This window comes from Corynebacterium sp. USCH3, assembly GCF_037619475.1.
Lineage (GTDB): Bacteria > Actinomycetota > Actinomycetes > Mycobacteriales > Mycobacteriaceae > Corynebacterium.
In genome coordinates this window covers 115,344-173,014 of the sequence record NZ_JAQPZT010000002.1, presented here as the reverse complement: position 1 = coordinate 173,014, position 57,671 = coordinate 115,344, and the positions used below count along the sequence as shown (strand labels likewise).

General features: G+C 68.4%; 51 protein-coding genes (2 of these 51 cut by a window edge). 41 read left to right on the top strand and 10 right to left on the bottom strand.

Annotated features, from left to right (window positions below; all coding sequences use genetic code 11):
• Nucleotides 1–887, top strand: partial view of a branched-chain amino acid aminotransferase gene (locus tag PQI66_RS04075; protein ID WP_339996251.1) — the 3' portion only. Its footprint begins 250 nt before the window's first position; 887 of the gene's 1,137 nt are visible here — the last part of the coding sequence; the start codon falls outside the window, past its left edge; the stop codon is at nt 885–887.
• On the opposite strand, the gene PQI66_RS04070 is transcribed toward PQI66_RS04075, so the two are convergent.
• Together PQI66_RS04070 and PQI66_RS04065 are read right to left on the bottom strand one after the other, a co-directional pair.
• Nucleotides 877–1,803 carry a nicotinate-nucleotide--dimethylbenzimidazole phosphoribosyltransferase gene (locus tag PQI66_RS04070; RefSeq protein WP_339996249.1) on the bottom strand — a complete coding sequence of 309 codons (927 nt, stop codon included), beginning with the start codon at nt 1,801–1,803 and terminating at the stop codon, nt 877–879. The two genes, PQI66_RS04075 and PQI66_RS04070, sit on opposite strands and share 11 nt — an antisense overlap.
• Complete coding sequence (locus tag PQI66_RS04065) at nt 1,803–2,507, bottom strand: DUF3043 domain-containing protein (protein ID WP_339996248.1); 705 nt, start codon at nt 2,505–2,507, stop codon at nt 1,803–1,805. Before PQI66_RS04065 ends, PQI66_RS04070 begins: the two co-directional genes overlap by 1 nt.
• Nucleotides 2,508–2,647: 140 nt before the next feature.
• Here PQI66_RS04065 and PQI66_RS04060 point away from each other — a divergent pair, with 140 nt between their 5' ends.
• The gene (locus PQI66_RS04060) at nt 2,648–3,004 is read left to right on the top strand and encodes a HesB/IscA family protein (protein WP_339996246.1); all 357 of its coding nucleotides are present in this window, start codon (nt 2,648–2,650) and stop codon (nt 3,002–3,004) included.
• A 75-nt stretch (nt 3,005–3,079) separates the two neighbouring features.
• On the opposite strand, the gene asnB is transcribed toward PQI66_RS04060, so the two are convergent.
• A complete protein-coding gene (gene asnB / locus PQI66_RS04055; protein WP_339996799.1) occupies nt 3,080–5,017 on the bottom strand; it encodes an asparagine synthase (glutamine-hydrolyzing) in 1,938 nt (645 codons plus the stop codon).
• Between the two features lie 354 nt (nt 5,018–5,371).
• On the opposite strand from asnB, the gene ctaC reads away from it, so the two are divergent.
• Together ctaC and ctaF are read left to right on the top strand one after the other, a co-directional pair.
• Nucleotides 5,372–6,484, top strand: a complete 1,113-nt coding sequence (gene ctaC, locus PQI66_RS04050; protein ID WP_339996245.1) for an aa3-type cytochrome oxidase subunit II — start codon at nt 5,372–5,374, stop codon at nt 6,482–6,484.
• Nucleotides 6,485–6,512: 28 nt separating this feature from the next.
• A complete protein-coding gene (gene ctaF / locus PQI66_RS04045; RefSeq protein WP_339996243.1) occupies nt 6,513–6,944 on the top strand; it encodes an aa3-type cytochrome oxidase subunit IV in 432 nt (143 codons plus the stop codon).
• A gap of 101 nt (nt 6,945–7,045) precedes the next feature.
• On the opposite strand, the gene trpD is transcribed toward ctaF, so the two are convergent.
• On the bottom strand, nt 7,046–8,137 hold the full coding sequence (trpD, locus tag PQI66_RS04040) for an anthranilate phosphoribosyltransferase (protein ID WP_339996798.1): 1,092 nt from the start codon (nt 8,135–8,137) through the stop codon (nt 7,046–7,048).
• A 451-nt stretch (nt 8,138–8,588) separates the two neighbouring features.
• Here trpD and ctaE point away from each other — a divergent pair, with 451 nt between their 5' ends.
• From ctaE to qcrB, 4 genes are all read left to right on the top strand, one after another.
• Nucleotides 8,589–9,200, top strand: coding sequence for an aa3-type cytochrome oxidase subunit III (gene ctaE / locus PQI66_RS04035; RefSeq protein WP_339996241.1), 612 nt, complete (start codon nt 8,589–8,591; stop codon nt 9,198–9,200).
• A gap of 72 nt (nt 9,201–9,272) precedes the next feature.
• Nucleotides 9,273–10,181 (top strand): cytochrome bc1 complex diheme cytochrome c subunit, encoded by a 909-nt coding sequence (gene qcrC / locus PQI66_RS04030; RefSeq protein ID WP_339996240.1) that lies wholly within the window; start codon nt 9,273–9,275, stop codon nt 10,179–10,181.
• Nucleotides 10,178–11,383: a cytochrome bc1 complex Rieske iron-sulfur subunit gene (gene qcrA / locus PQI66_RS04025; protein ID WP_339996238.1), complete on the top strand. Its 1,206-nt coding sequence runs from the start codon at nt 10,178–10,180 to the stop codon at nt 11,381–11,383. Before qcrC ends, qcrA begins: the two co-directional genes overlap by 4 nt.
• Entirely contained in the window at nt 11,380–13,026 is a 1,647-nt protein-coding gene (qcrB, locus tag PQI66_RS04020; RefSeq protein WP_339996236.1) for a cytochrome bc1 complex cytochrome b subunit, read from the top strand. Before qcrA ends, qcrB begins: the two co-directional genes overlap by 4 nt.
• 86 nt (nt 13,027–13,112) lie before the next feature.
• On the opposite strand, the gene PQI66_RS04015 is transcribed toward qcrB, so the two are convergent.
• Nucleotides 13,113–13,667 carry a 3'-5' exonuclease gene (locus tag PQI66_RS04015; protein ID WP_339996235.1) on the bottom strand — a complete coding sequence of 185 codons (555 nt, stop codon included), beginning with the start codon at nt 13,665–13,667 and terminating at the stop codon, nt 13,113–13,115.
• 400 nt (nt 13,668–14,067) lie between these two features.
• Between PQI66_RS04015 and PQI66_RS04010 the strand changes: the two genes are divergently transcribed.
• The 5 genes from PQI66_RS04010 (at nt 14,068) to PQI66_RS03990 (ending at nt 19,014) form a co-directional block, all read left to right on the top strand.
• Entirely contained in the window at nt 14,068–14,676 is a 609-nt protein-coding gene (locus PQI66_RS04010) for an NlpC/P60 family protein (protein WP_339996233.1), read from the top strand.
• 170 nt (nt 14,677–14,846) lie between these two features.
• Complete coding sequence (locus tag PQI66_RS04005) at nt 14,847–15,974, top strand: NlpC/P60 family protein (protein ID WP_339996231.1); 1,128 nt, start codon at nt 14,847–14,849, stop codon at nt 15,972–15,974.
• An 18-nt stretch (nt 15,975–15,992) separates the two neighbouring features.
• Nucleotides 15,993–17,192: a glycosyltransferase family 4 protein gene (locus PQI66_RS04000; RefSeq protein WP_339996230.1), complete on the top strand. Its 1,200-nt coding sequence runs from the start codon at nt 15,993–15,995 to the stop codon at nt 17,190–17,192.
• A 57-nt stretch (nt 17,193–17,249) separates the two neighbouring features.
• Nucleotides 17,250–18,221, top strand: a complete 972-nt coding sequence (locus PQI66_RS03995; RefSeq protein ID WP_339996228.1) for an ROK family protein — start codon at nt 17,250–17,252, stop codon at nt 18,219–18,221.
• Nucleotides 18,222–18,234: 13 nt separating this feature from the next.
• Entirely contained in the window at nt 18,235–19,014 is a 780-nt protein-coding gene (locus tag PQI66_RS03990) for a lysophospholipid acyltransferase family protein (protein ID WP_339996227.1), read from the top strand.
• On the opposite strand, the gene PQI66_RS03985 is transcribed toward PQI66_RS03990, so the two are convergent.
• On the bottom strand, nt 18,905–20,254 hold the full coding sequence (locus tag PQI66_RS03985) for a glycosyltransferase 87 family protein (protein ID WP_339996226.1): 1,350 nt from the start codon (nt 20,252–20,254) through the stop codon (nt 18,905–18,907). The genes PQI66_RS03990 and PQI66_RS03985 overlap by 110 nt on opposite strands.
• Nucleotides 20,255–20,322: 68 nt before the next feature.
• Between PQI66_RS03985 and PQI66_RS03980 the strand changes: the two genes are divergently transcribed.
• Genes PQI66_RS03980 through PQI66_RS03970 form a run of 3 tightly spaced genes read left to right on the top strand, consistent with a single transcriptional unit; the run spans nt 20,323 to nt 23,456 of the window.
• A complete protein-coding gene (locus tag PQI66_RS03980; protein WP_339996225.1) occupies nt 20,323–21,504 on the top strand; it encodes an acyltransferase family protein in 1,182 nt (393 codons plus the stop codon).
• An 11-nt stretch (nt 21,505–21,515) separates the two neighbouring features.
• Nucleotides 21,516–22,013, top strand: a complete 498-nt coding sequence (locus tag PQI66_RS03975) for a polyadenylate-specific 3'-exoribonuclease AS (RefSeq protein ID WP_339996224.1) — start codon at nt 21,516–21,518, stop codon at nt 22,011–22,013.
• A gap of 54 nt (nt 22,014–22,067) precedes the next feature.
• The gene (locus PQI66_RS03970) at nt 22,068–23,456 is read left to right on the top strand and encodes a class II 3-deoxy-7-phosphoheptulonate synthase (protein WP_339996222.1); all 1,389 of its coding nucleotides are present in this window, start codon (nt 22,068–22,070) and stop codon (nt 23,454–23,456) included.
• Between the two features lie 28 nt (nt 23,457–23,484).
• On the opposite strand, the gene pknB is transcribed toward PQI66_RS03970, so the two are convergent.
• Entirely contained in the window at nt 23,485–25,668 is a 2,184-nt protein-coding gene (pknB, locus tag PQI66_RS03965; protein WP_339996220.1) for a Stk1 family PASTA domain-containing Ser/Thr kinase, read from the bottom strand.
• A gap of 83 nt (nt 25,669–25,751) precedes the next feature.
• On the opposite strand from pknB, the gene PQI66_RS03960 reads away from it, so the two are divergent.
• Nucleotides 25,752–26,192: an Rv2175c family DNA-binding protein gene (locus tag PQI66_RS03960; protein WP_339996219.1), complete on the top strand. Its 441-nt coding sequence runs from the start codon at nt 25,752–25,754 to the stop codon at nt 26,190–26,192.
• Here PQI66_RS03960 and PQI66_RS03955 read toward each other — a convergent pair.
• Both PQI66_RS03955 and PQI66_RS03950 read right to left on the bottom strand, forming a co-directional pair.
• A complete protein-coding gene (locus PQI66_RS03955) occupies nt 26,106–27,701 on the bottom strand; it encodes an alpha-(1->6)-mannopyranosyltransferase A (RefSeq protein ID WP_339996218.1) in 1,596 nt (531 codons plus the stop codon). The two genes, PQI66_RS03960 and PQI66_RS03955, sit on opposite strands and share 87 nt — an antisense overlap.
• Nucleotides 27,702–27,704: 3 nt before the next feature.
• Nucleotides 27,705–28,829, bottom strand: coding sequence for a polyprenyl synthetase family protein (locus tag PQI66_RS03950; protein WP_339996217.1), 1,125 nt, complete (start codon nt 28,827–28,829; stop codon nt 27,705–27,707).
• 134 nt (nt 28,830–28,963) lie between these two features.
• Here PQI66_RS03950 and PQI66_RS03945 point away from each other — a divergent pair, with 134 nt between their 5' ends.
• Nucleotides 28,964–29,965 (top strand): methylenetetrahydrofolate reductase, encoded by a 1,002-nt coding sequence (locus PQI66_RS03945; protein ID WP_339996216.1) that lies wholly within the window; start codon nt 28,964–28,966, stop codon nt 29,963–29,965.
• Here PQI66_RS03945 and PQI66_RS03940 read toward each other — a convergent pair.
• Nucleotides 29,947–30,567 (bottom strand): GNAT family N-acetyltransferase, encoded by a 621-nt coding sequence (locus PQI66_RS03940; protein ID WP_445227994.1) that lies wholly within the window; start codon nt 30,565–30,567, stop codon nt 29,947–29,949. The genes PQI66_RS03945 and PQI66_RS03940 overlap by 19 nt on opposite strands.
• 153 nt (nt 30,568–30,720) lie before the next feature.
• Here PQI66_RS03940 and PQI66_RS03935 point away from each other — a divergent pair, with 153 nt between their 5' ends.
• The 23 genes from PQI66_RS03935 to PQI66_RS03825 all read left to right on the top strand — a co-directional run.
• Nucleotides 30,721–31,158, top strand: a complete 438-nt coding sequence (locus tag PQI66_RS03935; protein ID WP_339996213.1) for an SAV_6107 family HEPN domain-containing protein — start codon at nt 30,721–30,723, stop codon at nt 31,156–31,158.
• A 129-nt stretch (nt 31,159–31,287) separates the two neighbouring features.
• A complete protein-coding gene (locus PQI66_RS03930) occupies nt 31,288–31,680 on the top strand; it encodes a DUF3040 domain-containing protein (protein ID WP_339996211.1) in 393 nt (130 codons plus the stop codon).
• A gap of 433 nt (nt 31,681–32,113) precedes the next feature.
• Entirely contained in the window at nt 32,114–32,545 is a 432-nt protein-coding gene (mraZ, locus tag PQI66_RS03925) for a division/cell wall cluster transcriptional repressor MraZ (protein WP_339996210.1), read from the top strand.
• Between the two features lie 208 nt (nt 32,546–32,753).
• Entirely contained in the window at nt 32,754–33,809 is a 1,056-nt protein-coding gene (rsmH, locus tag PQI66_RS03920; protein ID WP_339996208.1) for a 16S rRNA (cytosine(1402)-N(4))-methyltransferase RsmH, read from the top strand.
• The gene (locus tag PQI66_RS03915; RefSeq protein WP_339996206.1) at nt 33,806–34,516 is read left to right on the top strand and encodes a hypothetical protein; all 711 of its coding nucleotides are present in this window, start codon (nt 33,806–33,808) and stop codon (nt 34,514–34,516) included. The genes rsmH and PQI66_RS03915 overlap by 4 nt, the downstream gene beginning before the upstream one ends.
• A gap of 274 nt (nt 34,517–34,790) precedes the next feature.
• The gene (locus tag PQI66_RS03910) at nt 34,791–36,632 is read left to right on the top strand and encodes a peptidoglycan D,D-transpeptidase FtsI family protein (RefSeq protein ID WP_339996797.1); all 1,842 of its coding nucleotides are present in this window, start codon (nt 34,791–34,793) and stop codon (nt 36,630–36,632) included.
• The gene (locus PQI66_RS03905) at nt 36,629–38,221 is read left to right on the top strand and encodes a UDP-N-acetylmuramoyl-L-alanyl-D-glutamate--2,6-diaminopimelate ligase (RefSeq protein ID WP_445227993.1); all 1,593 of its coding nucleotides are present in this window, start codon (nt 36,629–36,631) and stop codon (nt 38,219–38,221) included. Before PQI66_RS03910 ends, PQI66_RS03905 begins: the two co-directional genes overlap by 4 nt.
• The gene (locus PQI66_RS03900) at nt 38,218–39,738 is read left to right on the top strand and encodes a UDP-N-acetylmuramoyl-tripeptide--D-alanyl-D-alanine ligase (protein ID WP_339996203.1); all 1,521 of its coding nucleotides are present in this window, start codon (nt 38,218–38,220) and stop codon (nt 39,736–39,738) included. Before PQI66_RS03905 ends, PQI66_RS03900 begins: the two co-directional genes overlap by 4 nt.
• An 8-nt stretch (nt 39,739–39,746) precedes the next feature.
• Nucleotides 39,747–40,847 (top strand): phospho-N-acetylmuramoyl-pentapeptide-transferase, encoded by a 1,101-nt coding sequence (gene mraY / locus PQI66_RS03895; RefSeq protein WP_339996201.1) that lies wholly within the window; start codon nt 39,747–39,749, stop codon nt 40,845–40,847.
• A gap of 53 nt (nt 40,848–40,900) precedes the next feature.
• Nucleotides 40,901–42,319 (top strand): UDP-N-acetylmuramoyl-L-alanine--D-glutamate ligase, encoded by a 1,419-nt coding sequence (gene murD, locus PQI66_RS03890; RefSeq protein WP_339996199.1) that lies wholly within the window; start codon nt 40,901–40,903, stop codon nt 42,317–42,319.
• The gene (locus PQI66_RS03885) at nt 42,316–43,794 is read left to right on the top strand and encodes a peptidoglycan glycosyltransferase FtsW (protein ID WP_339996197.1); all 1,479 of its coding nucleotides are present in this window, start codon (nt 42,316–42,318) and stop codon (nt 43,792–43,794) included. Before murD ends, PQI66_RS03885 begins: the two co-directional genes overlap by 4 nt.
• Nucleotides 43,795–43,797: 3 nt before the next feature.
• The gene (gene murG / locus PQI66_RS03880) at nt 43,798–44,904 is read left to right on the top strand and encodes an undecaprenyldiphospho-muramoylpentapeptide beta-N-acetylglucosaminyltransferase (protein WP_339996196.1); all 1,107 of its coding nucleotides are present in this window, start codon (nt 43,798–43,800) and stop codon (nt 44,902–44,904) included.
• Nucleotides 44,901–46,412 carry a UDP-N-acetylmuramate--L-alanine ligase gene (gene murC / locus PQI66_RS03875; protein ID WP_339996194.1) on the top strand — a complete coding sequence of 504 codons (1,512 nt, stop codon included), beginning with the start codon at nt 44,901–44,903 and terminating at the stop codon, nt 46,410–46,412. Before murG ends, murC begins: the two co-directional genes overlap by 4 nt.
• Nucleotides 46,413–46,418: 6 nt before the next feature.
• A complete protein-coding gene (locus PQI66_RS03870) occupies nt 46,419–47,159 on the top strand; it encodes a cell division protein FtsQ/DivIB (protein WP_339996192.1) in 741 nt (246 codons plus the stop codon).
• Between the two features lie 146 nt (nt 47,160–47,305).
• Nucleotides 47,306–48,568, top strand: coding sequence for a cell division protein FtsZ (gene ftsZ / locus PQI66_RS03865; protein ID WP_339996190.1), 1,263 nt, complete (start codon nt 47,306–47,308; stop codon nt 48,566–48,568).
• Nucleotides 48,549–49,310, top strand: coding sequence for a peptidoglycan editing factor PgeF (gene pgeF / locus PQI66_RS03860; protein ID WP_339996188.1), 762 nt, complete (start codon nt 48,549–48,551; stop codon nt 49,308–49,310). The genes ftsZ and pgeF overlap by 20 nt, the downstream gene beginning before the upstream one ends.
• Nucleotides 49,311–49,379: 69 nt before the next feature.
• On the top strand, nt 49,380–49,988 hold the full coding sequence (locus tag PQI66_RS03855) for a cell division protein SepF (RefSeq protein WP_339996186.1): 609 nt from the start codon (nt 49,380–49,382) through the stop codon (nt 49,986–49,988).
• Nucleotides 49,989–49,994: 6 nt separating this feature from the next.
• Nucleotides 49,995–50,291, top strand: coding sequence for a YggT family protein (locus PQI66_RS03850; protein ID WP_339996184.1), 297 nt, complete (start codon nt 49,995–49,997; stop codon nt 50,289–50,291).
• A 192-nt stretch (nt 50,292–50,483) separates the two neighbouring features.
• Nucleotides 50,484–51,500, top strand: coding sequence for a DivIVA domain-containing protein (locus PQI66_RS03845; protein ID WP_339996182.1), 1,017 nt, complete (start codon nt 50,484–50,486; stop codon nt 51,498–51,500).
• Between the two features lie 39 nt (nt 51,501–51,539).
• Complete coding sequence (locus PQI66_RS03840) at nt 51,540–51,698, top strand: hypothetical protein (protein WP_339996180.1); 159 nt, start codon at nt 51,540–51,542, stop codon at nt 51,696–51,698.
• Between the two features lie 268 nt (nt 51,699–51,966).
• The gene (gene ileS, locus PQI66_RS03835; RefSeq protein ID WP_339996179.1) at nt 51,967–55,173 is read left to right on the top strand and encodes an isoleucine--tRNA ligase; all 3,207 of its coding nucleotides are present in this window, start codon (nt 51,967–51,969) and stop codon (nt 55,171–55,173) included.
• A 158-nt stretch (nt 55,174–55,331) separates the two neighbouring features.
• The gene (locus PQI66_RS03830) at nt 55,332–56,636 is read left to right on the top strand and encodes an HNH endonuclease signature motif containing protein (RefSeq protein ID WP_339996177.1); all 1,305 of its coding nucleotides are present in this window, start codon (nt 55,332–55,334) and stop codon (nt 56,634–56,636) included.
• Between the two features lie 35 nt (nt 56,637–56,671).
• Nucleotides 56,672–57,671, top strand: the 5' portion of a protein-coding gene (locus PQI66_RS03825) for a DNA polymerase IV (protein WP_339996175.1). The gene runs 362 nt beyond the window's last position; only the first 1,000 of its 1,362 coding nucleotides appear in the window; it begins with the start codon at nt 56,672–56,674; its stop codon lies beyond the right edge, outside the window.

Genomic DNA, 57,671 nt, shown 5'->3' with positions numbered 1-57,671 from the left:
AGGGACTCAAGGCGTACCGCCAGCCGGACGGCTCGATCGCCACCTTCCGGCCGGACAAGAACGCCGAGCGGATCCGGTCGTCTGCCCGGCGTATCGCCATGCCGGAGGTTCCGGAGGACCTCTTCCTCGAGTCCCTGAGCCAGCTCGTCGAGGTCGACAAGGACTGGGTGCCCGCCTCCGGTGGTGAGGAGGCGCTGTACCTGCGGCCCTTCATCGTCTCCACCGAGATCGGCCTGGGTGTCCATCCCTCCACCAGCTACAGCTACTACGTCATCGCGTCGCCGGCCGGTGCGTACTTCAAGGGTGGCGTCACCCCGGTGAGCGTGTGGCTGTCCACGGAGTACGTGCGCGCCGCCCCCGGAGGCACCGGCGCGGCGAAGTTCGCCGGGAACTACGCGGCCTCCCTCGCCGCCCAGTCCTACGCGGAAACGAAGGGCTGCGACCAGGTGGTGTGGCTGGACGCGGCGACGCACACCAACGTCGAGGAGATGGGCGGGATGAACCTCGCCTTCATCCTGGAGGGTCGGGACGGGGGCAACGCTGAACTGGTGACCCCGGAACTGTCCGGGTCGCTGCTGCCCGGTGTCACCCGCGACTCGCTGCTGCAGTTGGCGGCGGACGAGGGGTTGACGGTGACTGAGCGCCTGTTCACGGTCGACGAATGGCGTTCCGCCGCCGCCTCGGGCGAGATGACGGAGGCCTTCGCCTGCGGAACCGCCGCCGTGATCACGCCGGTGGGTACCGTGAAGGACCGGAACGGTGAGTTCCAGATCAACGGTGGCACGCCCGGCGAGATCACCATGCGGTTGCGGGAGCGGTTGACCGGCATCCAGCGGGGTACCGGCGAGGACACCCACTCCTGGAATCACACCCTGGTCACTGCCTGACCCGGGACGCGGCGGCGTCGAGGAGGGGGAGGACGAGCAGTCCCGACGACGCTTCCGGTGCGCCGAGGCTCTCCCCGACCACGGGGGTCAGCGACAACCGTTGGCGGGCTGCGGTGCCGGACGGTTCACCTGACGTGTCCGGCACCAGCCACCACCGGGAGGCGCCGGGGGTGAGGGCGTCGGCGAGCAGTCCTGCCGCGAGGCCGGTGACTCCGTCGAGGATGACCGGGGTCCGACGGGCGGCCGACTGTGCCAGCAGGCCGGCGAGGAACGCGATGTCCGGGGTCCCCACCGTGTCGAGGATGTCACGGACGGCAGCGGCGTCGACGGGCCTCCGTCGGTGGGCGCGCACACGGAACATCAGGTCGCGGATGGCGACCGTCTTGTGCTTCCACATCTCGTCGGTGATCGCCGTCGGACCGCCGCCGCGCCCCACGACCTTCACCGGCTCGACATTGCAGAGCACACCGACGAGTGCGGCCGCGGTCGTCGTCGCGCCGGTGCCGACGGTTCCGGTGAGCACGAGCGGGACGGCGGCGTCCGCCCGTGCGTCCATCGTCTCGCGTCCGACGTCGATCCACTGTGCGGGCGAGTGCGGTGCCACCGGCGACGTCCCGGACGGCGGGGCGTCGGCGGGGAACTCATGGACGGACACGTCGACGCCCAGGCGGGCTGCATCGTGGCAGAGCGGTGATTCCCCGGTGGTGATCGCCGCGGCCACTGTGCCGGCATGCCCCCAGGGCAGCGTGGAGACCGGGCTCATGTCCCCGGCAGCGGGTGCCGCGACGGCGTGGTCTGCGGCGGCCACGAGGAGCTCGGGGCGCGGGTCACCGGTCCCGGGATCTCCCGTCTCCCCGTGGTAGCCGGTGGCGCGTGCCCAGTCGCCGAGGCGGGTGAGGACCGGACGGGCCGCCATCAGACCGCGTCGCCGACGTTCACCTGTGGTGCCGGGGTACGCATCTTGCGGATCATGGTGGCACGGGTGAAGGCGTAGAAGCCGAGGGCCCACTTCCCGAACGAGTTGTCGGGGAAGCGGTCGTTGACCAGCCGGTTGACCTTCCGTGCGAGGAACAGGCCCTCGACGACGAGGATGAGGATGATGACCAGCATGAACAGGCTGATGTAGTTGGCGATGACCGGCATGCGGGTGCCCAGGATCATCACCACGACCACGACCAGCGCGATCGGCAGGAAGTAGTTCATCAGGTACCGGTGGGCGTCCACGTAGTTCCGGACGAAGAGCTTCTCCTTGCCCTGGTCCCGGGCCAGCAGGTAGTTCGGGTCGCCCGCCATCATGCGTTCATTGGCCTTGCGACGGGACTCTGCGGCCTCGTCGCGCTGCTTGCGCTTGACCTCCTTGAACTCCTCCTTGGACATGGAGTTCTTGTAGTCCTTCTTGCGCTGGCGGGCCTCTTTCGGCGTCATCGGAGCGTCGAAATGTGTCCGCCGGACACCGGTGGACCGTTCGACCTCGTTGCGCTTGGGGGTCGGGCGGCCTTTCTTGGGGGTGTAGCCCTTCGGTGTCAGGGGAGCGTCCTCGTCGATGGACGGGGTACCTGCCGAGGTGACGTCGCTGTCGGCGGCGTCGGTGTCATCGTCTTTCTTCCACGGGAGTTTCACACCTCACAGGCTAGAGCACGGGTGGTTGCGGGGACCAACGCGGGTGAGGCTGCCGGAGGACCGGGCACGGGAATAGATCACTGGATTTCATGGTTGTGGACGAGTAGTTTGGGCATATCCGCATTACTGAGGAGGAAATGATGACTGCTCCCGAGAAGACCGCCGAGGCGTCCACCGGCGTGGAACTGACCAGCGCTGCCGCCGGCAAGGCCGCCGGACTGCTCGCACAGGAGGGACGGGACGACCTGGCTCTGCGCATCGCCGTGCAGCCCGGTGGCTGTGCTGGCCTGCGTTACCAGCTCTTTTTCGACGACCGTACGCTCGACGGTGACCTCGTCGACGATGTCGAGGGCGTCCGGCTTGTCGTGGACAAGATGTCCGCCCCGTACCTGACGGGGGCCAAGATCGATTTCTCCGACACGATCGAGTCCCAGGGTTTCACGATCGACAACCCGAACGCCGGGGGATCCTGCGCCTGCGGTGACTCCTTCAGCTGACGTGGCCGTCCGCTAGACCCGAACTCCCCGTCCTCGTAGTGAGGACGGGGAGTTCTTCTGTCGGGGTGCGGTGTGTCAGAGGTGGACGGGGTAGTCCTGCTCGTCGATCTCCGGACGGATCCGGTGCTCGACGAAAATCCCGTGCCAGATCATGAAGGCGATGACCGTCCACAGGCGCCGCGAGTGGTCCGGGCCGGAACCGGTGGTCATCGACACGCGGTGCTCGTCCAGCATCGCCAGGACCTGGGCCTTGTCGAAGATGTGGTCGGTGGCGGAGTCCTCGATGTTCTTCTTCGCCCAGTCGTACAGCTCGTCACCGGCGAGCCAGTGCCGCAGCGGCACCGGGAAGCCGAGCTTCTTCCGGTTGATGACGTGCTCCGGGACGATGAGCTCGAGTGCACGACGCAGCGCGTACTTGGTGGTTCCGTGGCCGACCTTGAGCTCGTGGGGGATGGTCCGGGCGACGTCGAAGACGACCCGGTCCAGGAAGGGCACGCGCAACTCCAGTGAGTTGGCCATGGTGATCTTGTCGGCCTTGACCAGGATGTCGCCGCGGAGCCAGGTGAACATGTCGAGGTGCTGCATCCGGGAGACCGGGTCCATGTCGACCGACCTGGCGTAGATCGGCGCGGTGACCTCCCGGTGGTCCCACTCGGGTCGGGCGATGCGCAGGACGCGTTCAAGCTGCTCGTAGTTGAAGGACCGCGCGTTGCCGTAGTAGCGCTCCTCCATCGGGGTCGTACCGCGTTGGAGGAGCGACTTGCCCCGCATGCCGTCGGGCAGGGCGTCGCCGACGGTGCGGAGGACCTTCTTGATGGGGGAGGGTACCTTGTCGAACGGTGCCAGAGACAACGGTTCCTTGTAGATGGTGTACCCGCCGAAGAGTTCGTCGGCACCCTCGCCGGACAGCACCACCTTGACGTGTTTACGGGCTTCGGCGGCGACGAAGTACAGGGGCACCAGGGCCGGGTCGGCGACCGGGTCGTCGAGGTACCAGATGATCTTCGGGACGGCGGCGGCGAACTCCTCGGGGGAGACGACCTTCACCACGTGCTCCACGCCGATGGCGGCGGCGGACTCCGCGGCCACGTCGACCTCCGAGTAGCCCTCACGTTCGAAACCGGTGGTGAAGGTCACCAGGTCCGGGTTGTGCTGTTTGGCCAGGGACGCGATGGCCGTGGAGTCGATGCCTCCCGACAGGAACGACCCGACGGTGACGTCGGCACGCATGTGCTTGGCGACGGAATCCTGGAGGGCGTCGGCGATCCGGGTGAACAGGGCGTGCTCCTGCCCGGACGGTACCGGGGCGACGGGGAACGTCGGCTCGAAGTAACGGACGGCGGTGACCCGGCCACCGGGACGCAGAGTCGCGTGGCATCCCGACTCCAGGCGTCGGACCCCGGCATGCAGGGTCTCCGGCTCCGGGACGTACTGCAGGTCGGTGTAGTGGGCGATCGCCCTGTCGTCAAGGTCCAGCTCTAGACCGATATCCTCCGACATGGCCAGGACGGACTTCTTCTCGCTGCTGAACACGGTGCCGGCGTCGGTCGTGGCGTAGAACATCGGCTTGATGCCGAAGGGGTCGCGGGCCAGGAACATCGTCCGTTCCGCGGCGTCCCAGACGGAGAACGCGAACATGCCGCGCAGGTGGTTGACGACGTCGGCGCCCCAGTGGTGGAACCCGACGACGATGGTCTCGGAGTCGCCGGAGGTGGCGAACTCGTATCCTTCGGCCTGCAGTTCCTCGCGCAGTTCGACGTAGTTGTAGATCTCGCCGTTGAACGTCATCGAGTAGCGGTCGGGCTGGTCGGCCGGACCCCACTGCAGCGGCTGGTGCGAGTGCTCGAGGTCGATGATCGACAGCCGGTTGAAGCCGAAGACCACGTCGTCGTCGTTCCAGGTGCCGTCCTCGTCCGGACCACGGTGCCGCATGCAGGGGAGTGCCCGGGCGGTCGTGTCCACGAAACGGGGGGCGTCACCGTGTGCCGTCAGAATTCCAAGAAGTCCACACATGAGCTCTGGGGTCATCTCCGTAAGTGTCGTCGGGAGCCGGCGTGCCGGCCTCCGGGATGAGGGGGACGGGGCGGATGGGCACCGGCCGCGTGCGCGTGCGTAAGCACACTAGACTACCCGTCGAGGTCCGGCTGACACAGACGGGACATGCCGAGCCGCGGCGCGGTCGTCCAGCTCCCGTCCAGCAACCCCGAATAGGGCCGACAGAGAATCACAATGGTGTGCATGATGCAGGGGCATCCCCCTCCATGCACTATTGTCGGGAGATGACACGGGGCCGGTGTCCGTCCTCTGCAGGTGACGGATCCGGTGGCCCCGATGAACACGACGTGTGATTGAGGAAGGCATACTCGCGTGGAACAGCGAAAAGTTCACGGAAGAGGTCGCAAGCTCGGCCTCGCCGGAGTGCTGGGACTCGGCTCCCTTGCCCTGGTCGGCTGCGATGTCGCACCCCCCGACAACGGTTTCTTCCATGCCCTGCGCATGGGCTGGCCCGACGGAATCACCCCGGAGTCCCAGTCCATGGGTAACTTCTGGGTGTGGACCTGGGTCGTCGCCTGGATCATCGGCATCATCATGTGGGCCCTCATGTTCGTGGTGATCTTCCGCGACAGCGACAAGCGGGCCACGAAGAAGGGCAAGCCGGAGTTCCCGAGGCAGACGGCCTACAACGTGCCGCTCGAGTTGACGTTGACCGTCATTCCCGTGCTGATCGTCATGGGCCTGTTCTTCTTCACCGTGCAGACCCAGGACAAGGTCACCGCACTGGACAAGGACCCCCAGGTCACCGTCGACGTCACCGCCTACCAGTGGAACTGGAAGTTCGGTTACGGCAGCATCAGCGGCGACCTGACCGAGGACGGCCAGGAGTACGACGGCGAGGACGCCGACCGCGCCGAGGCCGCCGAGGCGAACGCCGCCGTCCCGGAGGACGACCGTGACGAGCACGGCCAGGCCGTCGGTCCGATCCACGGCAAGTCCAAGGAGGACTTCACCTACCTGAACTACAACCAGATCGAGACCCTCGGCACCTCGGAGGAGGTTCCGGTGCTCGTCCTGCCGACCGGTACGCCGATCGAGTTCAACCTGGCGTCCTCCGACGTGATCCACTCCTTCTGGGTCCCGGAGTTCCTCTTCAAGCGCGACGTCTTCCCGCACCCCGAGGCGAACCAGTCTGAGCGCCGGTTCCAGATCGAGGGCATCGACAGTGAGGGCGCCTTCGTCGGACGCTGCGCGGAGATGTGCGGCACCTACCACGCGATGATGAACTTCGAGGTCCGTGCGGTGAGCCCGGAGAACTTCGCGGCGTACATCGCCTACCGTGAGGCCAACCCGGAGGCCACCAACGCCGAGGCGCTGGCGGAGATCGGTGAGGATCCCTACGCCACCTCGACCCAGCCTTTCCTTCCCGGCCGTGAAGCCACCCGGGGAGTCGAGGGCGACAACTACATCGACCGTTCCGCCTAAGCGGGCGACGAGACACTAGGAGACAACAATGCGGCAGACAGCCAAGTTGATGTACGGACTCGCACTGTTCCTCACGGTGATGACGGTCGTGTACTTCTACGCGACGTCGCAGCTGAACGACGGTGCGAACCAGCAGGGTATCGAGTGGGCAGGTGGGACCGGACTTGTCCTGGCGACGCTGCTGACGCTGTTCCTCGGTGTGTACTTCCATCTCACCAACTCCAAGGCGGACATCGAGCCGAAGGACTGGGAAGAGGCGGAGATCGAGGACGGGGCCGGAGTGCTCGGCTTCTTCTCGCCCCACTCCGGGTGGCCGTTCATCATGTCGATGGCCATCGTGATCATGGGCTACGGCATCGCCTTCTTCCTCATCTGGGTCATCCTGCTGGGCGCAGCGATACTCATCTGGTCGACCACGATGCTCAACCTCCAGTACGGCCTCCCGCCGGAGAAGGAGTAGCGTCTCTCTCGACGACAAAGAGACGACAAAGAGACGACAAGGAGCACCCGCATCTTCCTCGCGGGTGCTCCTTTTGTCGTGTTCTCCGGGGCCGGCAGGGGTCAGAGGTTGATGATGTCGTTCATCTTCCGTAGTGCGGCGCCGGACTCCAGTGCCTCGCGTGCGGCGGCCAACTGCGTGACCAGTGCGGACTTGAGGTCGTCGCCGTCCCAGCCGTGCACGGCGACGAGGGCGGCAGCGGCGTTGATCAAGACAGCGTCCTTGATTGCACCGGTGAGGTCCCCTGACATGAGGCGTCGTGCGATGTCGGCGTTGTACTCGGGGTCTCCACCGGTGAGGGCGTCGTCGTCGTAGACGTCGAGTCCGAACGTCCGCGGGTTGATCGTGAACTCACCGGTCCGACCGTGCTCGTCGACGGTGACGACCTCCGTGGGGGCGCAGACACTGATCTCGTCCATGCCGTCCAGCCCCCGCACGATGAGTGCCCGCACCCCCTGGTGGGCGAAGGCGCCGCCCATGATCGGCATCATGTCGCGGAAGGCGCAGCCGATCAGTCCGAACTTCGGTCCTGCGGGGTTGGTCATGGGCCCCAGGAGGTTGAACAGTGTCGGAACCGCCAGTTCCGAGCGGACCCGGCCGGCGAACCGCATCGCGGGGTGGTAGGTCTTGGCGAACATGAACGCGAAGCCGGTTCTCAGGGCGTCGTCGTGGATCGTGTCGGGGGAGCGGTCGATGTCGAGGCCCAGCACCTCCAGAACGTCCGCCCCGCCGCACCGGGACGACGCCGCGCGGTTGCCGTGCTTGACGACAGGCACCCCCGTGGCGGCGACGACGAAGGAGGCCATGGTGGAGATGTTCACGGTGTGGTGGCCGTCCCCGCCGGTGCCGACGATGTCGACGGCGTCCGGGATGTCGCTGAAGTCCACCGGGGTGGCGTACGCACGCATCGCCGAGGCGGCGGCGGAGAGTTCCGCGGCCGTGATGCCTTTGACGCGGAGTCCGAAGGCGAAGGCGGCGAGCTGCGCGTCGGTGGCGGACCCCTCCATGATCCGGCTGATGGCCCAGGTGATCTGCGATTCGCTGAGCTCTTCATGACGGCCGATGCGGTCGAGCACCCCCGGCCAGGTGAAGTAGCTTTCCGGCAGTCGGTCAGACCCCAGTGGAGTGATGTGGTCCGGGGTGGTCAGACTCAGATCGTCCGGCATCGGAATCGTCCTCTCGAAGTATGTCGGTCGTGGTTGTCCCATCCTATTACGGACGGTTCGGGCCGACCTGGCAGCCCCTCCCTGGCAGCCCCTCTGTGGTGCGCTGATTCGGTGCACGTCCCCGGGGCCGGGTACAGTCTGATGGAGGTCGCGGGGTGAGGCGACGGGTACGGTTCCCGGGGCACCGGCAGCCCCCGCGAACGGGGGTGGACGGGGCGGGGGACGGGCCGCCGGGCGGTGGCGCGTGGGGAAGGCCTGCAGGCGGTCGACCAGTGCAGACGCCGCCACGTCGTAAATCAGGGCGAAGAGTTCCCGGCTAACCCCGTTTGTGGTGAGTTGCCAGGAAACGTGAAGCGACTACCAGGGGTTTTGCAGAAAGCGTGAAACATGCCGGGGTTGCGAATCGACTAGGGGGCCGGGGTCGGTCATACTTGTACGCGTGACGAGCGCAGTTGGAAACCAAAGCATGGCAGCACCACAGCGTGCCGTGACGCTGAACCGACCGAACATGGTCAGCGTCGGCACGATTGTGTTCCTGTCCCAGGAATTGATGTTCTTCGCGGGCCTGTTCGCGATGTACTTCGTCTCGAAGGCGAACTCGAACGGAAACTGGCCCTCCGAGCCGACCGAGCTGAACGTGCCGTTCGCTCTGGCGATCACCGTGATTCTGGTGTCGTCGTCGTTCACCGCCCAGTGGGGTGTGTTCGCTGCGGAGCGCGGCGACGTGTTCGGTCTGCGGAAGTGGTATGCACTCACCATCGTCCTCGGCGCGATCTTCCTCGCCGGTCAGACGTACGAGTACATCCACCTCGTGCAGCACGGCACCACGATCTCGGGCAGCGTCTACGGGTCGGTGTTCTTCATCACCACCGGCTTCCACGGCGCACACGTCCTCGCCGGCGTGCTCGCATTCGTGGTCGTGCTGCTCCGCACGGTGAAGTCGAAGTTCACACCGGCCCAGGCCACCGCCGCCGTCGTCGTGTCGTACTACTGGCACTTCGTCGACGTCGTGTGGATCGGACTGTGGATCACCATTTACTTCATCCAGTAGGCCGGACGGGCCGATGTGTGACGCTCGGCCGTTAAGCCCATCGCCTTCCAAATGACGAGTTAAGGGAACAAGATGGATACGAACAATCCAACTCCCGAGGGGGAGAACCCGGTGGTGGACTCCGCCCCGGCATCCACAACAGGCAAGAAGCGTCGTACCCGACGTAAACTGCGCCGGACCATGGCTGGAGCGCTCGCGCTCGTGCTCGGTCTGACCGGCGCCGGCCTGGTCGCCCAGGCCTTCACCCCGGATCCGCAGTCCGCGACCGCGCAGCAGGACGCGCAGTCGATGATCACCCAGGGGCAGGAGATCTACGAGGTCGCCTGCATCACCTGTCACGGTGCGAACCTCCAGGGTGTCGAGGACCGTGGTCCGTCCCTGGTCGGTGTCGGCGAGGGCGCGGTGTACTTCCAGGTGCACTCCGGCCGTATGCCGATGAAGCGCAACGAGGCGCAGGCCGACCGTAAGGACGCGCGTTTCAACGAGGCCCAGACCCTGGCTCTCGCGGCGTACGTCAACGCCAACGGCGGCGGCCCCGGCATCGTCAAGGACGAGGACGGGACCATCGCGATGGAGTCGCTCCGCGGTTCCCACAACAACGACGGCGAGATCGACCCCTCCGACGTCTCCCGGGGTTCCGACCTCTTCCGGTTGAACTGTGCCTCGTGCCACAACTTCACCGGTCGCGGCGGTGCCCTGTCCGGCGGCAAGTACGCCCCGAACCTTGACGCGGCCAACGAGCAGGAGATCTACCAGGCCATGCTCACCGGCCCGCAGAACATGCCGAAGTTCTCCGACCGCCAGCTCACCGCCGACGAGAAGAAGGACATCATCGCCTTCATCAAGTCGTCCAAGGAGACCCCGAACCCCGGTGGACTCGGTCTCGGCGGGATCGGCCCGGTCACTGAGGGCATGTTGATGTGGATCGTCGGGATCGTCGTGCTCATCGGCGCGGCCATGTGGATTGGAACCCGGTCATGAGTGAGATCAAGAGCACCTACTCCGAAGAAGAGATCAAGGGCATGAGCGACGAGGAGCTCGCCCGCCTCGGTACCGAGATGGACGACGTCACCGTCGCCTTCCGTAAGGAGCGTTTCCCGGTCGAGGGTGACCCCGCCGAGAAGCGGGCGGCCCGTGGCATCGGTTTCTGGTGGGCGTTGTCCGTCGTCTTCGGCCTCGCCTTCGTCGCCGTCTACCTGTTCTGGCCGTGGGAGTACAAGCACCTCGCGGAGGACGGCCTGTGGGTGTACTCCCTGTACACCCCGATGCTCGGCGTGACCTCCGGTCTGTCGATCATCACCCTGGGAATCGGCGCGGTCCAGTTCTCGAAGAAGTTCATCCCCGAGGAGATCGCGGTCCAGAAGCGGCACGACGGCCCCTCCGACGAGGTCGACCGCCGCACCATGACCGCCCTCCTGAACGACGCGTGGAAGACCTCCACCCTGGGTCGGCGCAAGGTCCTGATGGGACTCGGTGGCGCGGGCGTCGCGCTGGCCGGCGTGGCGATTGCCCTGCCGCTGGGCGGCATCGTCAAGAACCCGTGGAAGCCCCGTGCGATGGGCATCGACGGCGACGGCACCCTGTGGACCACCGGCTGGACCCTCGTCAACGACGGGGAGAAGGTCTACCTCGGTCGGGACACCGGCGCGATCGCCGAGGAGCACAACGGCCACTGGAGCACCGAGGGCGTGAACCGTCTGATCCGCGTGCGTCCCGAGGACCTGGACGCCGGCGCGATGGAGACCGTCTTCCCGATGACCCAGGACATGGTCAACGACCACGACGACTTCAACCCGGAACGCGACGTGTACGAGGAGCAGATGCACTCGATCCACGGTTCCCGTAACGCCGTCATGCTGATCCGTCTGCGCCACGCCGACGCCGTCAAGGCCGTCCAGCGTGAGGGGCAGGAGGACTTCCACTACGGCGACTACTACGCGTACTCCAAGATCTGCACCCACATCGGTTGCCCGACCTCGCTCTACGAGCAGCAGACCAACCGAATCCTGTGCCCGTGCCACCAGTCGCAGTTCGATGCACTGCACTGGGGTAAGCCGGTGTTCGGTCCGGCCGCACGCGCCCTGCCCGAGCTGTCCATCAACGTCGATGAGGACGGGTTCCTGTACGCCGACAAGAACTTCGTCGAGCCCGTCGGCCCTGCCTTCTGGGAGCGTCAGTCATGAGCACAACCACAAAGCCTTCCCACCTGGCCCAGGCGGCCAACAACTTCGACGAGCGCTACACCGCAGCAGGTGGCCTCCGGAAGCAGATGAACAAGGTCTTCCCGAGCCACTGGTCGTTCATGCTCGGTGAGATCGCCCTCTACTCCTTCATCATCCTGCTGCTGTCGGGTGTCTACCTGACACTGTTCTTCGACCCCTCCCTGTCGAAGGTCATCTACCAGGGTGCGTACGCACCGCTCAACGGCGTCGAGATGTCGCGCGCCTACGAGACGGCGCTGAACATCTCCTTCGAGGTGCGCGGCGGCCTGTTCATCCGTCAGGTGCACCACTGGGCGGCACTGCTCTTCGCCGTGTCGATCATGGTCCACATGATGCGCATCTTCTTCACCGGTGCGTTCCGTAAGCCGCGCGAGGCGAACTGGATCATCGGCTGCGTCCTGCTGCTGCTGTCCATCGCCGAGGGCTTCATGGGCTACTCCCTGCCGGACGACCTGCTGTCCGGTGTCGGCCTGCGCATCATGTCCGCCATCATCATCGGCCTGCCGATCATCGGCACCTGGCTGCACTGGATCATGTTCGCCGGTGACTTCCCGGGAGACATCATCATCCCGCGGCTGTACATCGCGCACGTGCTGCTGATTCCGGCGATCCTGCTCGCACTGATCGCCGCCCACCTCGCACTCGTCTGGTACCAGAAGCACACCCAGTTCCCCGGACCGGGACGTACCGAGCGCAATGTCGTCGGTGCCCGCGTCATCCCGGTGTTCGCCGTGCACTCGATGGCCTTCGGTCTGATCACCTTCGGCTTCATCGCCCTGCTGGCCGGGGTCTTCCAGATCAACGCGATCTGGAACCTGGGACCGTACAACCCGTCGCAGGTGTCCGCCGGTTCGCAGCCCGACATCTACATGCTCTGGACGGACGGTGCCGCCCGTATCATGCCTGCCTGGGAGCTCTACCTCGGCAGTTACACGGTTCCGGCCGTGGTGTGGGTGGCCATCCTGCTCGGTATCCTGGTGATGCTCCTGTTCGCCTACCCCTGGATCGAACAGCGTCTCACCAAGGACACCGCGCACCACAACCTGCTGCAGCGTCCGCGCGACGTCCCGGTGCGTACGTCCCTGGGTGTCATGGCCCTGGTCGCCTACGCCATCCTCACGATCTCCGGCGGTAACGACCATGTCGCGGTGTTCTTCCACATCTCGCTGAACGCGATGACGTGGATCGGCCGTATCGGCTTCATCATGCTGCCCCCGATCGCCTACTTCGTCACCTACCGGATCTGCCTGGGGCTCCAGCGGTCCGACCGTGAGGTGCTGGAGCACGGCATCGAGACCGGCACGATCAAGCAGCTGCCGTCCGGCGGGTTCATCGAGGTGCACCAGCCTCTCGGCCCGGTCGACGACCACGGCCACCCGATCCCGCTCGACTACGCAGGCGCACAGGTGCCGAAGCGCCTCAACCAGCTCGGCTTCGCCGGCCAGCCGGGCCGTGGCTCACTGTTCTCCCCGGATCCGGAGGAGATCGTGTCCCAGATCGAGAAGATCGAGGAAGCCAACGAGCACGAGCACAAGGAGATGCTGCTGCGTCTCCAGGAGGAGAACCGTCGCAAGCTCGACGGCGAGGGACACGCCAACCCCTGACCTCCTCCCCGGTCACACGGACTCCCCGTCCATCCCCGCATCATCGCGGTGGGTGGGCGGGGTTTTCCTGTGGCAGCCTCCCGTACTCAGCGGGACAGCGACCCGAGGAAGGCCAGCAGATCCGCCGTCGCGAGGACGTCGTCGACGGCGCGGTGGGACGGCCTGTGGGCGAGTCCGAGGACGTCGGCGAGGGTCGCCAGCCGGTACCGGCCGACCCTGTCCCGTGGGATCAGGCGGCGGGCGGATTCCGCGGTGCAGACGACCGTGGGGACGACCGGTGGGGTAGAGGACCCCGACCGGCGTACCTCGGCGTTGATGAAGGAGATGTCGAACTCCACGTTGTGGCCGACGACAGTCCGTTCCCCGAGGAAGCCGGTGACGTCGCCGATGATGTCCGCGAAGGAGGGTTTGCCCACAAGCTGCTGCGGGGAGATGCCGGTGAGTGCGGTGATTTCCCGGGGCAGCGGAACCCCGGGGTCGACGAGCGTGTGGAATGTCTCGACCGGCACCCCGTCGTGGACCCGCAACGCGGCGATCTCGATGATGCGCGCGTCTGCCGGGTTCAGGCCGGTGGTCTCGCAGTCGATCACGACGCAGTCCGCGAGGGCGGCGTCCAGACTTTCACGGAGAGTGGTACTCACACTCAGTGAGTCTACGGCGTGCACCGGACACGGACGGCGATGGTGCTGCTGTGATTGCTGAGGTCCGACACGGCGCCTTTCGTGTAAGTGTGACGAGAGTCACAGTAGCGATTTTGCGGGCGATCGGGCGGCATTCCGGGCCGGAGGGGTGACTGTCGGGTGTTCGGTCGTAAGTGCAGGTGAGGGGCGCGAATGGCAGAGGGGGAGCGCGGTTCGCGTCGGCTGATCAAGCTTTGGTCGCGTTTCGGTAACGGTTAAATAACGAAGTGCTCACGGGTTGGTCACGGTGCGGTGGTTGGACAAGGTCGGCCACGTTTCGTAATCTTCTCGTGACCTTAAGGGGCGACGCCGTGACGTATCCGGTCGCCCCCGACAGCAATCACGAAAGGCAACATCCCTCATGGGCAAGCACCGTATGAAGAAGGACCACTCCCGCCGCAACGCAGTCGCAGTTGCCGCCGTGGGTATGGGCGCCGTCATCGCCCTGCCTGCCACCGCACAGGCAGTCACCGTCCAGGTTCCGAACTCCGACATCAGCGTCGAGGTCCCGAACGAGGCCGTGGACATCGCCAAGCAGCACGTGGACGTGGAGCCCTTCCTCGCCGCAGCCGGCCAGGCCGCTGCACCGGCCGCGGGCGGCAGCGACGCCCCCGCGGCCGCCAGTAGCGTCGGCCAGAAGATCGCTGACGCCGCGATGTCGAAGCAGGGCGCACCGTACTCCTGGGGTGCGGCCGGCCCCAACGCCTTCGACTGCTCCGGCCTGACCAGCTGGGCCCACCAGCAGGTCGGTAAGTCGATCCCGCGCACCTCCGGTGACCAGGCCGCGTCCGGCACCCCGGTGTCCATCGACGCGCTGCAGCCCGGCGACGTGGTCTCCTACTACTCCGGCGCCTCTCACGTCGCGATCTACATCGGCGACGGCAAGATCGTCCATTCCCTCAACGAGGGCTCCCCGGTTCAGGTCAACGACCTCAACTACATGCCGATCAACAACGCGGTCCGCTTCTAGGATCGTCAGGGTCGTCATGCCCGCCGCCGCGCCCCGGGGAGGGGGTACCGCACGCCGGTACCCCCTCCCCGGGGCGCGTCGTGTGTCTGACTACGGTCGCACGACACTGATGTGGCAGTATATCGACGTTAGCCAGTGTTACGAGTGAAAAGGTTTCAGAGACAGTGAGCATGATCCGCCCGTCCGGGCACCGCCCCGCCCGCGTCGGCACGTCGACCCGTCTTGTCGTCGGGATCGGCACCGCCGTCGCGCTGACGGTGGCGTCCACCTCTGTTGTCGCCGCGGACCCCGTCGGCCCCCGGGCGCCGGCCGACAACGTCGACACCTCACCACTGCCGGACAGCGCGGACGGTCTGCTTGACCGTCTCGCGGAGGTGTCCCGCCAGGCCCAGGAGACCAGCGACGCCGTCCAGGAGAACAGTCAGTCCCTCGACGAGCTGCGCGGCCAGCTCGACCGGGCGAACCGGGCGGCGGACCACTACGCGGGTGCGGCCCGGAAGGCACGGGAGGACGTCGACGCCAACCGTGGCCCGGTCACCGAACTCTCGCAGTCCCTCTACCGCGGTGCAGTCATCGACCCGGTGTCGGCGCTGGCCGGGTCGGCGAATCCGCAGGACGCGATCGACCGGCGCGCCTTCGCCAGTGCACTCAACGCCGACCGTACGAACACCCTCTCCACGTTCCAGGAGGGGCTGAGGAACGCCGCAGACCTGGAGTCGAAGGCGAACCGCTCCAAGGCGTCCGCCGATTTCCAGCTCAACCAGCTCGAAATCCGGCAGGGCGAGTTGGACGGCCGTGTCCGTGAGCTCGACGGCCTCAAGAAGGACATCTCCACCGCAGTGGACGGCCTCAGCCCCGAGCAGAAGCAGCGCTGGGTCGACCGCAACGGTCCCATCGACGTCGACGTCGAGGAGTTCCTCGGCTCGGTCGCCGGTGCGGCGGGCGACGCGGTCAGCACGGCGGGTGGCGCCGTCGGTGCCGCGATGAGCAAGCTCGGGTCCCCCTACTCGTGGGGCGCGACCGGGCCTGACGCCTTCGACTGCTCGGGTCTGATGTTCTGGGCGTACCAGCAGATCGGCAAGTCCGTTCCGCGGACCTCGTCCGCCCAGGTCGCCGGCGGGACCTCGGTTTCCCGCGATGCGCTGCAGCCCGGTGACATCGTCGGTTTCTACCCCGGTGTGACGCACGTGGGCATGTACATCGGCGACGGGAAGATCGTGCACGCCTCCGACTACGGCATCCCGGTGCAGGTGGTCAGCGTCGACAGTATGCCGTTCGCCGGCGCCGCCCGTTACTGACGCAGGTCCCACGTCGCCGTGACAGCAACCCCCGTGGGCTCCCGCGTCCTCCTGGTCACCAACGACTTCCCGCCGACCGTCGGTGGGATCCAGAGCTACCTGCGCGACTACTGCGCCGAACTCGAGCGTCGGCAGCCCGGTCGGTTGACCGTCTTCGCCTCAACCCAGGACGCGGCCTCCGCGGCGTCCCATGACGCCGAGCTCCCGTACGACGTCGTGCGGTGGCACAGGTCGGTGATGCTCCCGACCCCGGCCACGGCCCGTCGGATGGCGCAGGTGATCCGGGAGCAAGGCATCGACACCGTGTGGTTCGGTTCCTCGACGCCGCTGGGACTGCTGGGGGGTGTGGCGAGGAAGGCCGGTGCACGCCGGGTCGTCGCCTCGACCCACGGTCACGAGGTGGGCTGGTCCATGCTGCCGGGCGGCCGCACGGTGCTCCGGATGATCGGTCGACGCACCGACTGCCTGACCTACGTCTCCCGCTACGCGCGGAACAGGTTCGCCTCCGCGTTCGGACCGGACGTGGCGTGGGAGCCGATGCCGGGCGGTGTCGGGACGTCGGTGTTCCGTCCGGACGACGTGGGGCGTGCGCGGGTACGTCATCGTCTCGGTGTCGACGACCGACGTGTCGTGGTCTGCGTCTCCCGTGTCGTCCCCAGGAAGGGTCAGGACACCCTGGTCGAGGCGATGCCCGAGATCCTCGCCCGGGTTCCTGACGCCCACCTGCTGATCGTCGGCCCCGGCGAGTACGCCCGCACGCTCGCCGGCCGCGCCCGGGATCTCGGGGTCGCGGACCGGGTGACCGTCACCGGTCCCGTGGAGTACGGGGACCTGGTCGCGCACTACTGTGCGGGCGACGTCTTCGCGATGCCGGTCCGCACCCAGGGCGGCGGATTCAGTGTGGAGGGGCTCGGTATCGTCTTCCTCGAGTCGCAGGCGTGCGGGGTGCCCACCATCGCCGGTACCGGGGGCGGGGCGCCGGAGACGGTGCAGGACGGGGTGACCGGCGACGTCGTCGACGGTGAGGACACCGCGGCCGTCGCCGCCTCCGTGGCGGACCTGCTGACCGACACGGAACGTGCGCTCAGGTACAGCGCCGCCGGGCGTGCCTACGTCCGTGACGCATGGAACTGGGAGGTCCTGGGTGCGCAGCTGGTGTCGGTGCTCGACGGTGGTGCGGAACGCCCCGGGCGCCACAGTTGGAACTGGCGCGCCTGACAGATAGCCTGGACAGGTTGTGCCGGGACGCCGGTGCGTGACGTACAGGAGGACCAGGTGACCCAACTGACCATCGGCATCGATATCGGGGGAACGAATCTCCGTGCCGCGGTGGTCGATCCGCAGGGGCGCGTGCTCGACACGGAACAGCTTCCGACCCCGTCCACGGTCGACTCGCTCGAGACGGCGATCGCCCATGCCGTCGGCGTCCTCCGGCGGCGTCACCCCGTCGCCGCCGTCGGCCTCGCTGTCGCCGGCTTCATCACCGCGGACCAGCAGCGGGTCAGGTTCGCCCCCCATCTCCCGTGGCGCGACCGCGATGTCCGTGACCGGCTCTCCCGACGGCTGGGGCTGCCCGTGGTGCTGGAGCACGACGCCAACGCCGCCGCCTGGGGCGAGCAGATCCTGGGTCCGGGGCGGGACGCCTCCACCTGGGTCCTCTTCGCGGTCGGCACCGGCATCGGTGGTGCGCTCGTCCACGGCGGCTCTCTGTACCGGGGGGCCTACGGTACGGCCCCCGAGTTCGGCCACCTGACCGTCGTCCCCGGGGGACGGGCCTGTCCGTGTGGCAAGCGTGGCTGTCTTGAGCGCTACTGTTCGGGCAGCGCGCTGGAGACCACGGCCCTGGAGTACATCGCGACCGGCCGGCACCCGGACAGTATGCTCGCCGGAATCTTCCATTCCCGGCCGGAGGAGATCACGGGACGCAGCGTCGTCAGGCTCGCCAGGGACGGCGACCCCCTGGCGAGGGAGGTCATCGATGACTTCGCCCTGTGGCTCGGTCGAGGTCTCTCCGCGGTGCAGGAGATCCTCGATCCTGAGCTCATCGTCCTGGGGGGCGGTGTCTCCGCCGACGCGGACCTGTATCTGCCAGGTGCCGTCGCCGAGATGGAGGCGTCGGTGGTGGGTGCCGGTTTCCGTCCGCTCGCCCGCGTCGAACCGGCCTCCCTCGGCTCGGAGGCGGGTATGATCGGCGTGGCGCTTCTTGCCGGGCAGGCTCAGTTGAGTCCGTCCTCGACCGGCTCGTGAAAGGGACAGATCAGTGCAGAACCGCACCTACTGGTGGTTGAAGAATGTGGTCATCGGACCGTGGTTGTGGCTCTACAACCGGCCGTACGCCCGTGGCCTGGACAAGATCCCCGCCGAGGGGCCGGTGATCCTGGCGTCGAACCACCTCTCGGTGATGGACTCGCTGTATTTTCCCCTGCTGTCGAAACGGCAGCTGACGTTCCTCGCGAAGAAGGAGTACTTCACCACCCCGGGATTCGCGGGCGGCATCCAGAAGTGGTTCTTCTCCTCGGTGGGGCAGGTCCCCATCGACCGCAAGGACAAGGACTCCCAGGACGCGGCACTCGAGACAGCACTCCGTGTCCTGGAGAAGGGCGACCCGTTGGGCATGTACCCCGAGGGCACGCGGTCCCCTGACGGGCGCATGTACCGGGGCAAGACCGGGATGGCGCGTATTGCGCTGGCATCCGGGGTTCCCGTGTACCCGGTCGTGATGATCGACACGGAGAAGGCGAACGTCGCGAACTCCTGGCTCCTGCGCCCGCACCGGGTCGGTGTGGTCGTCGGCGACCCGATCGACCCCGCCGACTTCAGTCATATCGAGGACGACTACGCCCGTGCGCGGGCGCTGACCGACCACACGATGGAACGGTTGGCGGAGCTGTCCGGCCAGGAGTACGTCGACAGCGCCTACGCCGCTGACGTCAAGGAGTCGCTCGCCGCCGGCCGGGGGTACCCGGAGGGGACGGCTCCGGGGACGGGGAGGACGTTGGGGACGAAACCGCGTCCCCGCTTCCTCCGTTTCCGTCTCTGAGGGCATTCCGGCCGGCCGGCCTGAATGCCGCGGGGAGGACGGCGGCGACCCCGAGCCAGACGACGGCGACGACGACGTACTCGGAGCCCAGGATCTTCATCCACCAGGCCCAGTCCATCTCGGCGCCGTGCGCGGAGGGGAGGTAGACGTGCACCGGGAATGCGGTCGCCGTCAGGACGAGGAGAAGGGCCAGCACAGACAGGGGCACCGACCGCCGGGTCCACAGGGACACTCCGACGACCATCAGCATCGGCAGGAGCCAGACCCAGTGGTGTGCCCAGGACACCGGTGACACCAGCAGCGCCAGCAGTGCGTTGGTGCAGACCGCGGCCGTGAACGCTCCGGCGGCGATGAGCCGCAGCATGACCACGGCGACCACGACGACGGTCACCGCAGCCAGGAGGTACCACACGGTGGTCTGCAGCGGGTCGCCGGTGAACCGTGCCAGGAAGCCACGCAGCGACTGGTTGGCGGAGTACGCGAGTCCCCCGATCCGGGACGGGTCCCCGATGGTGTCGGTCCAGTACTGGCGTGAGTCACCGGGAAGGACCAGCCACGCGACCGCGGTGGCGCCGAGCCCGGAGACCACGCTGGTGGCGGCAGGCCCCCACTGCCGACGGAGAAGGAAGTACAGGCCGAACACGGCAGGGGTCAGCTTGAGCGCGGCGGCGATACCGACGAGCGTGCCACGGGGCCAGGGGGTGCGCGGCAGGAGAAGGTCGGCGGCGACCATGAGCATGAGCACGATGTTGATCTGGCCGAACTCCAGCGTGTGGGTGACCGGCCAGAGCCAGACCGCCAGGGGGAGGACGAGGAGGGCGGCGAGGACGAGCTGCCGTCGGTCCGGCCCCGGCCGTCCGGCGCCGGGTCGCTCGGCGGCGAGCGAGGACACGGCGATCATCACCGTGAGCGCCAGGCACAGCAGGCTCAGGACGGTGAACACCGCGTAGCCGACGGGGCTCGAGGCCAGGGCGAGTGGTGCGAAGACTATCGCCGAGAGCGGGGGGTAGGTGAAGGGCAGGGTGATGCCCTGTGCCGGGAAAGCCTGGGTGTACAGGCTGGCCCCGTCGAGGACCGCCCGGCCACCCGCCCGGTAGATGTCGTAGTCGAAATGGTAGGTGAAGGTGTTGTCACTGACGACGAACCGGAGGACGCCGACAGCGGTGACGGCGATGACGGCACCGATGTACCAGAGGGTGGCGGTACGCCGGCGGTGTGAGGGTGTGCTGCATTCTTCCACAGTCGTTGACTCTATATCAGGGCACACTCAATTGATTCTTCCGTGCCGATGGGGCACGCTGGAGTGCCGTGTCTGACACTTCCCGCACCCCACCCGTCGACACCCGCGCCGCCGACGAGACGAATCCGCCCGGCGACGCGGGAGCGTCAGTGCGTCCGACGCCGGGTCGGCTGCTGTGGGCGGACTGCGCCAAGGGCCTGTCCATCATCGGTGTCTGCTACATGCACGTGGTCACCGGTGTCCCCGGGGGCACCTCCACGTCCTGGAACTGGTTCAACGAGTTCATGGACCCGATCCGGATGCCGCTGTTCTTCGTGATCTCGGGGCTGTTCGCCCACCGGGTGATCGAACGGACGCTGGGCGATCTCTGGTACCGCCGGATCTGGTTCCTGCTGGTCCCCTACCTGGTCTTCACCCCGGTGCAGGCGGCGATCCGTCTGGACATGGCGGACGACCTGAGCTGGTTGTCGCTCGGACGCGCGGTCCTGCTGGGGGATCCGGGGATCTGGTTCCTCTACGCGCTGATGGTCTTCAACGTCCTGGCCTGCCTCCTGCGCAGACTTCCCCCGGGCGGAGCGGTCGCAGTGTCGTTCGTGCCGGCACTCGTCGTCGCCGCCGTGGGGTGGACGGCGTACCCGGAGATCACCCACATCACGCAGTACGCCCCGGCGTTCTTCCTGGGGCTGCATTTCCGGCACCTGTTCTTCCGTCTCTCCGCCTACGCCGGCAACCTCGTCGTCGTCGCCGGCTCGGTGGCGGTGTTCCTCGGGTGGGAGTGGATCTACTCGATGGCCGCCGACTACGTCCGGCCGGACGGCTGGTCCACGGGTGAGGCCTCGGTGATGAGCCTGCTCGCCCTGGTGCGGATCCTCACCGCCGTCCCGATGGGGATCCTCGTGGCGACGTGGCTGTCGCGGACGCCGGGTGTGTCCGGGGTGCTGGCGGCGATCGGCCGAAACACGTTGCCGATCTACGTCTCGCACCATGCCGCCCTGCACGTCATGACCAATGTCGTCGTGCCTGCCCTCATCAACGCCGACCCGACGGTGTGGGGTTTCCTGGACGGGACCAACGCTATGATCGTCACGGGCCTGCTGACCTGTGCGGTGACCGGCTTCGTCTTCTACCTCGTGGGGAAGACACCCGTGATCGGCTGGGTCCTGCATCCTCCGGCTCTGCCCCGACGGTCGGCCCGCAGGGGGAACGTCGACCGTGACCGCGACGGCGACCGTGTGGCCACCCGGGTCTAGACTGGTCACCCGTGCGATATTTCTACGACACCGAGTTCATTGAAGACGGCACCACCATCGACCTGGTGTCGATCGGTGTGGTGGCCGAGGACGGCCGGGAGTTCTACGCGGTCTCCACCGAGTTCAAGGAGCGTAAGGCCGGTGACTGGGTGCGACGTAACGTGTTGCCGCTACTGCCGCCGCGCAGTGATCCGGCGTGGATGTCGCGGGCCGAGATCCGCGCGCGTCTGTTCACGTTCCTCCTCCCGGGCCACCGGCAGGGGGACCGGCTGCCGCCGTCACGGCGTCCCGAGCTCTGGGCCTGGGTCGGGGCCTACGACCACGTGGCGCTCGCTCAGCTGTGGGGGGACATGACGCAGTTGCCCCAGGAACTGCCCCGGTTCACCCGTGAACTCAAGCAGCTGTGGGAGTCGGCGGGACGCCCGCAGCTCCCCGAGCCTCCGGAGCGGGCCCATGACGCGCTCGAGGACGCCAGGGCCAATCTGGTGAAGTACCGCCTGTCACGCTAGGGCAGTTCCAGGGCAGTTCACCATTCGGGCAGGGCGTCTCGTAAGATGACACGCATGGGTTGGACAATTGACGCACCTCTCGAAGAACTTCCTGATCTGCCGCCGCTGCCCGGCGACCTTGAACGGGTCTTTCAGGACACCATTGCACGCGATGCGCAGCAGCAGCCGTCGTGGGACCAGGGGCATGCCGACCGCGTGCGCAAGATCCTGGAGTCCGTGCCGCCGATCGTCGTGGCGCCGGAGATCCGCCGGCTGAAGGCACAGCTCGCCGACGTCGCTCAGGGCAAGGCGTTCCTGCTGCAGGGCGGTGACTGTGCGGAGACCTTCGAGTCCAACACCGAGCCGCACATCCGTGGCAACATCAAGACCCTCCTGCAGATGGCGGTCGTCCTGACCTACGGTGCCTCGACACCCGTGGTGAAGATGGCACGTATCGCCGGCCAGTACTCCAAGCCGCGGTCGGCCGACCGCGACTCCAACGGTCTGCTGAACTACCGCGGTGATCTCGTCAACGGGATCGGCGCGACCGAAGAGGAACGGCGGCACGATCCGTCGCGCATGGTGCGCGCCTACGCCAACTCCGGTGCCGCGATGAACCTGGTGCGTGCCCTGACCAGTTCGGGCACCGCTGACCTGGCCAAGCTCCACGAATGGAACCGTGAATTCGTCGCGAACTCCCGCGCCGGTGCCCGTTACGAGGCCCTGGCAGGGGAGATCGAACGTGGTCTGGAGTTCATGAGCGCCTGCGGCGTCTCCGACTCGACACTGCAGACGGCGAACATCTACTGCTCGCATGAGGCGCTGGTGCGCGACTACGAGCGCGCGATGCTGCGCCTGGCGCACGGGGAGGACGGAGAGGACGTGCTCTACAACCTCTCCGCCCACCAGATCTGGATCGGGGAGCGTACCCGTGGCCTCGAAGACTTCCACATCGCCTTCGCCGCGATGGTCGGCAACCCGGTCGGGGTGAAGATCGGCCCCACGACGACTCCGGAGGAGGCCGTCGCCTACGTCAAGAAACTCGACCCGCACAACGAGCCCGGGGCGCTGACCCTGATCACGCGGATGGGCTACGACAAGATCCGGGAGGTCCTGCCCCCGATCGTCGCAGCCGTGGAGGCCACCGGCCACAAGGTCATCTGGCAGTGCGACCCGATGCACGGCAACACCTACACGTCGTCGAACGGGTACAAGACCCGTGACTTCGACCGCATCATCGACGAGGTCCAGGGCTTCTTCGAGGTGCACCGGGCCGCAGGGTCGCACCCCGGTGGCGTGCACATCGAGTTCACCGGTGAGGATGTCACCGAGGTCGTCGGTGGTGCCCAGGACATCACCGACCTGGATCTGCCGTCGCGCTACGCCACGGTCGTCGATCCCCGCCTGAACACCCAGCAGGCACTCGAGCTGTCCTTCCTGGTGGCGGAGATGCTGCGGAAGTAGCAGCCGCCCCCGGTGCCCCCGTGCGGGGTCACAGGGTCCGGAGCGTCACCGTGTCCCCGACGGCGGCACGGCTGGTGGGCCCCGGGGACTGGGTGATGACCCGTCCGTCGTCCCTCCCGTCGACCGTGACGTCCAGGCCCTCGTCCTCGAGGGCCTGTCGTGCGCTGTCCACCGACCGTCCGATGACGAACGGCACCCGCACCATCGTCGACTCCTGCAGTGTGACGGTGGTGGAGGCGGAGGGGTCGACCCGGGTTCCTGCCGACGGCTGCTGCGCGGCGATGTCACCGCGGGACACCGAGGTGTCGGAGACACCGTCACCCGTGGTGGGGGACAGGCCCAGCTCGCGCAGTTCCGCGGCGGCCTCGTCGGCGCCCATCCCCTCCAGGTCGGGCACGGTGATCGCGTTGGACAGGACCAGCGTGACCGACGAGGACCCCGGGATCTCCTCACCGGCGTCGACGTCGGTGCCGATGGCGTCGCCGCCGTCGACGTCCTCGTCGAACCGGCGCTCGACGTCACCGACCTCGAGTCCGGCGGACTCGATGGCCCGGCGGGCCTGCTTCTCGGACATGCCCGCGACGTCCGGCACCCTGACCGGACGCGCGCCCTTGCTGACCTTCACGGTCACCTCGGTGCCCGTGTCCACGGTCTGGCCCGCCCGTGGCGACACCTCGGCGACGATCCCGGAGTCCACGTCGTCGGAGTAGACGGATTCACCGACCGTCCAGGTCAGCGTCCGGTCGGAGAGTTTGGCCTGGTAGGCGTTGAGGGTGTCGGTCGCCCCCGGTGCGGGAACGGTGGGGCGCCCCTGGGACACCAGCACGGCGACGTCGTCGCCGCGCACCACCCGCCGACCGGCGTCGGGGTCCGTCCCGGTGACGGTCTCCTCGGGCTCGTCGTCGGAGTAGATCTCACTGACGGTGGCGGTGAACCCCGCGGCTTCGACCGCGGCCCGTGCACTCGACACGTCCTGACCGACCACCTGCGGAATCTCACCGTAGCGTCCCGACGCCACCCACCAACCGGCGACGGCGACGGCGACGACCAGGACGGCCAGCAGGACACCCCAGACCAGCGTGGCGGCGCCCCCACGGTTCGTCAGCGGACGGGAGCGTCGCGGCACCGGGGGCGGCTCCTGCTCCGGTGCGGGCCGGGCGGTCTCCGGGGCCGGGGCCGGGGGGACCAGGTTCGTCTCGGCGGTGTGTGCCGCCGGGAGGTCTGCCCGGGTGTCGGATGTCCCGGCGGCGAACATGCTGGTGGCCATGGCGTCGTCGTCCCAGCTGAGCCGGTCGGAGACGACGGAGTCTTCCAGCGCACGGTGGACGGCGCTGACGGTCGGGGCGGGGACCTGGAAGTCGGGGAGGTCGAGGTTGCGTCGGGTGTCACGGACGGCGGCCAGGAAGCCGGCACCGTCGGCGAAGCGCTCCGTGGGGTGGTGCCGGGTGGCGCGGAGCACCAGGTCGTCGAGTTCCGGGGGGACACCGGCGATGAGCGACGACGGCGCCGGCACATCGTTGTCCAGGCGCATCAGGGCGGTCTCCTCCGGTGTGCTCCCGCGGAATGGGGTACGTCCGGTGAGCAGCTCGAACAGCAGGACACCGGCGGAGTAGACGTCCCCGCCGGGGCCGACGTGCCCGCCCCTGACCTGCTCTGGGGAGAGGTAGGCGGCCGTGCCGATGACCGGACCGCCGGAGGTGACGTCCCGGCGGGACGCCCGGACCAGGCCGAAGTCCGCGAGCTTGACCTGGTGGTCGTCGCGGATGAGGACGTTGTCGGGTTTGACGTCCCGGTGCACCATGCCCTCGTCGTGTGCGAGGGCGAGCGCCTCGAGGACGGGACCCATCACGGCCAGCGCGGCATGGGGCGGCATGGGGCCTCGTTCGCGGAGAAGTTCGCGCAGCGTCCCGCCGGGGACGAGTTCCATGACCAGGAAGACGTGGTCTCCGTCGGGCCGGTGGTCGACGCCCTGGTCGAAGACGTTGACCAGGCAGGGGTGGTTCAGTCGGGCGACGGCCCTGGCCTCGCGCTCGAAACGGGCCCGGAAGGCGGGCTCCCGGGCGAAACCGGGATCGAGGACCTTGGCGGCGAGATCGCGGTCCAGCCGGGTGTCCACACAGTGGTAGACCACCGACATTCCTCCGCGGGCGATCGTCTCACCGATGCGGTACCGGTTGTCCAGCAGGTCACCCGGTCGCAGCTGGGATTCCATGATGCGCGACCCGCCTCCTTTCATCTTTCGGCTTCCGGGGCAGTATACGGGGCGGTCCGGGGATCCGGCGACGACGGGATAGAATGGGTGCCGTGAGTACGCGAAACGACAACGACACAACCGACATCTCCGACGGCTCCCCCGGTGCCGTCGGCCGTGCACTGACGGCAGCGGTGGCGGGCCTCCCCGCCGGCGAGCGGGTCCTCAACGTCCCGGAGACCGCAGATCTGCTCGGCGTCCTGGTGACCCGGGTGATGGACGACCTCAACAGTCACCGACTGGTGGCGGTGCAGGTCGACGGGGTCCGTCAGATTCCCGCGCGGTTCTTCACCGAGGCCGGTGAGATCAACCGTTTCGTCCCCGGACTGGTCGCGCTCCTGGCGGACGGCGGGTACTCCGACGTCGAGATCCTGGAGTTCCTCTTCACCGAGGACGGGTCACTGCCGGGGCGCCCCGTCGACGCGCTCCACGGGCACCTCGCCCGGGAGGTCATGCGACGGGCCCAGGCCATGGCCATCGGCTGAGTTCCGCAGGCAGGCCGTGGCGACCCACCACATCGCCACGCCGACGACGACGAGCCACCACACCGAGTACAGGCGGTTGTTCCCGCCGCCGTCGAAGGTCATCGACAGCACCATCGACACCCAGGCGACGACGATCAGCGCCCGACGGTCGCGGACCCAGACCCCGAAGAGCGCCAGCGGTGCCATGTAGTACCACGGCAGGACGACAGCGTTGAGCACGCAGGTCACGGCGTAGGCGGCCGTGGCGCCGACCACGGCGTCCCGGGGGCCACGGCGCCAGATCAGCCAGCAGACGACCAGTCCGAGCAGCATCAGCGCCATGGTGACCGGGCGCAGCACCGCGACGATCTCGTTGAAGTAGATCTCCTCGGTGAACAGGCTCAGCGGGCGGACGAGGAGCCCGGCCAGCAACGACGCCAGCGACAGGGGGTTGATGACCTTGGTGTTGCCGCTGATCTCGGCGACCCAGCCCCACGTCTGGCCGCTGGCCCAGGTGATCACGGCGACGGAGGCCAGCATCACCGCGGCGGCACCGGGTCCACCGACGACCATCGTCACCAGGCGGGCCGGGCTGAACTGACGCATGTCCCGCAGCACCGCCCGGGCTCCGCGGCGGGGGCCGTCCTCGCCCGGCAGGGTACCGGCACGGCGGGCCACGAACATCCACACCAGGAACGGCAGCGCGAACAGGGCGGTGGCCTTCAACGCGACGCCGGCGCCGATCAGCGCCGAGCCGTAGACGAGTCCCCGGACAGGGGTGCCACGCAGCCCCAGCAGGAGTCCGGTGCACACCAGGGCCATCATGGTGACCTCGTTGTGCATGCCACCGATGAAGTGGATGACAGCCAGCGGGTTGACGACCCCGATCCAGACGGCGGTGTCGGGGGAGCCGCCGAGCTTCCGGGCCAGCCCTGCCACGGCCCACATCAGGACGGCGAGGCTGGCCAACGACAGGATCTTGTAGAGGATGATCCCGGCGGTGATGTTGTCTCCGGTGAGACGGGTGACACCCTCGCCGATCCACAGGTGGAGTGGTCCGTAGGGGGTGGTGGTGTTCCGCCAGTCCCCACTGACCTCGAAGAACATTCTTCCGGGGTTGGCGGAGGCGCCGACCTCGTAGGCGTTGAAGCCGTCGCGGGCCAGTGTGCCCTGCATCAGGTACGAGTAGATGTCCCTGCTCATCAGGGGGCCGGCGAAGAAGAGGGGGGCGACCCAGGCGAGGACCGGTCGTAGTCCGAGAGATTCGCCGAGTCGCACGACACGTCCGCCGACCACGATCCACGACAGGATCATCAGCAGGATGGCGATCCACATGACCACGACGATGATGCCGTAGAGGTGGCCGAACCCCAGGTTCGACCACCCCAGTGCCTGGAGCACACCACCGCGGTTACGTGTCGCCCCCACCGAATGGGAGCACAGCGCCAGCAGTACGGAGCCGAGGAGGCCGAGCAGGACGGCGCGCCGGCGTGGCATGTCGCGTACCCGGGTGGCGAGAGTGGTCAGCACGGCTCAGCTCCTCCGCTCGGTGAGTTGTTCGGCGACGGCGACCAGCTCGTCGGTCACGGAGGGGCCGAGGCCGCCGCTGCGCAGGGTGTCGACCGCCCGGTCGGTCAGGGCGCGGATGCGGGCGGTGGTGTCGGCGGCGGCCCCGGAGTCCACGATGACGGCCCGGAGTGCGTCGACCTCGGACTCGGAGGTCACCGTGCCGATGCCCGCCCGCAGCCGGGCTGCGGCGGCCGGGTCGGAGGCGTCGGCCGCGCGTAGCGCGGTCGCCGCCAGGTAGGTCCGTTTCCCGGAACGCAGGTCGTCACCGGAGGCCTTGCCGGTGACGACGGGATCACCGAACACCCCGAGGTAGTCGTCCTCCAACTGGAACGCGACGCCGATGTCCCGGCCGGCGGTACGCAGCATCCGTACCGTCTTCTCGGGCGCGTCGGCGAGGACGGCACCGAGATGCAGTGGCCGCTCGACCGTGTAGGCGGCGGTCTTGTAGGTGTTGACCTTGGCGGAGGCCTCGGGGTCCTCGGACCCGCTGGCCTCGACCGAGATGTCGAGCATCTGTCCGGCGATGACCTCGGTACGCATGGCGCGCCACGGCGCACGCGACCGACGGAGCGCCTCGGCGGACACCCCGGAGTCGGCGAGCATGTCGTCGGCCCAGGCGAAGGCCAGGTCACCGACGAGGATCGCCTGGCTGACCCCGTAGTCCCCGGCGTCGCCACGCCACCGGTCCCGCCGGTGGCGGGCCTCGAAGGAGCGGTGGACGGTGGGGCGACCACGACGGGTGTCGGAGTGGTCGATGATGTCGTCGTGGATCAGGGCGCAGGCCTGGATGAACTCCAGGGAGCTGACGGCGGTGACGAGGCTCTCTGCGTCTGTCGCGCTGTCGAGGGCCCCGCCCCCGCCCTCCAGGGCGGCACGGACACCGGCCCAGGCGAAGAGGGGGCGGAGCCTCTTCCCGCCGACGACGAACCCGGCGAGCTCGGTGATTCCCTGCGCGATGACCGGGTCGATGCCGTCGAACTCCGCGTGCCGTGCCGTGAGGAATTCGGTGAGTGCGGCGTCGACGACGGGGGGGACGGCAGTCAGCGGAGCATCGACCTGCCAGGTCGTCGTCGGGGCGGCATCGGCCATCGTGGGGTCCTCCGTTGCTGGGTGGGGGGGAAGCGGTGGGACGCCTCCGGTTCACCCCAATAGTAGGGACCGGTGACGGGAATGCGGACCTCGACCTGCCCGAGGCCCGGGGAGGTCTTCTAGGATGGTGTCCTATGGTCAATGAAATTCACCGCGACATCCACCGCCCCGCTCCGGCGAGCCTGCAGGTCGCCGTCGCCGACACCCTCAAGTGGGGGACGCCCGGACGCGTCCCCTTCTCGGTGGAGTTCATGCCCCCGCGCAACGATGCGGCAGAGCAGCGGCTCTGGTCGGCGGCCGAGGCTTTCCACGACCTCGGCGCGAGCTTCGTGTCCGTGACCTACGGGGCCGGCGGGTCGAGCAGGGAACGGACGGAGCGGGTGGCGTCACGGCTGGCGGTGAAGCCACTGACCACGCTGCTCCACCTGACACTCGTGGACCACCGGGAGGAGGAACTCCGCGACATCCTCCGGGAGTTCGCCGCGCTGGGACTGACCAACCTGCTGGCTCTGCGGGGCGACCCCCCGGGGGACCCGATGGGGGACTGGGCCCCGGTCGACGGCGGGCTGAACTTCGCCCACGAGTTGATCGACCTCGCCCGGTCGATGCCGGAATGCGCCGACTTCGACATCGGTATCGCGTCGTTCCCGGAGGGGCACTACCGCGCCGGGAGTCTGGAGGACGACACCCGGTACACCCTGCAGAAGCTGCGGGCGGGTGCCAGTTACTCGATCACCCAGATGTTCTTCGACGTCGAGCACTACCTCCGTCTGCGTGACCGGTTGGCCGCCGCAGACCCGGTGCACGGTGCGAAGCCGATCATCCCCGGGCTGATGCCGATCACGTCGTTGAAGTCGGTGCGCCGCCAGCTCGAACTCTCGGGCGCCTCGCTGCCGGGGGATCTCGACGCCCTGTTGACCCGCGTCGCGGACGGGGACGAGGTGAAGAATGCCGCGTCGATCCGAGAGGCGGGTATCGAGGTGACCTCGGCGATGGCGGAGCGTCTCATCGCCGAAGGTGCTCCCGACCTGCACTTCATGACGATGAACAATGTGCGTGCGACCCAGGAGGTGCTCCACAATCTCGGGATGGCACCGGCGTGGGGGCCCGAGTTGGGTCAGGACATGGTGCGTTGACGGTCGAGCGCCAGGATTCCGAACGGGCGGGGGTCGGACCCGAACCGGAAACCGCGTAGGACGTCCTGGAACCCACTGGCGCGGTAGAGGGACCATGCGGCGTTCGACTCGCCGGCGACCTCCGGTGTGGAGAGCATTGCGACGGGCCGGTGGAGGTGGGGCAGCAGGGCACTCAGCATGTGTCGGCCGATGCCGTGCCCCTGGTAGTCGGGGTGGACGTGGACCTCGGAGATCTCGTCGTAGTCGGCGAGCCGGGCGTCGGCGGCGTCTGCGGTGAGGCCCGAGGAAAGCAGGCCACGACGGACCTCCCGGTACCACCAGCTGTCACGGTCGCCGGGGAATCCGTAGGCGACGCCGACGGCATGGTGCAGCGAACTGCCGGGGTCCGGCGTCGACCGTGGGGGGTGTGTCAAGGCGACCACACAGCTGAACCCCTCCTTTCCGGCGTTGGAGAGCCACAGCTGCCGGCGGGGGAGGAAGGTCTCCGGCGGATAGCCCATCGCCCGCAGATGGATGTCGACAAGCTGGTCGATGCGGCGCACGTAGTCCCGGACGGAGATGCTGCACACGCTGATGTGGTGGTCGTCGGTCACGCCGCCCATTGTCCCAAACGGGACGGCGGTCCTCGCCCGAATGATCAAACTCGAATGTATGTTCGATGATTTGGCACCAGGGGTATACCGTGTCCGGAGTCGCCCGTAGGTTGAGGGCATCGCCCGGGACGAACCGGGGACAGGACGATGGAGGAGGTGGTCATGGTGCAGGGAGTCACCGGGAGTGTCACCGGGATGAGCAGGTCGCGCAGGGGCGGCGCCGTTCCGCCGGAGACCTTCGTGATCGAGGCGGAGCGGCTGCTTGAGCTCAGCCGCACGGACCTCCTCCGTGAGGAGCGGTTGACGTGGGCGTACCGTGCGGCGCTGCGGGCTGCCGGGGCGGTCATCCAGTTCGCGAGGAAGAAGCGCCGGAGGTTGCCGCCGGGAAGTGCGTGGGAGAAGGTGCGCGCCCTCGCGGCGGACGACGAGATGCAGGGGTGGTGCGGACGCTTCGCTCCCCATGCCCGGCTCGTGGCCCAGGTGGAGATGGGGCTGGTCCCGGACCTGCGGGAGGAGAAGGTGAGTGAGGTTTACCAGGATGCCTGTGACTTCCTGGACGCCGTGAGGGGACGGGTCGGTTACCTGCCCGAGGTGGCGTGACGGGGCGGTGCTGCGCTGGGGTAGACTCGGGGCATCAGCACGGAACTTTCTCCGTCCGTCGTGCGTTGACACGGTAGAGACGGAACATCCGGTAAATATCGACACCCGACACCTCAGGGGAGGACGATCGTGGCACTTTCGGAACAGGAACGGCGCATGCTGCAGGAGATCGAGCAGGCGCTGATTGCCGACGACCCCAACCTTGCCAGGCAGGCCGCCGGAGACGGCCCGGTCGGCGGTGGCTTCAGCATCGGAATCCGCTCGGTGGCGGTGTTTCTCCTCGGTGTGTGCCTCCTCATCGCCGGGATCGCACTGTCGCAGAACAGCCTCTGGTTCGTCGCCCTCGGGGTCGTCGGATTCCTCGTGATGTTCGGTGGGGGACTACTGGCGTTCCGAGGTGGCGGATCGTCCGGTTCCGGGGCGCGCAAGGCCGGGTCCGCCTCCGGCAAGCCCGGAACTGACCCGAAGGGCGGCGGCGTCGCCGACCGTATGGAAGACAGCTTCCGCAAGCGTTTCGAATAGTTCCCCGGTCGCTGTCACCCGTCGGTGACAGCGTCACGGCCCCACGGGCGGGCACCGATCACTGATCGGTGCCCGCCCGTTTTCGTATGCCCCACAACGCCCCACCTTGCCCTCCCGTCCCTCGGGAGACGTCGTGTCAGGGGGCGGATCGCTGTCCCGGGGCGATGTCTGCGATTATGGACCCCCACCTTCCCCCACCGTGATCCAATTCGCATATTTACAGGTCAGAGTGTTTTTGTCGGCGCTCCTCCTGCGTGGTGCTGCAACGCAATGCGGCTTATGTCGCCTTATGTGACGGATGGGCTAGTCACTGTGGTTGAAAGTGGGGTACTGTGGGGCGCACTGGGGCAGACTGGTCCCGGGACAACTTCACAGAGAACGCATACGGCAACAACGTCTCAGCTGACCGGGCGACCGGGGAAAGGGGCCGAGCATGTTCTTCGGCACCTTCACCCCGAAGCTCGACGACAAGGGTCGGTTGACCTTGCCCGCCAAGTTCCGCGAGCAGTTGGCGGACGGGCTCGTCGTCGTCAACGGCCAGGACCACAGCCTCGCTGTCCACACCCGGGCGGAGTTCCAGGTGAGGGCGGCAAAGGCGGCGGCCGCGTCGCGGGCGAACCCGCAGGCGAGGGCATACGTCAGAAACCTGGCGGCGAGTGCCGACGAGCAGGAGCTCGACAAGCAGGGGAGGATCACCCTCTCCGCCGGGCACCGCGGCTACGCAGGCCTGAACAAGGACTGCGTCGTCATCGGCTCCGTCGACTTCATCGAGATCTGGGACGCTGCGGCCTGGGAGTCGTACCTGAACGAGCACGAGTCGACGTTCGCCGACGGTGACGACGCCTCTCTCGAGGGGATCCTCTGACCGCTGCCGTGACCAGCCGTATGCCCCGTGACGCCGGTGGGACTGTGTGCCGGCCCTCATCTGCGCGGACGACCTTGCTTTGATGTACTTCCCCGACATCAAACCGGGCCCGTGCAGGTGAGGCCCCGTGTACAGTCCCGGCGGCGTTGCGATGACCACGTGAAGTGAACAGGACCGGACAACCGCCCCTGAGGAAAGGACCACCCCGATGACCGTCGCCGATGACGACAGGAACGCACGCGTCGCTGGCGAGCACGGACACGTTCCGGTCATGCGTGACCGGATGGTGGAGCTCGTCGGTGAGGGAGTGAACTCACCCGGAGCGCCGCCGACCCCCGTCATCGTCGACGGGACGCTGGGAGCGGGCGGGCACACCGAGGTCTTCCTCGAGAGCTTCCCCCAGGCAGTGGTCGTCGGACTCGACCGGGACCCCGCCGCCCTGGCCCAGGCCCAGGAGCGGCTCGCCCGTTTCGGTGACCGTTTCCTCGCCCACCGCACCCGCTTCGACGGACTCGGAGCCGCGCTCGACGGCCTGGTGGACCAGGGGGCGCTCCCGGACTCCGTCCGTGAGACCGGCGTCTCCGGGTACCTCTTCGACCTCGGCGTGTCGTCGATGCAGCTCGACCAGGCGGACCGCGGGTTCGCCTATTCCCAGGACGCGCCGTTGGACATGAGGATGGACCCGGACCTGCCGACCACGGCGGCGGACATCCTCAACAACTACGCCCACGGAGACCTCGCCCGGATCCTCAAGACCTACGGCGACGAGCGGTTCGCCGGGAAGATCGCCTCGGCGGTTCTGCGCGAGCGGGAGTCCGAGCCGTTCACCACCTCGGGACGTCTCGTGGAACTGCTCTACCGGACGATCCCGGCAGCCTCGCGACGCACCGGCGGCCACCCGGCGAAGCGTACCTTCCAGGCGCTACGCGTGGAGGTCAACGCGGAACTGGACTCCCTGGCCGCCGTCATCCCCGAGGCGACCGCACGCCTGCACGTCGGAGGGGTGGCGGTGTTCATGAGCTACCAGTCCCTGGAGGACCGCATCGTCAAGAAGGCACTCACCGACCTGACGGCGGACCACACCCCACCGGGACTGCCGGTCGCGTTGCCCGAGTACGCGCCGGACTTCGACCTCGTCACCCGGGGTTCGGAGAAGGCCTCCGAGACGGAGATCGAGCAGAACTCCCGGGCGGCACCGGTCCGGGTCCGGGCCATCCGCCGTATCCAGCAGAGACACCGAGACGCACAGCGAGGAACCAGATGAGCACCGCCACCGCAGCCCGTCAGCGCACCCGCCAGCGAGACCGACAGATCGCCGGGGCGACCGGACACGACGGTCGGGCGGCGGGCGCCGCCGGACCGGCCCCCCGGGTCCGGGAACGTCAGCGGACCCACGCCAGCCCGGCCCGACGCAGGGGATCGCGTCAGCAGGTCACCGTGCGGGGCCGCCGTATCGCCGTGCCGACGGCGGCGGAACGCTCCGTCGTACGGACGTGGGTCGTCCTGCTCGCCCTCTTCGTCGCCGGTGTGGCGTTCGCGATGTTCCTCTCGGGGAAGACGACCGAACAGTCGTTCCAGCTCTCCGAGGCGGAGTCGACGAGCACGACCCTCTCGAATGAGCTCGAGTCGCTGCACCGTGATGTCGCGGATGCGTCCTCCACGCAGCGTATCGCCGCAGAGGCGTCGCGACTAGGCATGGTCGTGCCCGGCCAGGCGGGCGTGCTCGACGTCAACGGTGACGACGTCAACGAGGTCCGCGCGGCGGACCCCGGGTCGACACTGCCGGTCACCGACATCAACGGCGAAGTCAGGTCGCAGCGCCCGACCAGCGACCCCGAGGCGACCGGGCAGGTGCCGGGACTGGCCCCGCAGGCCCTCGACAACGGTGACCGTGACACCGCAGGTCGCACCGGGGACGACCGGGCGGGCGCGTCCGGCGGGGCCGACTCGACCGGCGAACTCCCGTACTGAGGACACGGTTCCACCGAGACACGCCCCCGTCCAATGCCCCGGGTGTGGTGCCCGTGCGACGACAATGGACGGGATGACCCGGTCGGCCCATGCCGGAGGGGTACAGACCATGCGGTGACTATCGTGGAAGGGAGAGGTCACATTGGCCGAGGACAGGGACCGAAGGCGGGACGCCGGACGTGACCCCGGACCTCAGCGACCCTCGCGCCCGTCGCGACCGTCGTCCCGTCCTTCGCGCTCGGGGGTCCCGGGCAACTCCTGGCAGACCCTCGACATCGGTGCCACCAGTTTCGGCAGGCGGGGAGCGGCTGTCCTCGTCATCGTCGTCGTCCTCGTGTTGGCGCTGCTGCTCCGGTTGACCTGGGTGCAGCTGGTCAAGGGGCCGGAACTGTCCGCGATGGCCAGTGAACAGCGCACCGCGGTGATCACCGAACCAGCCCACCGCGGCAGCATCGTCGACCGGAACGGTCAGCGGCTCTCGTACACGATGGAGGCGCGGTCGCTGTCGGTGAACCCCCACCTGCTGGAGTCCTTCATGGAGGACCGTCACGACCTCGACCCGGACGGCGTCGCGGCACCCGAGGAGCGGATCGACGAGATCGCCGAGGGGCTGCCCGAGCTGCTCAACGAGTCCGACGACAACGACGACAGCTCCGACGGGGTGAAGGCCGACGACATCCGGGACAAGCTCACCTCGGACTCGACCTACGAGGTGCTGGTCCGCGACGTCGACCCGGACGTCGCCGAGAAGGTGTCGGAGGAGTTCCCGGAGATCACCGTGGAGCGCCAGGACATCCGCCAGTACCCCAACGGAGCCGTAGCCCAGAACGTCATCGGCAAGATCAGCCGGGACAACGAAGGCCAGTTCGGGCTGGAGCTGTCCCAGGACTCCCGTCTGCAGGGGACGAACGGGTCACGCACCGTCGACGTCGGCGCCAACGGTCTGGCCATCCCCGGGTCGACCCGCGACCGGCACCCGGCCGTCGACGGCGACGCCTACGAGCTGACCCTGGACCTGGAGGCGCAGACGTACATCCAGCAGCTGGTGCAGCAGGCCAAGGACAGGTCCGGCGCGGAGTCCGCCTCCGCCGTCGTCCTTGACGCGACGAGTGGGGAGGTGGTGTCGATGGCGACGTCGGACACCATCAACCCGCAGGGCAACATCGACCGGCAGCTCGAGGACGGCAAGGTCTTCGGCAACCGGGTGGTGCAGGACGCCTACGAACCGGGATCCGTGGCCAAGGTCATCACGGCCGCGGCCGCCATCGAGGACGGCAGGACCACACCGGACGAGGTGCTGCAGGTCCCGGGCAGCATCGACATGTCCGGGGTCACCGTCAAGGACGCGTGGGACCACGGTGTGGTCCCGTACACCACCACGGGAATCTTCGGGAAGTCGTCCAACGTCGGCACCCTGATGCTGGCGGACCGGGTCGGTGAGGAGAGCTTCTGGGACTACGTGCAGAAGTTCGGCATCGGTCAGGCGACGGACCTGGGCCTGCCCAGCGAGACCAGCGGTTATGTCCCGGACCTCTCGCAGTGGTCCGGCGGTACGTTCGCCAACCTGCCGATCGGGCAGGGGATGTCGATGAGCCTGCTGCAGATGGCCAGCATCTACCAGGCTCTGGCCAATGACGGCGTCCGGGTCACTCCGAGCATCATCAAGTCCGTGACCGACGCCGCCGGCAACGACGTCCCCCAGGACGCCCCGGAGGAGGTGGAGGTGGTCTCCCCGGAGACGGCACGGACCGTGGTGGACATGTTCCGGGCGGTCAACCAGTCCGACCCGACGGGCGTCCAGCAGGGGACCGCCCCCACGGCGGGCATCGAGGGCTACCAGACCAGTGGAAAGACCGGCACCGCCCAGCAGATCGACCCGGAGACCAGGGCGTACTCGAACTCCGACTACTGGATCACCTACGCCGGTATAGCGCCGGCGGACGACCCACGCTTCGTCGTCGCGATCATGCTCGACGACCCGGAGCGCGGGACCGACGGCAGCGGCGGGCAGTCCGCCGCCCCGTTGTTCCGGGACATCACGTCCTGGCTGCTCGACCACTACAATGTGCCGCTCTCCCCGGAGGCCGCACCCCGACTGACGCTGGAGGCGCAGTGAGCGTGAACCCACCCACCCTGGCCGCACTCGCGGACCTGACCGGAGGACGCCTCGTCACCGTCGGCGAGTCGTCCGACCCCGAGGCGGCGGGACACCTGCGCGTGCCTGACGCCTCGATCGACGCACGGTCGGTGGCCGACGGCGGCATGTTCATGGCGGTGCCCGGGACGCGGGCGCACGGCGCGTCGTTCGCCGGGCAGTCGGCGGGCAGCTGCGTGCTCACCGACGAGGACGGGCTGACCGTGCTCCGCGACGCAGCGGTGTCCACCGTCGTGCTCGTCGTCGACGACTGCCGTGCCTGGCTCGGCCCGGTCGCGGCCGAGATCCACGGACACCCGTCCCGCGCGATGACGGTGATCGGGATCACCGGCACCAGCGGGAAGACGACGACGTCCTACATGGTCGAGCGCATGCTGCTCGACGACCACAGTGTCGGGCTGATCGGTACCACCGGGACGAGGATCAACGGCCGGTCGGTCCCGACCTCCCTCACGACACCGGAGGCCCCGACGCTGCAGCGGCTGTTCGCCCGCATGCGCGACGAGGGCGTGACACACGTGGTGATGGAGGTCTCCTCGCACGCACTGGTGATGGGGCGGGTACGCGGCGTCGACTTCGACGTCGCCGGATTCACGAACCTCAGCCAGGACCACCTCGACTTCCATCCGACGATGGAGGACTACTTCGAGGCGAAGTCACTCCTCTTCACCGTGCCGCAGGACCCCGGCAGCGACCTCCCCGCCGCCGTCGTGTGCGTCGACGACGGCTGGGGCCGCACACTCGCCGCGACAGTGGGCGACGCCACGACGGTGACGACCACCGGCGTCACCCCGGCGTCCTGGTCGGTCGACGCCGTCGAGATCGGCACCGACGGGATGCAGCACGTGACGGTGACGCAACCGGGGGGGACCCGACAGCCGGTCAGCTTCCCTCTCTCCCTGCCGGGCGTGTTCAACGTCGCCAACGCCGTTGTGGCGCTGGCCTGCGTCCGGGCGGCGGGCACCGGGGTGGACGCCGTGGCACCCAGGCTCGGAGACGTCCACGTCCCCGGACGGATGCAGACGGTGACCGTCGGGGACGGGGCGTCGCGCCCCTCGCAGGAGTTCCTCGCGCTGGTCGACTACGCCCACAAGCCGGGCGCCGTCGCCGCCGCACTGTCGACGCTGGTCGACCAGCTGGAGCGTGCCGGCCACGGCGGACGCGTCGGTGTGGTGCTCGGGGCCGGGGGCAACCGCGACCACGAGAAGCGCCCGTTGATGGGCGCCGAGGCGGCCAAGGTCGCCGACCTCGTGATCGTCACCGACGACAACCCGAGGGACGAGGACCCGGCCACCATCCGGGCCGAGGTCCTCGCCGGCGCCCGGGACATCGCGGACACCCGCGGCGTCGACCTGCGCGAGATCGGTGACAGGGCCGACGCGATCAGGGCTTCAGTCGCCTGGGCCCGCCGGGGAGATATCGTCATAGTCGCCGGCAAGGGCCACGAGACCGGGCAGATCGTCGGGGACACCGTCCTCGAGTTCGATGACGTGGCAGTACTGGAACAAGCACTCAGGGACCGACAGGACGGACAGGAACCGACACGATGATTGAGATGACAAGCGGCACCATCGCCGAGGTCACCGGCGGGCACCTCGTCGACGGTGCCACGGCGGAGACGGTCGTGACCGGGCCCGTCGAGTTCGACTCGCGACGGATCACCCCGGGCAGCGTCTTCATGGCGCTGCCCGGTGAACGCGTCGACGGGCACGACTTCGTCCCCGGGGCACTGCGTGACGGCGCCGCGCTGGCCATGGTCGGACGTCCCGTCGGCGAACCCTCCCTGCTGTGCGGGGCCGTCGCTGAACCGGCCGACACCGACGCCGGAGCTGCGCAACGCAACGCCGCCTACCTCGACCACGATCCCGACGGCGTCGGTGAGCGGGTGCTCACCGCCGTCGGACGTCTGGCCCGCTACAACACCGACACCCTGGTCGCCGAGGAGGAACTCACCGTGGTCGGTGTGACCGGTTCGGCGGGAAAGACCTCCACCAAGGACCTCCTCGGCGCCGTCCTCACCCGGGCGGGGGAGACGGTGGCGCCCCCCGGCAGTTTCAACAACGAGATCGGCCACCCCTACACCGCCCTCAAGGCCGGGCGCAGCACCCGGTTCCTCGTCGCCGAGATGTCGGCCCGCGGCCAGGGGCACATCGCCCACCTGGCCCGTATCGCCCCGCCACGGGTCGGTGTCGTGCTCAACGTCGGTACCGCCCACCTGGGGGAGTTCGGGTCCCGGGAGGCGATCGCCCGGGCCAAGGGCGAACTCGTCGAGTCGCTCCCGTCCGCGGAGGACGGAGGCGTCGCGGTCCTCAACGCCGACGACGACTTCGTCGCGGCGATGCAGTCACGCACCGACGCGCGTGTCGTGCGCTTCGCGGTGACGGAGGCCGGGCGTGCGACGGCCGACTACCACGCCACGGACATCACCCTCGACGAGGTGGCCCGTGCCACGTTCACGATGCACCACCCCCACGGAGAGCCGGTGCAGGTCACGCTCGGGGTCTTCGGGGCCCACCAGGTGTCCAACGCGCTGGCGGCGGCGGCCGTCGGCATGGAGTGCGGTCTCGACGCAGCCACCGTCGCCGGGGCCCTCAACAGTCATGTCGCCGCCAGTGAGAACCGGATGGACGTGCGGACCCGCGCGGACGGCGTCACCGTGATCAACGACACCTACAACGCGAACCCGGACTCGATGCGTGCCGGTATCGACGCGCTGGCCTACACCGCGTCCGGTCGGCCCGACGTGCAGAGCTGGGCCGTGCTCGGACAGATGGGCGAACTGGGTGACGGGGCCCGTGACGAACACGCCCGCCTGGGGGAGGTCCTCGCCCAGCGGCGTATCGGTAACGCCGTCATCGTCGGCAACGGTGTCAACCAGAGTGCCCTGGCGGAGGCCGCTGAGGCCCACGGCGTCTCCGTGCGTCAGGTCGAGAACGCCGACGCCGCCGTCAACTACCTCGACCTCAGCGTCGAGCCCAATGATGTCGTCCTGGTCAAGGCGTCCTACGCCGACGGCCTGTGGAGTGTCGCCGAGGGTCTGTTCGTCGGCGAAGAAGAGAGCAGGTAACTGAAGCCATGACCCAGATCATCGTCGCCGCCCTCGTGGCGTTCTTCGTCTCGATCTTCCTGACCCCGGTGCTGATCAGGCGCTTTTCGGCGGAAGGTATCGGTCAGGAGATCCGGGAGGAGGGACTGAAGTCCCACCTGCGTAAACGCGGCACACCCACCATGGGCGGTATCGCGATCCTCGCCGGCATCACCGCCGGTTACGTGGTCGCCGTCCTGGTGGGCCTGATCACCAACGGCACGGGTCCGGGTGTCTCGGGCTGGCTCGTCCTCGGGCTGACGCTCGCACTCGGCGGCCTCGGGTTCGCCGACGACTACATCAAGGTCGTCAAGGGCCGGAACCTGGGACTCAACGCCAAGGCGAAGCTCGCCGGGCAGCTGGTCACGGCACTGGTCTTCGGTGTCCTGGTGCTGCAGTTCCCCAACGCCGACGGGCTGAAGCCCGCCTCCACGAAGCTGTCGTTCACCCGCGACATCAACACACTCGACCTGGCGGTCGGCGGCGCGGTCATCGGCACGGTCCTCTTCCTCATCTTCATCTACCTGGTGATCTCCGCCTGGTCGAACGCGGTCAACCTCACCGACGGCCTCGACGGCCTGGCCTCCGGGGTCACCGCGATGGTGCTGTCGGCGTACGTCGTCATCACCTTCTGGCAGTTCCGCAACTCCTGCTCCGGTGCCGCTGAAGCGGGGTGCTACGCGGTGCGCGATCCGCTGGACCTCTCGATGCTCGCCGCCGCCGGTCTGGGCGGGTGTGTCGGGTTCCTGTGGTGGAACGCCGCTCCGGCGAAGATCTTCATGGGTGACACCGGGTCGCTGGCCCTCGGCGGTCTCGTCGCCGGCCTGTCGATCGCCTCGCGGACCGAGCTGCTGATGATCATCGTCGGCCTGCTGTTCGTCATGGAGGCCGCCAGCGTGGTCATCCAGGTCGTGTCCTTCAAGTCCACCGGGCGCCGTGTCTTCCGCATGGCACCGTTCCACCACCACTTCGAGGCGGGAGGCTGGGCGGAGACCACGGTCACCGTCCGGTTCTGGCTGCTGTCGGCGCTGTTCGCCGTCGTCGGCGTGGCGGTGTTCTACTCCGAGTGGCTGAGTAACTCGCCGCTCTGACCGAGACAGCCCGACCAACCCCTCCACTAACCCCACGACAGGAGAGCGATCACATGGTGAACCAGGTCATCGACGCGATGCGAGGCGGGAACGTCCTCGTCGCAGGCGCCGGTGTGGCCGGTGCAGGGGTCGCCCGAATGTTGGGTGACCTGGAGTGCACGGTGACGGTCGCCGACGACAACGTCGCCGCCGGTACCGCGCTCGGGGCAGAGACCGGCGCACGCGCCGTGGACGTCGCCGGGGCGCTGACACAGCTCGGGGACGGACGCGTCGACCTCGTCGTCGTCTCCCCGGGGTGGCGTCCGGACGGCCCCGTCCCCGCCGCGGCCGTCGCCGCCGGGGTCCCCGTCATCGGTGACGTCGAGGCCGCGTGGCTGGCCGACCGTGCGGAGTTGTTCGGTGCTCCGAGGCAGTGGCTGGCAGTCACCGGGACGAACGGCAAGACCACGACGACCGCCATGCTCGATGCGATCCTGCAGGCGGACGGGCGGCGGTCCCTGGCCGTCGGCAACATCGGCACACCTCCCGGCGACGCGCTGCGTGCCGAACCGCGGGTGGACGTCCTGGCGGCGGAGGTGTCGAGTTTCCAGCTCCACTGGGCGCCGTCCTTCGCGCCGGACGCCGGGTGCGTGCTCAACCTCGCGGAGGACCACCTGGACTGGCACGGCAACTTTGACAACTACGTCGCAGACAAGATGCGTGCCTTGACCGGACAGGTCGCGGTGATCGCCGCGGATGACCCGGTGGTCAGCGCGCGTGCGGCGGGCGTCACCGGACGGCGACGGGCGTTCACCACCGGCGACCCCGCCGGACTGGCGGGCGACGTCGTCACCGGTGTGCGCGAAGGCAGGATCATCGAGGTGGACACGATCACCGGTCAGACCACCGTGCTCGCCGTGACGGAGGGGTTGTCCCCGCCCGGCCCGGCCGGGGTGGCCGACGCCGCCGCCGCTGCCGCCCTCGCCCGCAGCATCGGGGTGTCCGCGTCGGCCGTGGCCGACGCGTTGGCGGGCTTCCGGGTGCAGGCGCACCGCGGTCAGGTCGTGGCGGACACCGGCGGCGTGCGGTGGGTGGACAACTCCAAGGCCACGAACCCCCACGCGGCCTCCGCCGCCCTGCGCGGACTGGAGCGGGTCGTCTGGGTCGCCGGAGGTCAGCTCAAGGGAGCCGCCGTCGACGAGCTCGTCGACGACGTGGCCCCGGGCCTGCGTGCCGCGGTGCTGCTGGGCGTGGACCGGCATGTCCTCGCCGCAGCACTGGCGGCCCGGGTCCCGGACCTTCCGGTGACCGTCGTCGACGAGACGGAGCCGGTCGCCGCCATGGCGGCGGTCGTCGCGGCGGCACGCGCGGTCGCGGCACCGGGCGACACCGTCGTCCTGGCGCCGGCGGCGGCCTCGCTGGACATGTACCCGGGGATGTCGCGGCGCGGTGACCTATTCGCGCAGTTCGCGGGAGAGGACGCCGACCGATGACGGTGCAGGAGGGAGCCGGACGCACGGACTCCCCGTGGCGCGGACTCGGTGAGAAGTTCCGCCGCGTGCTGGACACCCCGCAGTTCAACTACAAGGTCATCATGAGCGTGACCGCCATCCTCGTCGTCATCGGTCTGACGATGGTGCTGTCCTCGTCGATGGTCTCCTCGATCGACAGCGACACCGGTGTCTTCGGTGAGTTCATGAAGCAGGCGGTCGTCGTGGCCGCCGGTCTCGTCGGCATGTGGTTCTTCCTCCGGATCACACCGAACACCGTGCGGAACCTGTCGTTGGTCTTCCTCGGCATCTCGGTGGTGCTGCTGATCCTGGTCCTGATCCCCGGCATCGGTGTCGGTGGCACCGAGGTGGGGTCGAACTCGTGGATTCGCTTCGCCGGTATCGGCATCCAGCCCTCCGAGGTCGCCAAGTTCTCCCTGGCGGTCTGGGGTGCGGCCGTCGTCGCCGCGCGGTCGCGCGTCAGCAGCGCGGCCCGCTTCGTGCTGAACCCGTTCCTCATCGTCGCCGCGGTGATCCTGGGACTGGTGCTGCTGCAGGACGACCTGGGCATGATGCTGTCGCTGGCCGCCGTGGTGGCGGCGATGCTGTTCTTCGCCGGCGTCAGCACCACCGCCCTGTTGGCGGTGCTCGCTGTCGCCGGTGTCGCCGGTGTGATCTTCAGCCTGCAGCACGCGTTCCGTAGCGCGCGGTTCAGCTCGTGGACCGAGACGTTCACCCTGAGTTTCGACGAGGCGACGTCGCGGGGGGCCACCTTCCAGTCCCGGCAGGGCATCCTGTCACTCTCGGACGGCGGCCTCCTGGGGCAGGGACTCGGCCAGTCGCGGGCGAAGTGGCTGTATCTCCCCGAGGCGGCCAACGACTTCGTCTTCGCCATCCTCGGTGAGGAACTGGGCCTGCTGGGTGCGGGTCTGGTCGTCGTCCTCTTCGGGGTGCTCGCCTGGTTCGGCATCCGCACCGCCATGGCGCAGAACGACCCCTTCCTGCGCCTGCTCGCCGCGGCGCTGACGATGGGTATCACGGTGCAGGCCTTCTACAACATGGGCTACGTCGTCGGGCTGTTCCCGATGACCGGTGTCCAGCTCCCGTTGATCTCGGCCGGTGGATCCTCGGCGGTGGTGACCCTGGCCTCCCTCGGCCTCCTGGCGAACATCGCCCGGCATGAGCCGGCCACGGTCTCGTCCATGCAGCACGAGGGACGACCTCTGATCGACCGCATCCTGTTCCTGCCCGAGCCGGAGCCGTACACACCGGGCCAGGAGCGTCGCGAACGCGTCCGCGAGCAGCCGAGGCGGTACGGTGAACCGGTGACCCGACGGCGTCAGCCGCCGCCGGGGGAGCCCCGCCAGCGGGCCGGCAGGTTCGACCCGCCCGGGGACACCCGCCACCGTGGAGCCAGGGAGCCACTCCCGGAACCCCGGCACCGTACCAGTCAGCATTCCAACCGCAGGAGGCGTTGAGCCGTGTCACCATCATCCCGTCCGTTGTCTGTCGTCCTCGCCGGCGGCGGAACGGCCGGCCACATCGAGCCGGCACTCGCCGTGGCGGACGCTGTCCGACGCGCGCGCCCGGACACCCGGGTGACCGCGTTGGGGACCACCCGTGGCCTCGAGACCACCCTCGTCCCCGCCCGTGGCGTCGACCTGGAGCTGATTCCCGCGGTCCCGGTGCCGCGGAAGGTCAACAAGGACCTGGTCACACTGCCGTTCCGGTTGATCGGTGCCCTGCGGCGGACCCGGCGCACGCTCCGGGACCTCCGCGCGGACGTGCTCGTGGGCTTCGGCGGTTACGTCTCCGCCCCGGCGTACCTGGCGGCGAAGTCACTGGGTGTGCCGGTCGTCGTGCACGAGGCCAACGCCCGGGCCGGCATCTCGAACAAACTCGGGGTGCGGCTCGGTGGCCGGGCCCTCGCCGCGACCGCCGATTCCGGGCTCGACGCCGAGGTCGTGGGGATCCCGGTCCGGGACTCCCTGCTGAGCCTGGACCGCTCCGCGTTGCGTGACGAGGCCCGTGACTTCTTCGGTCTCGACCGCGACCGGCCGGTCCTGCTCGTCACCGGAGGAAGCCAGGGGGCCGCCTCGATCAACACGGCGGTCGAGGGGGCGGCGGGCACGCTCGCCGACGCCGGCATCGGCGTCCTCCACGCCTACGGCCGGAAGAACGAGGCTCCCACGGTGCCCCCGGTGGACGGTGCCCCGGCCTATGTCGCGGTGCCCTACATCGACCGGATGGACCTCGCGCTCGCCGCGGCGGACATGGTGCTGTGCCGGTCGGGCGCGATGACCGTGGCGGAGATCTCGGCGTGCGGACTGCCGGCCGTGTACGTCCCGTTGCCGCACGGCAACGGTGAACAGGAGCTCAACGCGCGGCCCGTCGTCGCCGCCGGTGGCGGGGTGGTCGTGCCGGACGCCGAGCTGGACGCCGGCCGTGTCGCCCGTGAGGTCGTCCCGCTGCTGCGGGACAGGGAGAGGTTGCAGCGGGCCGGAGACGCCGCCGCTGCGGCGGGTCACCGTGACGCGGCGGCCCGGATCGCAGAGATCGTCATCAGTGAGGCAGGGAAGCGGAAATGAGTACGACGGTGAGTTCGGTGGACGATCTGCGGCACGTCCACATGGTCGGTATCGGCGGGGCCGGCATGTCCGGTATCGCCCGTATCCTCCTGGACCGTGGGGTCGCGGTGAGCGGATCGGACATGAAGGAGTCGCGGGTCGTCCTGGCCCTGCGCGCCGCCGGCGCGGACGTCGCCGTCGGTCACCGCGCCGAGAACGTCACAGCCTCCGGGCACGACGGAGCGCTGCCGGATGCGGTGGTGACGTCCTTCGCCGCCATCCCGCAGGACAACCCCGAGCTGGTCGCCGCCCGTGAGGCGGGGATCCCGCTGCTGCGTCGCTCGGACGTCCTCGCACTGCTCATGGAGGACCGGCGGGCGGTGCTCATGGCCGGTACCCACGGCAAGACGTCCACGACGTCGATGGCCGTCGTCGCGCTCCAGCACGCCGGGATGGACCCGTCGTTCGCGATCGGGGGTCAGCTCAACCGGGCCGGCACCAACGCCCACCACGGGACCGGCGACGTCTTCGTCGCCGAGGCCGACGAGTCGGACGGGTCCTTCCTGTCCTACTCGCCGGAGGTCGCCGTGATCACCAACATCGAGCCCGACCACCTCGACTACTTCGGCACCGAAGCGGCCTACCGAGAGGTGTTCGGGACGTTCGCCGGACGCGTCGTGCCCGGCGGCGCGCTCGTGCTCTGCCTGGACGACGAGGGCAGCGCCCGGTTGGCGGAGTCGGTCGTCGCCGGTGACGTCGACGTCGCCGACGGGGTGCGTGTGCTCGGTTACGGCACGTCCGCGGCGGTCGCGGCACATCCCGACGTCCCGGTGGCGGCGGAGATCCTGTCGACCGGGACCCTGTCCGACGGAGGGACGGACGCCCAGGTCATGCTGGGGTCCGGCACGGTGCCCGGTGGCACGGCAACTCCGGTGCACGTGACGGTGCGCACACCCGGTCAGCACATGCTGCTCAACGGGGTGGCGTCACTGGTGGCGGGCATCCTGGTCGGGGCGCCGGTCGACGGCATGGCCGCCGGCGTGGCCTCGTTCGACGGGGTTCGCCGCCGTTTCGAGTACCACGGGCGCGCCCGGGGGGTCGAGGTCTACGACGACTACGCCCACCATCCGACGGAGGTGCGTGCCGTCGTGACGGCGGCCCGGGAGAAGGTCGCCGCCCGCGCCGCGGACACCGGGCAGCCCGGCCGGGTCGTGGCGGTCTTCCAGCCGCACCTGTACTCGCGCACCCTCGCCTTCGCCGCGGAGTTCGCCGCGGCCCTGTCCCTGGCCGACGTCGTGGTCGTGCTGGACATCTTCGGGGCCCGCGAGGACCCGGTCGAGGGGGTGGACAGCCGGGTGATCACCGACCTGGTTGACCGGTCCACCACCGACGTCCACTACGAACCCCGGTTCGCCGACGCCCCGGCACGTGTCGCGGAGCTGGCTGCGGACGGTGACGTGGTGTTGACCGTGGGCGCAGGCACGGTCACCATGCTCGCCGACGAGATCCTGCGGGCGCTCGGGGAGTGACCACAGATGGCGAGCACTGAGAAGTCACCGGGCCGTCGGCGTCGGGGCGACGGGCGTCGTCGCAGACAGCGGGACCCCCGCCGACGCCGCCGGCTCGTCGTGGCCCTCGGCGTGCTCGGCGTCCTGGTCGTCCTGGCTGCCGTGGCGGCGTTCAGCCCGTTGTTCCAGGTGCGTGACATCGAGGTCGAGGGCAACGGACACCTCACTGACGAACAGGTGATCGCCGCGGCGTCTCCGGTGGAGGGGCAGAACCTGCTCTTCGCCGACACTGCCGGGGCCGCGCGGTCGGTCTCGGAACTGCCCTGGGTCGAGAAGGTCACCGTGTCGCGGGACTGGCCCGCGGGAGTGCGGGTGAGCGTCACCGAGTACGACGCCGTCGGCGTCCTCGACGGTGGCGACGGTGGTGACGGCGGTCCGCTGGTGATCAACGAACGCGGCAAGGTGTTCCTGCGCGGGGAGAGTCCGGAGGGCGCGGTCGCGGTCCGGGCGTCCGCCGACGACGCCGGCGCCCTCACCGCTGCCGGGGAGACACTCGGCGCACTCCCCGCGGAACTTCGCGCGACGGTGGAGGAGGTCGAGGTCCCCTCCTCCCAGGAGGTCACGCTGAGGTTCGCTGAAGGGCGCGAGGTCTACTGGGGTTCGGCGGACCGGGCCGAGGAGAAGGCCGAGGCCACGCGGGTGGTCCTCACCCGTGAGGGACAGCGGTGGAATGTCTCGAACCCGGCGCTGCCGTCCGTGAGGGACTGACCGGGTACCCGCAACTCTCAACCCGACATTGAGGGATACGACACGCACAAAAAATGTGCGCGGAAATTACCGTCGTGTCGCACACAATTGGTCGCAGAGTCATCAGCGACCGCACAACAGGCACACCGGGAAAGAGAGCGCACACCATGACCCTCTATGACAACCACCTCGCCAAGATCACCGTCGTCGGTGTCGGTGGCGGTGGTGTCAACGCCGTGAACAGGATGATCGACGCGAACCTGCAGGGTGTGGAGTTCGTCGCGATCAACACTGACGCGCAGGCACTCCTGCTCACCGACGCGGACACCAAGCTGGACATCGGCCAGGCCGAGACCCGGGGGCTCGGGGCCGGCGCCAACCCCGAGGTCGGGCGGAAGTCCGCCGAGGACCACAAGGAGCAGATCGAGGAGGTCATCGAAGGCTCGGACATGGTCTTCGTGACCTGTGGTGAGGGTGGCGGCACCGGCACCGGCGCCGCCCCGGTGGTCGCGAACATCGCCAAGAAGAAGGGGGCGTTGACCGTCGGCGTCGTCACGCGTCCCTTCACCTTCGAGGGGCAGCGTCGGTCCAAGCAGGCGCTGGAGGGCATCGAAGCCCTCCGGGACGTCTGCGACACCCTCATCGTCATCCCGAACGACAGCCTGCTGAAGATGGGCGACGCCGACCTGCAGCTGATGGACGCCTTCCGTAAGGCCGACGAGGTCCTGCACTCGGGTGTCGAGGGCATCACCCGTCTGATCACCACTCCCGGTGTGATCAACGTGGACTTCGCCGACGTCCGTTCGGTGATGACCGACGCGGGTTCGGCACTGATGGGCATCGGCAGCTCCCGTGGCGACGACCGCGCCCGCAAGGCCACCGAGCTGGCGATCAACTCGCCGCTGCTGGAGACCACCATGCAGGGCGCCAAGGGTGTGCTGCTGTCCTTCGCCGGTGGCTCGGACCTGGGCCTGTTCGAGGTCAACGAGGCGGCGACCATCGTGCAGGACCTCGCCGACGAGGACGCCAACATCATCTTCGGCACCATCATCGACGACCAGCTCGGCGACGAGGTCCGGGTGACCGTCATCGCCACCGGTTTCGACGATTCGCCGAACGTCGTCGCGACGCCGCGTCGTGGTCAGCACCGCGCGCCGGAGACCGGTTCGGCCCCGGCACAGCAGCCGCAGCAGCCGCAGCAGACCTCGTCCGGGATCTTCAACGGCGACGAGGCCCCGGCGGCCCCGGCGGCACAGGAACCGGCGTCGTCGACCAGCTTCACCCGTCGTACCCGCTCCGGGGTGCCGGGTTCGTCCGAGAACACCAACTCCGCCGGACTGTTCACCTCCAACGGTGACCGGCGCGACTCCCGCCGTGACGACCGGCGTGACGAGGGGGATGACGACCTCGATGTCCCGACCTTCCTCTGAGACCGTCGACCACACCGCGCGTCGCGTCCGTAAGGTCGTGACCGACCGGAACGGTGGGACCTCGTCCGGCGACTTCTCGTCCTTCAACCTCGCCGACCACGTCGGCGACGACGCCTCCGACGTGGCCGCCAACCGTGTGCGGCTCGCGGAGCTGATCGGCGTGGCACCCGGGCGGATGGTCTACATGGAGCAGATCCACTCGCCGAACGTCACCGAGGTCACCGCCGAGTTGCTCGACGCGCTCGACGGCGGTCCGGTCGAGTTCACCGACGCCTTGGTGACCACGCAGCCGGGGGTGGCACTCGTCGTGCTCACCGCCGACTGCGTGCCGGTCCTGCTCTCCGACGAGGAGGCGGGGGTCGTCGCCGCGGTGCATGCCGGACGGATGGGTGCACGCAACGGTATCGTCCCGGCCACCGTCGCCGCGATGGTGGAACTCGGGGCCGTCCCCGCACGGATGCATGCGCTGCTCGGCGCCGCGGCCGCGGGTGAGGACTACGAGGTGCCCGAGGAGATGGCCAGGGACGTCGAGGAGCGGCTGCCCGGTTCCCGCACCACGACCGGCCGGGGGACACCTGGTCTGGACATCCGGGCCGGAATCACCCGACAGCTGCTCGGTGCGGGTGTCCGGTCGGTGGACGCGGACCCCCGGAGTACGGTCAGCGAGGACAACTTCTTCTCCTACCGGAGGGAAGGACGGACCGGCCGACAGGCGTCGGTGGTCTGGATCCCCGACGCCTGAGCGGAGTTCCCGGTATTTTTGACAGCAGATGACCCCGCAGGACACTTCCCAGAGAAAGCGAGACAGACCATGGCAGACGGTTTGGGTGAGAACATCAAGCGATTCTTCGGCTTCGGCGAGGTCGACAGTTTCGATGACCCCTACTACCGTGACGAGTTCGACGAGGACCGTGGCGGTTACCGTCAGTCGGACCGCTACCCGGACCGGGAGGAGGGACGGGACCGCGACTACGACCGGGACCGTCCTGAGCGCGACCGGTCCGACCGCCTTGAGCGTACGGAACGTGCCGAGCGGTCGGAGCGCGGTGAGCGTGGCGGCCGGTCCGAGTACGACTACCGGTCGGCCCGGCCGTCACGACGCGCCGACGCGGGGGCGGCTCCTGCCGCTCCGGTGCCGGCGTCTCCCGCCAGGGAGCCGCAGGTCGTCCGGCTCGCCCTGAGCTCGTTCCAGCAGTCCGGTGAACTGGCCACCGAGTTCAAGGCCGGGGACATCGTCGTCCTGAACCTCTCGGGTATGGAGAAGGCGGAGGCCAGCCGGGTGCTGGACTTCTCCGTCGGACTCGCGAAAGGGTTGGACGGCACGCTGAAGAAACTCGGTGGCATCCGGAACTTCGCGTTGATTCCGGCGTCCGTGACCCTTGACCAGAGCCAGCTCGACCAGTTGGTGGAGGACCAGTAAACAATCGTGGCTACCACTCTCTACATCCTCGCCCTGCTCCTGCGGGTCTACTGGTTCATCCTGCTGGCCCGGGTCATCATCGAGATGATCCGCTCGTTCTCGCGCCAGTGGCGCCCGTCCCGGCGCTTCGCCGTCATCGCGGAGCCGATCTTCGTCCTCACCGACGTGGTGGTCCGCCCGCTGCGCCGGGTGATCCCGCCGTTGCGTCTGGGCGGGGTGGCACTGGACGTGTCGGTGCTGGTGCTGTTCTTCGGGATCTCGATCCTCATCACGATCCTGACGGGTATCGCCGCCCAGGTATGACCGACTGTGCGGGTGTACTTCTGTCCCGACATTCTTGCAGGTGGGAAAAGCCCTGCTGTATAACTGACCTGAAAGACTGCACATGAGGTTGAACCTGAAGCCTCGTGGACGTGGTCGCTGATAAGATCGTGACCGACTCACTGTCCGGCCCACTCGGCCGGCGGAACATATCGACTGTGAAGGGAACTACCGATGCCGTTGACTCCCGCTGACGTTCATAACGTGGCATTCAGCAAGCCGCCGATCGGCAAGCGTGGCTACAACGAGGACGAGGTTGACCAGTTCCTCGATCTCGTCGAAGACACGCTGGCCGAGCTTCAGGACGAGAATGACGACCTGCGTGGCCAGGTGGGTTCCGGTGCCCCCGCCGCGGCTCCGGTCGCCGCGACCACGTCCGACGACTCCGCGGCCACCGCCGAACTCGCCGACGCCCGTGCGCGGGTCTCCGAGCTCGAGGCCGAGCTGGCCGAGGCCAAGGACGCGACCGCCGCCGCCGAGAAGCGTGCGGCCGCGGCAGAGGACAAGGCAGCCGCCGCCGAGAAGCGTGCCGACGCCGCCCAGAAGCAGGCCCAGCAGGCTCCGGCCGCCGCTGCCGCTCAGGCTCCCGCCGCCGAGCCGGCCGCGGAGTCCGGCTCGGCGAACGCCGACACCCACATGCAGGCCGCGCGTGTCCTGAGCATGGCCCAGGAGATGGCGGACCGGCTCACCGGCGACGCCAAGAGCGAGTCCCAGGCCATGCTGGACGAGGCACGCACCGAGGCGAACAAGACCGTCGACGACGCGAACGCCACGGCGACCTCGCAGCTGGCGGACGCCCAGAAGCGCTCCGAGAAGCAGCTGGCCGAGGCTGACCAGAAGGCGCGGAAGACCGTCGCCGAGGCACAGCAGAAGGCGGACACGCTGGTCGCCGACGCGACGCAGAAGTCCGAGACCCTGATCTCCGATGCGACGGCCCAGTCCGAGGCCCAGGTCCGTGCCGCCCAGGAGAAGGCCGACGCCCTGCAGCAGGACGCCGAGCGCAAGCACACCGAGATCATGACCACGGTGAAGAAGCAGCAGACTGCCCTGGAGAGCCGCATCGAGGAACTGCGCACCTACGAGCGGGAGTACCGTACCCGCCTGAAGACCTTCCTGGAGTCCCAGCTGGAGGAGCTCAACAGTCGCAGCACCGCGGCACCGAACTCCAACATCGACTTCGGCGAGAAGTAGGTCGACGGTCGACGACATGGATGACCGACGGCGGTAACGATGCTCGCACTGTCTCTCCTGATGTCCCTGCTGGGCTTCCTGGCCCTGCTCGTGGCCCTGTACGTGGGTTCGGTGCTGTGGGCATGGATCTGCATCGGTGTCGCTGCTGTCGGGATCGTCGTCTTCCTCGTCGACCTGTTTCTCCACCGGAGACGGTGAGGCGTATACTTCACCACTGACCGGCCCCGCACTGCCGTGCGGGGTTTTTCATATCGCACCGATCCGGCCATCACCGGGGAGCGATCCGGAAGAAAGGCCGTCCCTTCCCGGGGCGTCTGAGTAGAACCGGACGTGGTCGCGGCACGTCACAGCCGTAGGAACGAGCGGGATTCCCCCGGGGATCCAAGCGGGGTGGTACCGCGTCGCCGGCAGAGGCGACGTCCCCGCGGACCGTGAGACAAGCACACGACCTTACGAGGAGTCCGCGATGACCACCCCCGCCGGCGGAGCGTACCCGCACACCGACATGTCGGACGGCACCAGTTCGTTCCCGACGATGGAACGTTCCGTCCTCGACTACTGGAAGCAGGACGACACCTTCCAGGCGTCCCTCGACAACCGTGAGGGGGCACCGGAGTACATCTTCTACGACGGCCCGCCGTTCGCCAACGGTCTCCCGCACTACGGGCACCTGCTGACCGGGTACGTCAAGGACATCGTCCCGCGCTACAAGACCATGCGCGGCTACCGCGTGCCCCGCGTCTTCGGCTGGGACACCCACGGTCTGCCCGCGGAGCTCGAGGCGGAGAAGCAGCTCGGCATCACGGACAAGGGCGACATCGAGAAGATGGGTCTCGCGTCGTTCAACGAGTACTGCGCGACGTCGGTGCTGCGCTACACCGACGAATGGAAGGAGTACGTCACCCGGCAGGCGCGCTGGGTCGACTTCGACAACGGTTACAAGACGATGGACCTGTCGTACATGGAGTCGGTGATCTGGGCGTTCAAGACCCTGTACGACAAGGGCCTGATCTACCAGGGTTTCCGTGTGCTGCCGTACTCCTGGGCGGAGCACACTCCGCTGTCGAACCAGGAGACCCGCCTGGACGACTCCTACAAGATGCGTCAGGACCCCACCCTGACGGTGACGTTCCCGGTGACCGGCGCGCACCCCGGCACTGCCGCGGTGGACACGCTCGCGGCCCACCCGGAACTCGCCGGTGCGTCGGCGCTCGCGTGGACGACGACGCCCTGGACCCTGCCGTCCAACCTCGCGCTGGCGGTCAATCCGTCGGTCGTGTACGTCCTTGTCGCGGTCGGCGTCGACGGAGCGGCGGCGGTCGCCGGGCAGAGCGTCCTGCTTGCCAAGGACCTGATGTCCGCCTACTCCACCGAATTGGGCGACGCTGCGGAGATCGTGGCGGAGTTCACCGGTGACCAGCTGGTCGGGCTGACCTATGAGCCGGTGTTCGACTACTTCGCCGACCGCGTCGGGCTGGGGGAGAAGCGGCCGTTCCGTGTCCTTGCCGCCGACTACGTCACCACCGAGGACGGCACCGGCGTCGTCCACCAGGCCCCGGCCTTCGGTGAGGACGACATGGCGACCTGCAATGCGGCAGGCATCGACACCGTGGTGCCGGTGGACATGGACGGCACGTTCACCTCCCTGGTGCCCGACTACGAGGGGCAGCTGGTCTTCGACGCGAACAAGGACATCATCCGCGACCTCAAGGCCGCCGGGCGTGTCGTGCGCCACCAGACGATCGAGCACTCGTACCCGCACTCCTGGCGCTCCGGTGAGCCGTTGATCTACATGGCGTTGCCCAGCTGGTTCGTCTCCGTGCAGACGTTCCGTGACCGGATGGTGGAGCTCAACCACGAGCAGATCGAGTGGATCCCGGAGCACATCCGCGACGGTCAGTTCGGCAAGTGGCTCGAGGGTGCCCGTGACTGGAACATCTCCCGCTCGCGGTACTGGGGCTCGCCGATCCCGGTGTGGGTCTCCGATGACGACGCGTACCCCCGGGTCGACGTCTACGGTTCCCTGGATGAGCTGGAGGCGGACTTCGGCGTGCGTCCGGAGTCGCTGCACCGTCCCTACATCGACGAGCTGACCCGCCCGAACCCGGACGATCCGACGGGGAAGTCCACGATGCGGCGCGTGCCGGATGTGCTGGACGTGTGGTTCGATTCCGGTTCGATGCCGTTCGCGCAGGTGCACTACCCGTTCGAGAACAAGGAGTGGTTCGACACCCATTCCCCGGCGGACTTCATCGTGGAGTACATCGGTCAGACCCGCGGCTGGTTCTACCTGCTGCACGTGCTGTCCACCGCCCTGTTCGACCGCCCGGCGTTCACCAAGGTCGTCTCCCACGGCATCGTCCTCGGCGACGACGGACTGAAGATGTCGAAGTCCAAGGGGAACTATCCGGACGTCAACGAGGTCTTCGACCGTGACGGGTCGGACGCGATGCGGTGGTTCCTCATGAGTTCGCCGATCCTGCGGGGCGGCAACCTCATCGTCACGGAGCAGGGTATCCGTGAGGGTGTGCGCCAGGCGATGCTGCCGATGTGGAACGCCTACTCGTTCCTGCGCCTGTACGCCCACACCCCGGCCCGGCGGGACACCACGTCGACGAATGTCCTGGACCGGTACATCCTGGCCAAGCTGCACGACACGGTGTCCGCGGTGACCGGGGCGCTGGACGCCACCGACATCGCCACCGCCACCGACGAGATCCGGCAGTTCTGCGACGTGCTGACCAACTGGTACGTCCGGCGGTCCCGTGACCGGTTCTGGGCGGGTGACTCCGGCGAGAACGGGCACCCGGAGGCCTTCAACACGCTGTACACCGTCCTGGAGACGTTGTGCCGGATCGCGGCCCCGTTGCTGCCGATGACGACCGAGGTGATCTGGCGGGGTCTGACCGGGGAGCGCTCGGTGCACCTCACCGACTGGCCCTCGGCGGACGACCTCCCCGCGGACGATGCCCTGGTCGCGTCGATGGACGCGGTGCGCGGGGTGTGCTCGGCGACGTCGTCGTTGCGCAAGTCCCATAAGCTGCGTAACCGTCTGCCGTTGCCCGGCCTCACGGTGGCGCTGCCCGATTCCGGGACGCTGGAGGACTTCGCGTCGATCATCCGGGACGAGGTCAACGTCAAGGACGTGACACTGACTGACGACGTGTCGTCCGTGGGACGCTTTGACGTGGTGGTCAACGCCCGCGCGGCAGGCCCGCGTCTGGGCAGGGACGTCCAGAAGGTGATCAAGGCGGTCAAGACGGGTGACTACACCGTGGCCGAGGACGGGACGGTCACTGCCGGCGGGATCGGACTGATCGACGGGGAGTACAACCGGAAGCTCGTGGCGGTCGACCCGGAGAACACCGCCGAAATCCCCGGCGGGGACGGACTCGTGGTCCTCGACACCACCGTGACCCCGGAACTCGAGGCCGAGGGCTGGGCGGCGGACCGTGTCCGGGGCGTACAGGACGCGAGGAAGGCCTCCGGTTTCGATGTCTCGGACCGTATCTCGCTGACCCTGTCGGTGCCTGAAGCCAGGAAGGCCTGGGCCGAGGAACACGCCGGGACGATCGCCGGTGAAGTGCTGGCGACGTCGGTGTCGGTGGTCGTCGGTGAGACTCTGACCCATGATGTCGGGGACGGGGTGACGGCGGACCTCGCGCAGGTGTAGCCGCTCACCGGAGGTTCCGCCGCCCCGGGTGACCGTGTCACCCGGGGCTTTCCCAGCCCTTGATAATCGAACAGAAGTTCGGTAACATCGTGCATGGACAGGGTGACATCCGGGCGAGCGAGGGGCGTGGCATGGTGCAGGGTGGAGCGGATCTCAGCGTGATCGAACGTGACTACGAGGAGCTGTGTTTCGAGTGTGATGTCGAGTACGTCGAGGAGAACCTGGACGAGCCGTGCTGGGCGGTCAGTGCCCAGGAGGTTATGTTCAGCGCAAAACGTGAGATCAACCTCCTCGAACTCGATATCGCGAGAGAAGCTGCCCCACTGCCCGGCATGGAGGTGGCCAGGCACGTGAGGGCGTTGTCGGTGGGGCTGGGGGTCTCGAAGGGCCGGGCGTTGGCCTACTGCGACATCGGCACGATGGCCGGGCGGATGGTCGGACTACGTCGGTGTCTGCAGGGCGGGGCCTTCTCCTTCGAACACCTGCGCGCACTCGCGGATGCTGTCGCCGCCGTCGACGACCAGCACCTGGAGGCGGTGGAACGGGGCCTGGTGGATCTGCTGACACCGACGATGCCTCGTCAGGCGGTCCCCGGTGTGGTCACTCTCCGCCGAATGGCGCAGCAGGTGGTCGCAGAGATTCAACCGTCGGCGAGGCCGCTTGACCCTGAAGGCCGGGGTGAGCCGCCGCCTCCGCACCACCAGCTCGACTTCTCGGTGGACACCAGGGCGGACGCGGCGACGACCCTGCATGTCACGTTGCCGGTCGACGAGGGGCTTGGACTGGTCCGCATCATCGACGCGGTCGCGGCTGCCCGGAACTGTAGCCGGACCAGGGCTCTCGTCGACCTGGTGCACGGGCGGGCGGGGGATGTGTCGGTGACGTTGAACTGCTACCGCAACCTCGACAGCGGTCGCATGCACCTGGAAAGCACATGGTTGCACGAGGTGGCCACGGAGCGGTGGATGGCACGGGTCACAGAATTGTGTGTGGCCGGCCACAGTGAGGTGTCGGGGTACTCACCGTCGGAGCATCAACGGGCCACCGTCGCGGGCAGGGACGGCACCTGCCGGTTCCCCGGCTGTGACCGCTCCGCCGCGACGGCGCAGGTCGACCACGTCGCGCGGTGGGTTGACGCCGGTGAGGACGGTGAGGAGGCAGGCGGTAAGACGGCGACCTGGGCGATGCACTCGTTGTGCCCCGGTTGCCACGGGATGAAGACGCGGGGACTGCACGACGTCACGCTGAATCCCGACGGTTCCGACTGGTGGTCCAGCGTCGAGGACGGGCACCTCTACGTCTCGACCCCCACCGGTCCGTTGGCGGACGCCGTCCTGGACTTCGATACCCGTCTGCACCGGAAGGTCAGGACCCTGGCCAGCCACAACGAAGCAAGGCTGCGGTGGCTCGGCGATATCAGGGATGCGGCGCAGAGTGCGGCGGACGAGCTGGTGCCTTTTTGAGGGCACCGGATCTCATCCTGCCTAGAATCAGGGACATGAACACCACGCAGCGTTGGGTGGTCCACCTCGACATGGATGCGTTCTACGCCTCGGTCGAGCAGCTCACCAGGCCCACGCTCGCCGGACGACCGGTACTGGTCGGGGGTGCGTCCGGACGCGGCGTGGTGGCGGGGGCGTCGTACGAGTCCCGGGTGTACGGAGCCCGGTCCGCCATGCCGATGCAGCAGGCGGTCCGGTTGTGCCGGGGTAGGGCGGTCGTGGTGACCCCCAGGTTCGCGGTGTACTCCGCCGTGTCCACGCAGGTTTTCGACCTGCTCGGCCGGGAGGGGGACACCATCGAGCAGTTGAGCGTGGACGAAGGGTTCGTTGAACCGGAGTCCCTGGTCGGACGGAGTAGCGCGGAGGTCCGGCAGTGGGCACGTGATCTGCAGACGCTCGTCGACGACGAGGTCGGCCTGCCGTGTTCCATCGGCGTGGCCTCCACGAAACTTGACGCGAAGATGGCGTCCGACCTTGCTAAACCGCACGGCGTGACGGTGGTCGACAGGGCCCGTCGGCTCGAGGTCTTCGCGCCACGGCCGGTCGGTGAGTTGTGGGGCATCGGTCCGGTGGCCCAGAACAAACTCGCCGAGGTGGGCGTCACGACGATCGGTGCCTTCGTGGAGATGGACGACGTCGACGTCAAAGGGCTCCTCGGCTCTGTCGGCCTGCAGGTCCAGGCGTTCGCCCGCGGGCAGGACTCACGTCCTGTCGCGCCCCGAGCCCGTGCGAAGCAGGTGTCTGCGGAGCACACGCTCGACAAGGATGCGGCGACGACGGTCGACGTGGACCCCGTCCTGGTCCGGGCGGCCACCGCTGCACGGCGCCGTCTGCTCGGGGACGGACGTGCGGCGCGGACAGTCACGGTGAAGACCCGCACCGCCGATTTCAAGGCCCACACCCGGTCGACGACCCTGGCCACCCCGACCGATGACCTCGACGAGATCATCGCCGCGGCGCGGTCCGTCGTCCCCCGGCCGGAGGTGTCGGGCGCGG

What these genes read in the sequence shown, in the direction of transcription:
- PQI66_RS03840 (WP_339996180.1), top strand. Translation starts at nt 51,540, where the DNA reads ATGCTCGCACTGTCTCTCCTGATGTCCCTGCTGGGCTTCCTGGCCCTG.
- murC (WP_339996194.1), top strand. Translation starts at nt 44,901, where the DNA reads ATGAGTACGACGGTGAGTTCGGTGGACGATCTGCGGCACGTCCACATG.
- PQI66_RS04070 (WP_339996249.1), bottom strand. Translation starts at nt 1,803, where the DNA reads ATGGCGGCCCGTCCGGTCCTCACCCGCCTCGGCGACTGGGCACGCGCC.
- pknB (WP_339996220.1), bottom strand. Translation starts at nt 25,668, where the DNA reads ATGGAATCCCAGCTGCGACCGGGTGACCTGCTGGACAACCGGTACCGC.
- qcrC (WP_339996240.1), top strand. Translation starts at nt 9,273, where the DNA reads ATGGATACGAACAATCCAACTCCCGAGGGGGAGAACCCGGTGGTGGAC.
- PQI66_RS03940 (WP_445227994.1), bottom strand. Translation starts at nt 30,567, where the DNA reads ATGGGCGGCGTGACCGACGACCACCACATCAGCGTGTGCAGCATCTCC.
- PQI66_RS03885 (WP_339996197.1), top strand. Translation starts at nt 42,316, where the DNA reads ATGACGGTGCAGGAGGGAGCCGGACGCACGGACTCCCCGTGGCGCGGA.
- PQI66_RS03855 (WP_339996186.1), top strand. Translation starts at nt 49,380, where the DNA reads ATGGCAGACGGTTTGGGTGAGAACATCAAGCGATTCTTCGGCTTCGGC.
- PQI66_RS03915 (WP_339996206.1), top strand. Translation starts at nt 33,806, where the DNA reads ATGAGCACCGCCACCGCAGCCCGTCAGCGCACCCGCCAGCGAGACCGA.
- qcrB (WP_339996236.1), top strand. Translation starts at nt 11,380, where the DNA reads ATGAGCACAACCACAAAGCCTTCCCACCTGGCCCAGGCGGCCAACAAC.
- ileS (WP_339996179.1), top strand. Translation starts at nt 51,967, where the DNA reads ATGACCACCCCCGCCGGCGGAGCGTACCCGCACACCGACATGTCGGAC.
- PQI66_RS03870 (WP_339996192.1), top strand. Translation starts at nt 46,419, where the DNA reads ATGGCGAGCACTGAGAAGTCACCGGGCCGTCGGCGTCGGGGCGACGGG.
- pgeF (WP_339996188.1), top strand. Translation starts at nt 48,549, where the DNA reads ATGTCCCGACCTTCCTCTGAGACCGTCGACCACACCGCGCGTCGCGTC.
- asnB (WP_339996799.1), bottom strand. Translation starts at nt 5,017, where the DNA reads ATGTGTGGACTTCTTGGAATTCTGACGGCACACGGTGACGCCCCCCGT.
- PQI66_RS03845 (WP_339996182.1), top strand. Translation starts at nt 50,484, where the DNA reads ATGCCGTTGACTCCCGCTGACGTTCATAACGTGGCATTCAGCAAGCCG.
- PQI66_RS03960 (WP_339996219.1), top strand. Translation starts at nt 25,752, where the DNA reads ATGGGTGCCGTGAGTACGCGAAACGACAACGACACAACCGACATCTCC.
- qcrA (WP_339996238.1), top strand. Translation starts at nt 10,178, where the DNA reads ATGAGTGAGATCAAGAGCACCTACTCCGAAGAAGAGATCAAGGGCATG.
- PQI66_RS03900 (WP_339996203.1), top strand. Translation starts at nt 38,218, where the DNA reads ATGATTGAGATGACAAGCGGCACCATCGCCGAGGTCACCGGCGGGCAC.
- PQI66_RS03935 (WP_339996213.1), top strand. Translation starts at nt 30,721, where the DNA reads ATGGTGCAGGGAGTCACCGGGAGTGTCACCGGGATGAGCAGGTCGCGC.
- ctaF (WP_339996243.1), top strand. Translation starts at nt 6,513, where the DNA reads ATGCGGCAGACAGCCAAGTTGATGTACGGACTCGCACTGTTCCTCACG.
- murD (WP_339996199.1), top strand. Translation starts at nt 40,901, where the DNA reads ATGGTGAACCAGGTCATCGACGCGATGCGAGGCGGGAACGTCCTCGTC.
- PQI66_RS04010 (WP_339996233.1), top strand. Translation starts at nt 14,068, where the DNA reads ATGGGCAAGCACCGTATGAAGAAGGACCACTCCCGCCGCAACGCAGTC.
- PQI66_RS04005 (WP_339996231.1), top strand. Translation starts at nt 14,847, where the DNA reads ATGATCCGCCCGTCCGGGCACCGCCCCGCCCGCGTCGGCACGTCGACC.
- PQI66_RS03970 (WP_339996222.1), top strand. Translation starts at nt 22,068, where the DNA reads ATGGGTTGGACAATTGACGCACCTCTCGAAGAACTTCCTGATCTGCCG.
- mraZ (WP_339996210.1), top strand. Translation starts at nt 32,114, where the DNA reads ATGTTCTTCGGCACCTTCACCCCGAAGCTCGACGACAAGGGTCGGTTG.
- PQI66_RS04060 (WP_339996246.1), top strand. Translation starts at nt 2,648, where the DNA reads ATGACTGCTCCCGAGAAGACCGCCGAGGCGTCCACCGGCGTGGAACTG.
- ftsZ (WP_339996190.1), top strand. Translation starts at nt 47,306, where the DNA reads ATGACCCTCTATGACAACCACCTCGCCAAGATCACCGTCGTCGGTGTC.
- mraY (WP_339996201.1), top strand. Translation starts at nt 39,747, where the DNA reads ATGACCCAGATCATCGTCGCCGCCCTCGTGGCGTTCTTCGTCTCGATC.
- PQI66_RS03950 (WP_339996217.1), bottom strand. Translation starts at nt 28,829, where the DNA reads ATGGCCGATGCCGCCCCGACGACGACCTGGCAGGTCGATGCTCCGCTG.
- PQI66_RS03945 (WP_339996216.1), top strand. Translation starts at nt 28,964, where the DNA reads ATGGTCAATGAAATTCACCGCGACATCCACCGCCCCGCTCCGGCGAGC.
- rsmH (WP_339996208.1), top strand. Translation starts at nt 32,754, where the DNA reads ATGACCGTCGCCGATGACGACAGGAACGCACGCGTCGCTGGCGAGCAC.